Source organism: Streptomyces odontomachi, from assembly GCF_024435355.1.
Lineage (GTDB): Bacteria > Actinomycetota > Actinomycetes > Streptomycetales > Streptomycetaceae > Streptomyces > Streptomyces odontomachi.
In genome coordinates, this window is sequence record NZ_JAMJWG010000004.1 from 230,686 (window position 1) to 288,356 (window position 57,671).

Genomic DNA, 57,671 nt, shown 5'->3' on the forward strand with positions numbered 1-57,671 from the left:
CGGCCGGGTGGGAGGTGGGGGGACGAGGGCGGTCAGGGCGGCCGCGCGCGACTCCGGGTCGGGCAGTCGCCGGGCGTGCGCGAGCACGCGCTCGCGTCGTCATCAAGGCTCACGGCCAACAGGTTTTCATATCGCAATGACTGATTCCGCACAGAGCGCAGCACATCCCCATCGCCTTCACTGGACGGCCGTCAGGAAAATAGGCAAGCGTCTTCGGCATGAGTGACGACACCGGACCCGCGGCGCGCCACCGTGCTCGTCGTCGCCTTCGCGCTGCCGCAGCCCGTGGTCGGCGACGACCTGGCCCGCCTGACCGCCTTCGGCAACGTCGCGGGCCGCGTGGTGCTGCTGCTGGCCTCCCGCTGTCTCACCGGTCGGGCCCCGCGCCTCACGGAATAGCCGGTTCAGCCGCTGGGCATCCTCGGTGAACAGGGAGAAATCACCGTCGGTATGCCACCCCGACATCACTTCCAGGTCCCCGCTCGACGCATTCCACCAGCGGATCCAGGCCTTGAAATGACGACCTAAGTCTGGCTCTGTCACGAATCGGTGGTGTAGTCGGACGAGTGCGTGGACTGGTCCAGGCGATCACGCTCCAACTGGTACAGGGAATCGCCACGTCCGTCGAATACGATGGGCTCATGACATCCCAAACGATCCTGGTCGTCGGAAATACCGTCATCATGCCTTGGGGGCGCGATCAGATCCGCCGGCTCAGCGAGCAGGCTCGGAATCGTGGACTGCGAATCATCGGGGCCGACACCAAGGAGAATCTGGCGCGGGCCTCCGCCGATGAATTGAGTCGTGTCGACGAAGTGGTGTGCCTCGATGTCCATGACGCGGAGGCATGTCGTTCCTGGGCGGCCGGCCGCAGCGATATCGACGCCATTCTGACCATTCGTGAACTCGCGGTGTACTCGACCGCCGTCATGGCGCGCGAACTCGGCCTGCCCGGCAACGACCCGGAGGCCGTCCACCGGATCCGCAACAAGGATCTGTGCCGCCGGCGACTCGTCGAAGCCGGGCTGCCGCAGCCCCGTACCGCGGTGTGCGGGAGCGCCGCCGACGCCGAGGCGTTCATGGCTCAGACGGGGCCCGGACCGTGGATCGTCAAGCCGCGTGACGGCCTGGCCAGTATCGGCGTCACGAAGATCGACAGCGTGTCGGAACTGCCCGCGGCGCTGGATCGGCTCGGCACTCCCCCGTCCGCGATGGGGAACCTCTCGGGCGCCGGCGGATTCCTTCTGGAGACGTTCGTCCAGGGGGAGGAGTACTCGGCCGAGGGTGTCATGGTCGGCGGCGTGCCCCACGTACTGGCGGTGACCCGCAAGGAGACCATGCCCGGCTTCGTCGAGATGGGGCATCACGTCCCGGCGGGAATCGACTCCTCGACCGCCGCGGAGGCCGGCGCCGCCGTGTCGGCCGCGCTGCTGGCCGTCGGCGTCACCCGCGGCATCTTCCACGTCGAGTTCTGGGTGACCGACCACGGTGTCGTGCTGGGCGAGTTGCACGACCGTCCGGGCGGTGACTACATCCACGCCCTGGTGGAGGCGACCCGGCCGGGTCTGGAGCTCTACGGAAAACTCATCGACGACCTGCTCGACCGCCCGCAGCGTCCCCTGCCGGCGAGCCGCGGCAGCGCGACCACGACGTTCCTGAACGCCGCACCGGGCAGGCTGACGGCCGTGCGCGGCTGGAAGGAACTCCAGGACACCCCCGGTGTACTGGCCGCCGACCTGGAGGTGAGCGTGGGCGACGAGATCGAGCGGGTGACGGACTGCTTCGGCCGCCATGCGGTGTTCGCCGTGCGCGCCCCCGAGCCCGCGGGCGCCGCTGGCCTCGCCGCGCGGCTACGGGAGTCCGTGGTCTTCGAGACCGAGTGACCGGCACGCGCTCAGATTCGCCGCCCGGCGTCCGCGCCGGTCACACCGGCTGACCTGCTGTTCAGGCCGGGGGTCTGGGGGTCGTCCGCCGGATGAACGCAGTGCCCGGCCGTGAGGACCTCGGCGAGCGCCGCCAGCGCGGGCTTGAAGGCGTGCGTGGGCGGCGTTCCGTAGCCGATGACGAGTCCCTGCGGCCGATCGGCTGCCGGTGCCGGTGCCGCCCAGAACTCCCCCAACGGCCGCAGGAGCAGGGACCGCTGCGCGGCGGCCGCCACCAGGTCCGTTTCCGCCATGTCGCCGGGGAGTAGCGCCGTCAGGTGCAGCCCGGCGGAACCGCTGGCGACCTGGACGCCGGGCGTGCACCGGGCGAGGGTGTCGAGCAGGAGCGCCCGGCGGCGCCGGTAGCTGCCGCGCATGCGTCTGACGTGGTGGTCGAAGTCGCCTGTGGTGATCAGGTTGGCGAGGGCGAGCTGTTCGAAGAGACCGCTGCCGCGGTCCCAGCGCTCCTTGATGCCGATGACGGCCGCACGCAGCCGCGGCGGGGTCGTCAGCCACCCCAGCCGCAGGCCGGGCGCCAAGGACTTGCTCGCCGTGCCGACGTAGACGACGTGGTCGCCGTCCAGGCTCTGGAGGGCGCTGATGGGCCGCTGGTCGAAGCGGAACTCACCGTCGTAGTCGTCCTCCACGATCAGCGCGCCGCGCGACCGCGCCCAGTTCACGAGCTCCTCCCGGCGGGAGGGCGACAGCGTCACGCCGAGCGGGTACTGGTGAGCGGGCGTCACCAGGACGGCGTCCGCGTCGGATCGCCGGAGTGCCGACACGTCCATCCCCTGGGAGTCGCACGGCACGGGAAGCACCGCGAGACCGGCCCTGCGCACGATGTCGCGATACCGCGGCGCGCAGGGATCCTCAAGTGCCACGGCCCGGGCGCCCCGTTCGCGCAGATACTGGCAGAGAATGGTGATCGCCTGAGTGAAACCGCCGCAGACCAATATCCCGTCCGCGTCGGTGCGCACCCCGCGGGCCCGCCCGAGATAGCCGGCAAGTGCCGTGCGCAATTCCACTCGACCCCGGTTGTCACCGTATCCGAGGCCTTCGGCCGGCACTTTCTGAATGGCGTGACATATCGCCTTCGTCCAGGCCCGTCGCGGGAAATCTGATACGTTCGTATGCCCGGGACGCAGGTCCAGGGCCGGCCGGGCTTTCTTCGGCGGTGCCGCCTCTGCGGCGGTCGGCGTCCACGCCACCCGGGTGGGTGCGCCCTGCTGCGTCAGGAGGTAGCCTTCAGCGTTCAACTGGCCGTAGGCCTCGCTCACCGTTCCCCGGGCCACGCCGAGGTCGGAGGCGAGAGCGCGCGTCGACGGGAGTTCGACCCCCGATTTCAGCCGGCCGTCGTGTATGGCCTGGCGTATGGCGCTTTCGATTCCGCGCCGTACCCCCTGGCCGCCCTCGCGTTCGATCAGCAGGTCCAGCGAACTGGTCCAGTCACCTTTCATACGACTGGACCATAGTGGCAGGTCGCGGTCCCGGGTAACGTCAAAATCTCGCCGCGCGGTGGGCAGGGACAGGTGAAGGGCATGACGACATGACGGAAACTTCGCAGGCAGAAAGTGCGCAATCGGAATCCACGTTAGCTCGCCGAGTTTACCAATCCGTTTTCCTCAACTATCTGCTGTCGAATTTCGGCTACTACACGATGGTCCCGGTTCTGCCGTTGCTGCTCGCGGCGGGGCACAACGACACACCGTGGTTCGTCGGAGTGGCGCTGTTCGCCCTGACCTTCTGCGCCCGGGCGTCGTGTCTGCTGCTGGGAAAGGTGCTGCACCGCAGCAGCATCCGCCTGATGGCGTCCGGCGGCCTCCTCGCGGCGGCCGTCGGGTTCGGGCTGCTGACCGTGGCTCCCGGCAAGGTCTTCGTGCTGGGCTGCCTCGTCCTGGCGGGGACGGGAGTCAGCGTCAACACGCTCACGGCACGCACCTACATCGCCGTGACGTTGCCGTCGAAGAGCGTCAGGTCCATCGCCTTCTCGATCATCCAGGTGGCCGTCAACATCGCGGCGGCGCTCGGGCCCATCGCCGCCAACCTGCTCTTCAGCAGCAGCGCACGGTCACTTGTGGTCGTCCCCGTGGCGGCGCTCTACGCCCTCGGCGCGGTCGGGGTCTTCCTGACCGTTCAGCCGGGTGTACGGCCTTCGGACCACGGGACGCGGGAGCCGCGGCTGTGGACGGCGGTGCGCGACGCCGTGACCAACCCCGAGGTACGCAGGGTCACGTGCATCACGGCCGCGGGCTGGTTCCTGTACGGGCAGCTCTTCTCCGCCCTGACGCTCCACATCGGTGAGATGACGTCGGCGCCGCTGCTGCGTTCCTCGCTCTTCACCGCCAACGCCGTGCTCGTGCTGGTGGTGCAGGTGCCGGTGTCGATGCTGGCCTCGCGCAAGCTCGAGAAGGGTCTGACGCCCGTCTGGTTCCTGCGGGCCGGCATCGTGATCTTCGCGTCGGCCTTCGCGCTGATGGCGGGCCTGGGCAGCGCCCTGTGGGGGGTCTACGCCGCGGTCGCTGCGTTCTCGGTGGCCGAGACGTTCTTCACGCCGTTCACCGGTGTCGCGTTCGCCGAGATCTCCGCCGACCGTCCGGCCGTGGAGGCGTTCAACCTGCTCCAGCTGGCCATGGCGGTGGGTGAGCCGCTCGGCTCCTTCAGCGGCGGCACGCTCTTCTCGCTCAGCTCGCACGGCGGTGTCGAGTACCTGTACTGGGCGGCGCTGAGCCTGGGCGGGCTCCTCGTGGTCGCCGTCTTCCGGCGCGACCCCGCCACGGAGAAGACCCTGCGGGAGGTCAGCGTGCCCACCCGCACCGAGGTCTGACGCGTCCGTCGGGCCCGCCCCGATGCCACATGGCCGGGCATGTCCGGGGCAGGCCATCGTCATGGACGGCCGATCAGGGCTTCGTGCCGGGGGACGGGACCGTTGCGGCGGCCGTCTCGATCCCCGCGCCGTCGACGATCGCCGGCCCGCTGGTCTCCGGTGCGCGGGCTGCCGCCCACACCGTCAGCGCGGACAGCACCGCGAAGTAGGCCCAGATGAGCCAGGGGCTACCCGACTGGAGGTAGTACAGCCAGGTGGCCACCAGCGGCAGCATGCCGCCCCCGAGGAGAGCACCGACCTGGTAGCTGAGGGCCGCGCCGCTGTAGCGGACCGAGGTGCGGAACTGCTCGCCGAGCCAGGCCGACTGGGGTCCGTACATCGCGTCGTGGAAGAGGTTCACGCCGACGATCACCGCGAGCACGATGACCAGCGGTGAACCGGTCTCCGCGAGGAGGAAGAACGGTCCCATGTACAGCAGGCTGCCGATGGCGCCGAACAGGAAGAGCCGGCGTCTGCCGAAACGGTCGGAAAGACCGCCCCAGAACGGTGTGGTCACCATGCTGATCCCGGCGCTGACGGTGACCGCGGTGAGCGCCGCCTGCTCGTTGCCGCCGTCCACGTGACCCTCGTAGAACAGGACGAAGGCGGTGTAGAAGTACGAGACGGCGGTCTGGGAGATCCGTAGCCCCACGCCGATCAGCAGGTCACGGCGGTGCCCGGTCAGCACGTCGCGCACCGGCTGCTTCGCCAGTTCGTCGCGTTCCCGGGCCTGGAGGAACACCGGGGACTCCTGGAGCCCCAGCCGCACCAGGAATCCGACCCCGCCCACCAGTACGTTCGCCAGGAACAGCAGGCGCCACCCCCACGTCATCAGGAAGTGGTGGCTGGCCAGGTCGATGAGGGCGAACGCCCCGGTGGCCAGCAGAAGCCCGGCGGAGGACCCGGCGTTGGAGACGCCCGTCCACAGGCCGCGCCGCCCGGGTCCTGCGGTCTCGGCGACCAGCACGACCGCGCCGCCCTGCTGGCCGCCGACCGACAGCCCCTGGAGGATGCGTAGGACGATCAGCAGGACCGGAGCCAGCGTGCCGATCTGCCGGTCGCCGGGCAGCACGCCGATCAGTGCCGAGCTGAGTGCCATCAGCAGCAACGATCCGATGAGCGTCGAGCGGCGTCCCATCCTGTCACCCAGCGCCCCGGCGATCAGCGCGCCGAGCGGCCGGGCCCCGAAGCCGACGGCGTACGTGCCGAAGGCGGCCAGGATGCCCCCGGAGTCACCGAGACCGGAGAAGAAGACGTGGCTGAAGACCAGGGCCGCGGCGGAGCTGTAGAGGTAGAAGTCGTACCACTCGGCGGTCGAGCCGAGCAGGGCGGCAATGGCGGCACGGCGGATCTGCGGGGACGTCGGAGCGTCGGACGGACCGGTCACGGCCTTCGACTGGACCATGGGGACTCCGTAGGGTGTCGGGCGGCCCGCGAGGGCCGGATGTGGCTGCTGGCTCGTGCCGGTGGTGGCTCCGAAGGAGTGGTCGGCCGGCCCTTCGGGGCCCCTGGCTGCTGATCGAGGGGTGCGTGCCGCGTGCGGTCGCCGTCTGCGGAGCACCGGGCCGGCCGGGTCACGGTGCGTGGGCGGTGAAATGGGAGTGGGGCACCTCGATGAAGACCGCGGCCGCCTCCGCGCAGACCTTCGGTTCGCCGACCGGCGCGATGGCGGCCTCCGCGAACACCCGGCGGCCGGCCGTCGCCGTGCAGCGGGCGGTGACGGCCAGGGGCACGCCGACGGGGACGGGAGCGTGGTACTGGAGTTCCAGGCGTCCCGTGACGGTGGGACGCCCCAGGCTCTGCCACACCGCAAGCGAGGCCGCCTCGTCGAGCAGGGTCGCCACCAGGCCGCCGTGCGCGATGCCGGGCGCCCCCTGGTAGACCTCGTCGAGCACCGCGGTGGCACTCACCCCGTCCGGCCTGCGCTCCGTGATGGTCAGGCCCGGCCCGTTGGGGACGCGGGGGCCGCAGGCGAAGCAGGTGGGGTGGTCCGGGACGTGCGGGCGCCACGCCCGGGGGGAACCCGGCGCCGAGTGCACCGGCGGGTGGGCGCCGGGAGGCGGTGTGGCCAGTTCCGACGCGGCGGCGCGGGGACGGACGGTCATGCCGGTCCCGCCTGGTCCAGGCTGCGGTTCGCTCATCTCGACCACTGCCTCCCGTACCGTCGCGGCGGCCTCCACGGCCCTGATGGCGGGTCCTGCCGGCGGGCCGGGTGCCCGAACTCGACGTCGCAGGACGGCGGTTCACCGGCCCATCGGGCGGTGGAGCAGCCGTCGACGCGGGCGATTGGCACAGTCTGTGCTCCTGCTGGTCTGAAGGGTGGAGATGTGTCCCGCGGCGGGGGCGGGCCACTTCACGGGTCACCGCAGGCGTGCGGTGACCGTTTTCGGGCGCTGGTACTCGTGCAGGGAGAGCACGCTCAGGTCCGTGCCGGTGCCGGAGGCGCCCCGGCCGCCGTGCGGCAGCTCGGCGGTCTGCGCGAGGTGGCAGTTCAGCCAGACCTCGCCGGCGTCCAGGGCCGAGGCCAGCGCGAGGCCCCGGTCGAGGTCCGCCGTCCACACGCTGGCCGCGAGTGCCTGCGGGACGCTGCCGGCCATCCGCAGGGCCTCGTCGAGGTCGCCGGCGCGCTGGACGGTCAGCAGCGGCCCGAAGACCTCCTCCCGCACGGCCGGGTCGTCCTCCGGGAGACCGGCCAGTACCCGGGGCGGCCGCCAGAGCCCGCCTTCCTCTCCCGGTGCGGTCTGCACGGCGCCGGCCTTGTCGTACGTGGCGGTGGACCTGGCGATCAGATCGTCGTACCGGGCGACCTGGTCGGTGTTGTTCAGCGGGCCGAAGTCGCGCCCCGCGGCCCTGCCGGACATGGCCGCCGTCAGCTCTTCCACGGCGTGGTCGTAGCCGGAGGCCAGGGTGATGACCCGGGCGGGGGCGGCGCACGACTGGCCGGCGTTGTAGGTGACGGCGTCGGCCAGCCGCTCCCAGGTGTCCGCCGGGGCGTCCGGCAGGACGATGACGGGGCTGTTGCCACCGAGTTCCAGGCTGACCCGGCGGTGGCCCGCCCGGGCCGCGATGTCGGCCCCGGCCCGGCCGCTGCCGGTGAACGCGATCATGTCGACGGTGGACTCCACGAGCAGCCGGCCGGTCTCGCGGTCGCCGCACACCGTCTGGAGCACCGCAGGGCCGAGGGCCTCGGCGGCGTGCCGAGCCAGCAACAGCAGCGAATCCGGGGTGCTCTCGGCGGGCTTGACGACGACGCAGTTGCCGGCGGCGAGCGCCGGGGCGCAGCGCCAGGCCGCCATCATCAGGGGGTAGTTCCACGGGACGATGACGCCCACCAGGCCGATCGGCTCCCACCGCACCCAGCTCTCGTGGCCGGCCATGAGGCGTCCCGCGGCCGGTCCTGTGGCGGCGCGTACGGCGTGCGCGAAGAAGCGGAACAGGTCGGCGGCCTCCGCGACCTCGGCGCGCGCTTCCGACTCGGGCTTGCCGGTGCCGGCCTGCTCCGCGCCGGCGTAGTCCTCGGCGTGCTCCTCCAGGAGCCCCGCGAGCCGGTCGAGGGCGCGGGAGCGTTCCCGTGGGGTGCGGTGCCGCCACTGCGGTTGGGCCGTGTGACCCGCAGCGACGGCCGCGTCGACCTCGTCACCGCGGCTGTTCGGCGACGAGCCGCGCGGCCGGCCGGTGCGCGGGTCGACGAGCGTCAGGTCCGTCGGCGCGGTCACGAACGGCCCTGGGTGGCGCAGGTCTTGCAGGGACAGTGCGGACAGTCGGCGTCGTGCAGACGCTTCGGGTCGACGGTGGAGATGTTGCAGATCAGACAGGTCAGGTTGCCGTCGGGGGCGATGACCTCGGTGTAGGGCACGGGGGCCATCCGGTCCTCGGCGTCGATCTCCTTGTGGGGCGAGCCTACGGCGACGATGACGTGGTCGGTGATGGCCCCGACGGCGTGCGGTACGGCGCCCTCCACCAGGTAGACCTGTCCGGCACGGGTCTGGTGGACGTATCCGCCGTAGGTGATGGTGCCCTCGCCGGCGACGACGATGAGGATGTGGTGCCCGGGATGGGTGTGCGGCAGGAAGCCGGCACCGGCGGGCAGCCGGATGACGTCGGCGCCGAGCGCGCCGTTGGTCACCAGCGCCTCGCCCGTGGCGTTCGCGCCGTGCACCTGGGTGGGCCGTTCGCCGTGCGGGACGGTCAGGGTGGTGACGTCGTCGCCGACCACGGAGCGGGCCCAGTCCACGATGGTGAGGGACGACGGGGTCGTGCGCTCGGAGTCGGTCAGTGAGGTGTCGACGGACATGGGATGCCTTTCGTGTGGTGGTGAGCGGACCCGCTGCGACGGACCGGGCGGTACCGGCCCCGCCGAGGTGGGACGTGGCGTGGCGTGACGCGGCCTGGGTCGCCGGAGCCGGTCCGGGTGGCGGGTACGTCGCCCGCCGGGGAGGGTCAGCGCTTCGTTCCCCAGACGACTCCCCCCAGGTCGTGGCGGCCGGCGCGCACGGCGGAGTAGCCGAGGTCGCGGAAGCCGGCGGCGGCCAGCAGGTCCAGCCACTCCCAGCGGCTCCGGAAGCCGCCGCGGTCCCACCAGCCGTCCCAGAGGGCGAAGAGGTAGTCCAGCGCCCAGGGCATGCCGCCCGGGGTGGTGGGACTGGAGCCCTCGGAGAGCACCAGGCGTCCACCGGGTGCGAGGAGGGAGTGCAGCCGGCGCAGGGTGGCGGGCTTGTCGGCGACGCAGTGCACGGCGTTGGTGGCCAGCACGGTGTCGAAGCGGCCCAGGCCGGGGGGCGGGTCGGCGTCGAGGTCGAGGACGGTGCCGCGGCCGGGCCACCCGCCCCTGGCCACCAGGTCGGGCACCACGTCCGACCAGACGAACTCGCCGTCGACCAGCGGGGCGATCCGCGAGGTGGTGTTCCCCACGCCGGATCCGGCTTCCAGGACGCGCCCGCGCAGCAGGTCCCCGGCCTTGAGCACGTCGGTGATGTGCTCGGCGTACACGACCATCGGCCACTCGGTCATCAGGCGTTTCCACAGCCCGCGATGTCGGCGCATGAGTTCCACGCCGTTGCCGCCGCCGTCGGCCAGCTCGGGCCAGTAGTCCACCAGGGCGTCGATGGCGTCGTGTGCGGCGGTGCGGGGCGCGGTCTGCGGCGCGGCGTCGACGGGGTGCTGCGTGGCCAGGGCCAGGGCACCGCGGTGCAGGCACGCGGCCTGCGCGGTGCGCGGCGGCACCCCGCCGTCCACTAGGGCCCTGGCCGCCAGCGACGCGTAGTCCAACAGGTCGGCGTACCGGCGGGCGTTGTCCCGGCGAGCGGCGAGGCGGGCTCCCATGGCGGCCCGGCGCGGCTTGCCGGTGGACGTCAGCAGCAGGCCGCCCAGCTGCGCGACGACGGGCCTGGGCACGGCGGTGTCGTACAGGGTGCGGACCTGCGCGAGGTCCTCGTCGGCCGTGACGATCCCCGTCTCGTGGCCGAGGCCGGGCTCGGCGACGGCGACGGCGGCGAACGCGCTTCCGGCTCCGGCGGCCCGCCAGCGGCGTTCGACGTCCAGGGGGTGGTACTTCTCGCCGCCGCGGTTGATGACTTCGCGCACCCGGCCCCGCAGCACGAGGTAGCCGTCGCGTAGTTCACCGAGGTCACCGGTGCGCAGCCACCCGTCGCCGGGCAGCAGTTCCCGGGTGGCTTCCGGGTTCTGCCAGTACCCACGGGTCAGGTCGGGGGAGGCGATCCACACCTCCCCGTCCTCCAGCCGTAATCGGGTGCCTTCCAGGGGCAGCCCGACCGGGGGGTGCTGGTCGATGTAGTGCTCGGTGAACTCGGCCGAGTCGAGGGTGGGCATGACGAAGGAGAAGTTCATCGCCTCCGACAGCCCGTACCCCTGGCGCAACCGGGGCCCGTACAGCTGGTGGAAGCGCCGGGCGAGGTCGCTGCTGAGCGGGGCGGCGGCGGTGACGAGGTAGTCGAGCCGCTCCGGCCAGGGCGGTCGGGCGTCGACGATGTCCCGGAGGATGGCGGGCACCACCGAGGCGGTGCGCGCGCCGCCCCGGTCCAGCGCGGCGAAGTAGCCGGCCGGGTCAGACGCCGGGCCGAAGACCAGCGGGGCCCCGGTCAGGTGCGTGCCCATGAGGGACATGACCAGCGCGTTGACGTGGAAGAACGGCAGGCAGGTGCCGTGCGGGCGATCCGGCCCGAAGCGGTGCAGCGCGGCGGTCGCGGCGGCGTTGCCGGCGACCGCCTCGCGGTCGAGCATGACGCCCTTGGGGCGACCGGTGGAGCCGGAGGTGTAGATGATGAACGCCAGCCCCTTGGCGTCCGGGTGGTCGGGGTCGCCGGGGAGCGGACGCGGCGGCGTGGCGGGATCGCCGTCGATCAGGGCGGAGGCCGCCACCTCGGCGGCGATCGCGTCCCGGTCGGCGTCGCTGGTGGCCGGGTGGAGCGGGACTGCCACCAACTGCCGTTCCCAGCAGGTGGCCAGCAGCGCCGCGAGCGCGGTGCCGTTGGGAGAGCGCACGACGACGCGGGCGAAAGGGGGCAGCGACGCCAGGAGGTCTGACCGTACAGACACGGAGTGGCCTTTCTCGGATTCGCAGTGCCCTCGCCCGTGATCTTGGACACTCGAGGTGGTGGATCGTGCGGAACGGGAAGACGGACATGGCGCGGTCGCCCGGCGGACCTCGTCGTCCTGCGGACGATCTCCGGCGTGGGAGGGTGAACGCCTTCCGTGCCGTCAGCCTGGCTGCTGGTCAGCGAAGTACTTGCGGTTCACCTCGATGAAGCCCTGCCATTCCTCGGGAACCTCTTCCTCCTTGTAGATCGCGTCGACCGGGCAGACGGTCAGACACAGGTCGCAGTCGACACAGCGTTCGGGGTCGATGTACAGCTGGCGGTCCGCGTCCGTGCCTTCGATGCAGTCGACGGGGCAGACGTCGACGCAGGCGCCGTCCTTGATGTCGACGCAGGGCTCGGTGATGACGTAGGACACCGCGTTCTCCTAACTTCTCGTTCCGTCTGGTCAGCCGGCGGCGTACCCGTCACGGCCATGAGGCAGGGCGTTGTCCAGCTCGGTCACCTCGATGTCGCCGCAGACGGGACCGCGCACCAGCCGGCCCGTCCGCAGGTCGAACGTGGCCTGGTGCCAGGGGCATACGAGCAGGGAGCCCGTGACCGTGCCCTCGGCGAGCGGTGCGCCCCGGTGCGGGCAGCGGGCGGGCACGCGTACCTCACGGTCGCCCCAGCGGACCACCGCGTAGGGGTCTTCCGTGGCCGCGTTCTCGTCGCCGGCCCGGTCGTTGCCGGAGGCGCTGGACACCCGGGCGCGCGGGGCCCCGGTCATGGCGTCGTTCGTCACAGTTCCAGGTCCTTCACTTTGTTCCCCCATTTCTCGTCGAAGACAAGTCCACGGCGGTAGGCGGCCTCCGCGATCGCCTTGGCCCACTGGCCGTACCGGTTCGCGGTGACGATGTCGCGCGGGGCGAAGCGGTTGTCGCTGTGGTAGGAGGCCCGGTTGAGCCGGACGTCCGCCAGGCCGTGCCAGGTCCGGCCGCCGTGGTCGATCGCGATCGGGACGCGGCAGGCGAGCCGTACCCCGGCGGCGGTGTGGCCGGCGTGGTTGGCGTCCTCGGCTACCGAGATGTCCGGCAGGTTGAATCCCTGCGGGGGAAAGCGCCTGACGGGCGCGTAGTTCTGCGCCTTCTTGACGGCGTTGTACCGCATCCTCTGGCCCATGACGTTCTGGATGCCGACCAGGTTGTTCTTGATCCCGTAGTCCTCGGGCGAGAATCCCGTACGGAAGGCCGAATAGCAGAAGAGGTCGGTGAAGTCGAAGGTCCAGGGCTCTGCCATCTTGCGGCCGAGCGGCACGGTGAAGACGGCGATGTCGATGGGCAGGTCCTCGGCGTCCACCGCCCACTGGGACAGGGCGAGCATGACGCCGGTGGGCGAACTCCCCGCTGCCAGCGCCGAGTCGACGCACGCGTCCCAGTCCTGCGGCGCTCCGAAATCGCCGCGCAGCTCGGCTCCGGTTCGTTCGTGGATCAGTGCGCGGAGGTTTTCCGGGATCGCGTGGCTGCGGCGCATCGCCGTCAAGGGGATGAGGAATTCGCGGCGCTCCCAGTTGCTGCCGTCGAAATGCAGACAGCGTTCATACTCCCGCTCGACCTTCTCGCGCACGCGGCCGAGGGCTTCCGCCAGCAGTGTGGGGTCAGCGGTGGGGTCAACGGCTGCGAGGTCCTCGCCGTGGCCGTCCAGGGACAGCTGCCGGCCGTACTCACGTGTGCGCCGGGTCAGGAAGAGGGCGAGCGCGGGAAGCGACACGAAGGACTGGTTGAGTTCCTGGACTATGTAGCCACCGAGGTGCCAGCACCACAGGTAGGTGGCGAGCACCAGTCGGTCGTGCGGCCAGTCGGCCACCGGCTCGGCCCGGCAGGTGGCGAGGACCGCTGCCGCGTCGCGGTTCTTCACGAGGGTCTCGCCGAGCAGCAGACGGATCTGCTCGACCGAGGTGATCCGCTGTTCCAGCTGGGCCAGCAACTCGTCGCGTTCCTGGTCGGACAGGGCTTCCCAGCGCTGCCGGACCCGGGCGGTCACCGCGTGCAACTGCACGGGATCGCCCGCCCACAGGGCGTGGTGCGCCAGGCCCTGTGGGGTGTCCTCGGTTCCCGTCGCCGCGTTCTGCGGGTGCTGCGCGGTACGAGCGGCTTCCAGTGCCGAGCGCAGCGCGTCGAGACGGGACTGCACGGTGCTCCAGCTGCCCCTGGAGGACAGGTCCGGCACCCCGGCGCCCTGGCTTCGCTCCAGCGCCCCGAGGTCCTCTGTCATCGTCTGTAACGCGTGTCCCACGTCGTCCTGCCCGCCGAGCGCCAGACAGAACACGTACCACCACAGCAGGGACGCCTGACCGTGCGGAACCTTGAAGTGGTACCAGAGCTTTCGGAATCGCGAGAACTGGTCGGTTGGTATACCGAGTTCGGTCAGCACGGCGGAACTCGAAAGAGCAAGTTCTGCGGCGTCAAGCCTTTCGAGAACGGACGGATCCGTCTTTCCCGCAGCTACCATCCCGACCAGAACGGTGTGGTCGTCCTCCTCCGCGAACATCGACAGCCGTCGGTGCAGAGCTGACGCGACATCTTTCATCACCGCTTCTTCGGCGGCTGGCGGTGGGGAGATCAGCGAAGTCATGCGGTTCCTTCGAGAAGTTGGGCATGGCTCAGCGCCCGCGCCTCATATGGTTCGCGCAGGCGTCACTACAGCATGTGACCGCCGCTACGCAGTCAGTGGACAGGGTGGTGCTGGCGCAAGAGCGTGGGGAGAGAGATTCCAGTCAAGATGGCGATGAGCATCGTTGATTGCACTCGGACAGCGACTCGAACGTCCCAGGGGCCATCGTGTAACCGGGGTCGCGGAACCTGATATCCAACGACCCTGGCGGCCCCGGATTAAGCCAGAAGGAATGAGAAGGAACGAGAAGGAATTAGTTCGCAACCCGAAAGGCAGATACATGAATGCTGCCTCTCGATTGCTGCAAACACTTTCGCTTCCTTAGGTCAAGCGTTTGCATGAACAGGAGCGTAACTATCGCACCACTGTGCCGCAAGAGGCGGAAGGGGTGTTTCTGTCCAATGAGGCGACCCGCAGAGCGGTATTCAGCCAGCGAGGCTGAAGGTTTTCGCCGCGGCAGCCGCGCCGCTGGCTCATAGCAGTGTCATATGCGGGCCGGTGAATAGCCCGGTCGGCCAGGGGTGACCTGCCATTTTCCGCACCCTGACGCACTGCGGCCGGAGAAGATGATCGAGGCAATTCCGAGGGGACCGAAGTGGCGCCAGTAGTTGATGTTGGCGAAAACACATGAAGGTGGCCGGTGTCGGCCCCCCACTTCACGGGCCGAGCCCGGGCCGCCCTCTACCCGGCCGAGGGCGGCCCGGCGCACGGCCAGGCCGCCGTCTCCAATGGCGGCGCACGACGCGGGGTCCGCACGACACCGCAGGGCAAGGGCGCCGGTTTTCGCGCGCGCTACTCGGTGAACCCGGGTGCCACGACGTCCTCGACGCGGTCGCGCTTCGTGTACATGTCCCACAGCCGGTCGGCCAGGCCGTCGCACGACACCACCGGCATGGGCTGATCGTCGTGCGCCCACTGCGCGGCCTCCCGGTGCGCCGCGCTGCCCTCGATGAGCGCGCCGATGAGCAGGGTCCCGGCATAGACGCCGCTGTCTCCCAGCGCGGCGCCGAGCGCGTGCACGTAGCTCCGTACGGCCGAGAGCGCGATGCCGGAGCCGGCCAGCCTCGGGGGCGCGAACTTGGCCGACGCGCCCATGGCGAACAGCAGCCCACCGCGACCGCGTTCCCGCATGCCCGGCAGCACCCGCCGCACCAGGGCGATCGGGGCATGCAGATACAGGTCGAGCAGGGGGGCCAGACCGGCGTCGTCGACCTCGAAGGGGGTCATGAACACCTGGGCCGGGGTGGGGCTGTGTTCGAGCACGTCGATCGCGCCGAACCTGGCCTCGATCTCGTCGGTCACCCGTAGCGCCGCCGCCGGGTCGGCGATGTCGGCCTGGAACCCGGCCGCCTCGATCCCGTCCTCGGCCAGTTCCCGGACCATGCCGTCGAGCCGTTCCCGGTTCCGCGCCACCAGCGCCACCCGGTGGTCCTCCCGGCCGAAGCGCCGCGCCACCGCCAACCCCAGGGCCGGCCCGGCGCCGTAGATCGCGATCGTCTGCATGTGGACCTCCGTCAAGTCCATCAGCCCGTCAAGTTGAGGGGCTCATCAAGTTCACCGTAGCACGAACTTGAGAGCACCCTCATTTTTCTTGTGTTCGTAGAATCGGGCCATGACCAGGGAACGCGGACTGCGCCAGGACGCGGTGCGGAACAGGGAGCGTTTGGTTCTGGCGGCGCGCGAGGTGTTCGGCCGCCATGGCCTGGACGTGCCGCTCGACAGGATCGCCCGGGAGGCGGGGGTGGCCATCGGGACGCTGTACAACCGGTTCCCGACCCGCGGCGCGCTGGTCGACGCCGCACTGGGGCCGCTGGCCGAGCGAGCGGCGGAGATCACCGAGCGGGCCACGCAGGCGGACGACGCGTGGGACGGCTTCGCCTGCTTCATGGAGCAGACCTGTGAACTACTCGCCGAAGACCGCGGCTACGCCGACGTGTACCGCTCCAGGGTCGCCGGTACGCCGATCATCGACGCAGCGCAGCAGCGCATCGTGACGCACAAGTCGGCGATCGTGCAGCGCGCCAAGGCGGCAGGTGTGCTGCGCACCGACATCGAACCCTCCGACCTGGCGCTGCTCAGCTGGGGCATCGCCGCGGTCGTGGACGCCACGCGTGGCATCGCCCCGAACGCCTGGCGGCGCCACCTGTCGATCCTCCTGGACGGCCTGCGCCCGGAGGCCGCACACCCCCTCCGGATCCCGCCCCTGACGCCCCAGCAGGTACAGGACGCCAAACCCTGACAGCCGCCGGGGCCGGCGGCATACGGCGGGACAGAGCTTCGCGACGTGTGGTTCCGCTACTCCGGCGCACACCCGTGGGTACTGCGCGGTGTCAGTCTGCGCATCCCGTACGGGACGGCGACAGCCCTGGCCGGACTCAAAGGGGCGGGTAGGTCCACACTGGTCGAACTGCTCTGCCGGTTCCACGACCCCACCCGGGGAGCGATCCTCTGGGGCGGCGTGGACATTCGCGACATCGCCGTGACCGCGCTACGGAGCCGGATCAGCGCGGTCTTCCAGGACCACATGAACTACGACATGACGGCGGCTGAGAACATCGCCTTGGGGGACGTGGCCAGGCTGGCCGGCCGGGAGAGGATCCGGTCGGCGGCTGAGCAGGCCGGCGTTCACGACAGGCCTGCCGGACTTCCGCGAGGCTACGACACCCTCCTGTCACGGATGTTCCTCATGGAGACCGACCAGGAAGACGAGCGAGCGGGCGTGATGCTTTCCGGCGGGCAATGGCAGCGGCTCGCGCTCGCCCGAGCCTTCCTTCGGGACCGGCCCGAACCGGCGATCCTCGACGAGCCCTCGGCCGGCCCCGACGCCGCGGCGGAGCACGAGATCCACAGCACGGCCGGGGCGCGCGCGGTCTCCGGCCGGGAGTGGCTGATCAAGCGGGTGGCCGCCCGGCCCGGTGATCCCGTGCCACCTGGTGCCCTTCCGGACGACGTATCGTGCGGGCACGTGCCCCCGGGTCGGCTGGTCCTGCTCGGCGACAACCCTGGAGTCAGCTTCGACTCGCGCCATCTTGGATGTCTTCCGTGTGAGCGGGTCCTCGGCACGGTGGTGCGCAGGCTGTCCTGCTGAGTCCGCATTCCTCGGGAGGGATGCCCAGCTCGGCCATCAGTCGCCGCGCCTCCGCCAGGTGCGTGGCCGCTTCCGCCTCGCGTTGCAGCGCCTTCAGGGCCAGGTGGGCTTCGGCAGCGGCCCGTGCCTGCCCGTAGGGGTTGGCGCTGGACCGGGCGAGCGCCACGGCGGTCTGTGAGCAGTGCAACGCCTGCTCGGTGTTGCCGCTCTCCCGACTGGTGCGGGCCAGCTCGTTCAACACGTCGCAGCGCAGGCCGGGCTCACGGATCGCTTCGGTGATGTCCAGCGCACGCTGGTGGTGTTCCAGTGCTTGTACGTATCGGCCACGTGCCCGCAGGACGTTGCCGAGGCCGGTGAGCGCCTCGGCTTCGCCGCGTGGGTAGTCGATCTCCCGGTGCAGTGCCAACGCCCCACGTAAGGACGTCTCCGCTTCGGCTGTCTCCCCCAGCCGCAGTCGCACCTGTCCCAGGTTCTCCAGCGTGTGCGCCTCGCCCCGGCGGTCCCCCACCTGCCGGAACAGCCGAAGGGCCTGCTCGAAGTCGGCCAGCGCCTGCCGGTAGTCACCCAGCCGCATCCGGCACGCCGCCAGGTTCCCCAGCACGTTGGCCTGCCCGCGGCTGTTGCACAGTTCCCGTTGCAGCGGCAGGGCCCGTTGCAGGAGCACGATCGCCTTCCCGAACTGGCCGTACCCCATGTGGGTGGCGCCCAGGTTGGCCAGCGTGCTCACTTCGCCCTGTCGATTGCCTGCGGCCTGGTGCAACGGCAGGGCCCGCGTGTAGTGGTCAAGTGACTCCTCGTACCGGCCGGCCAGGTGGTAGGCGGTTGCCAGGGACGTCAGCGTCTCCGCACGGCCGTGTTCTCCCAGGGTGTCCGCAGCGGCCGAAAGGACCGTCTCGTTGACGCTGATCCAGTCGTCCAGGTAACCCCGCAGATAGAGGAACCGCCAGACCGTGCAGGCGAGTCGCCACGCATGTCCCGTGAGGCCGGACTCGGTGGCGAGCCGGACCACGGCCGGGAGGCCCGGCCGTTTCGTCTCGAGCCAGTCCAGCGCTTCGTCGTAGCCGGCGGGCTCCGGCAGGGCGAGGCCGGGTACCGGCTGTTCCAAGGGGATCTGGTGGCGGTTGGCGTCCACGAGGTTCATGCTCCGCGCGGCGCCGTGCAGCAGCCAGTCCATCAGCCGGCGTACCGCATCCCGCCGTTCCCGCTCGGTGTGTTCGCCGGCTTCCCGTTCTGCGGCGAAGTCATGCAGCAGGTCGTGCATCTGCCACCGGCCGTGCCGGTTCCGGCTGATGAGGTGGGTGGCCGCCAGCCGGGTCAGCAACTCCTCGGCCCGGTCCTCAGCGAGCCCGGACAGGGCGGCAGCGGTCGGGCCGTCGATGTCCGGCCCGGGGTGGAGGCCCAGCAGCCGGAACATCCGTCGGGAAGGCTCCTCCAGCTCCTGGTAGGAGAGCGTGAAAGTGGAGCGGATGGTGCCGGCCGGATCACCGGGCACCTCGAGCGCGGTCAGCCGGTCGCTGCGCAGACGCGCGCAGTACTCGGCGAGCGAGGTGTAGGGACGGGCCGCCAGATGAGCCGCGGCCAGCCGCAGTGCCAACGGCAGGTGATGGCAGAGCTCGGCCACCTCGGCAACCGCTTCGTGCCGGTCGTCACCGGCCGGCTCTGCGTCGGGCCGGGATTCCCCGGACCGCTCCCGGGCCGAGCCGAGTAGTCCACTCAGCAGCCGGTGGGACTGCTCGCCCGTCAGCAGCCCCACCGGCACGATACGGGCGTCGTGTGAGGCGGCGAGACCGTGCAGGGCCGTGCGACTGGTGACCACTGTCCGGCAGGAAGGTGTACCGGGCAGCAGCGGACGAACGTGTTCGGCATCGGCCGCGTTGTCCAGCACCACCAGTAGCCGGCGGTCCGCCACCGTCGACCGGTAGAGCGCGATCCGCTCCTCCAGCTCCCTGGGCACCTGCTCGGCCGCCACTCCCAGGGCCCGCAGGAAACGAGCCAGCGCCTCGCCCACCGGCAGCGGGCGCCGGGCGCAGCCGTGCAGGTCCACGAACAACTGGCCGTCCGGGTAGGCGGAGCGCATGCGGTGGGCCCAGCGCACCGCCAGTGCGGTCTTGCCGATTCCGCCTGGCCCGCACAGCGCGGCCAGCGCCGAGTCCTCCAGTGCGGACAGCTCCGCCTCCCGCCCGACGAAGGACACCATGTCCGAGGGCAGTTGCCGGGGCACCGTCAGGTGGGTGGCCGTACCGCCGGGCGCTCCGGCCACCGCCGCCGGCCCCCGCTTCCGACGCGTCGCGGCCGACGCCGACAGCCGGGAGTCCGCGGCGAGTATGCGCTCGTAGAGTTGCTGGAGGGCGGTGCCGGGGTCGACGCCCAGTTCGTCGGCCAGCCGCCGTCGGGTCCGGGCGTACTGCTCCAGCGCCTCGGCCTGCCGCCCGCTCCTGTAGAGGGCCAGCATCTGTTGGCCGATCGCCCGCTCGTCCAGCGGGTGTTCCTCCACGCGCGCCGAGAGTTCGGTGAGCAGTTCGGTGTGGCGGCCCAGCTCCAGTCGAGCCTCGGCCAGGTCCAGTTCCGCCGCGAGCCGTTCACCGTGCAACGCTTCGCGCTGCGTGTTGAACCAGGGGGTGTCCGCTTCGGCGAACGCGCTCCCCCGCCACAACCCGAGCGTCTCCTCCAGCAGTTCCTCGGCCTGCTCTGGCTGGCTCGCCGCCCGAGCCCGCTCGAGCGTCGCTCGGAACCGGTACACGTCCACCGTGTCGGGGGACGCCGTCAGCCGGTAGCCGCCACCTGTCTCGCGGATCAGCGAAACCTGTAGGTCGCGTAGCGTCCCGCGCAGCCGTGAGATGTAGCTGTACAGCGCCTGGCGCCCGCTGCGCGGCTCGCTGTCCCCCCACACCCGGTCCACCAGAGTGTCCGCCGGCACGACCCGGCCCACGTCGGCCAACAGCGCCGCCAGAACTCTGCGCTGTAGAGAGTGGCCCACTTCCACCCGGCTGCCGTCCGGACGCCACGCCTCGATCGTTCCGAGCACGCCGAAACACAGGCCCGTCACCGTAGCCCCCCTTGCCGCCCCTCAACTCCCCCTGAACTCCCCCTGGCGAGTCACCCTTCCCGCTGCCGGCTTCCCGATGCAAGGCATATTCCAGCTTTTGTGCGGCTTCGTCGAAGCCCTGGTGGGCGCGTAAGGCGGTCTTGACGCTGCGTCACCCAGCGACTCTGGATGCGCTCCCCCACGTCCGTGGACTCGAAGACGTTCTTCTGCGCAGGAGAACGCTAGTCGAAGCGCTTCGACCATCCTGGACACCCCATCCGGGGGGAGCTACTGTCGAACCACCCTCACTACGACAGTCGGCACAAGCGTAGCGTCGAAGCGCTTCACAACCTTGGAGAGAGCTGGATGGTCACCCTCGCCGAGGTTGCCCAGCACGCTGGAGTCTCGGCCAGCACGGTGAGCTATGTCCTCAGCGGCAAGCGATCCATCTCGGCCACCACCCGCCGGCGCGTCGAGCAGAGCATCCGCGAGCTCGGCTACCACCCGAACGCCGGCGCACGCGCCCTGGCCAGCAACAGGTCCAACATCATCGCGCTGGTGGTCCCGCTCCGCACCGACATGTACGTGCCGGTCATGATGGAGATCGCCATGGCGGTGGTCACCACGGCCCGCACGCACGGGTACGACATCCTGCTGCTCACCGGGGAGGAGGGGCCCGACGTGGTGCGCCGGGTGGCCGGTAGCGGGCTGGCCGACGCCATGATCCTCATGGATGTCGAACTCGACGACGAACGGCTCCCGTTGCTGCGGGAGACCGACCGGCCGTCGGTACTCGTCGGCCTTCCCTCCGACACGGCAGGGATGACCTGCGTCGACCTCGACTTCACGGCGACCGGGGCGTTGTGCGTGGAGCACCTGGCGAAGCTCGGGCACCGTGACATCGCCGTCATCGGCGAGGCGTCGGCCGTCTACGAGCGGCACACCGGCTTCGCCGAGCGCACCCTGGACGGCATCCGCTCCCGGTCGCGTGAGCTGGGTGTCCGCGTCCTGCACCGCCCCTGCGAGGGCGGGTACGACGCGGTCGCCCTCACCCTCGCCCGCATCTTCGACGAACGCCCCGGCACCACGGGGCTCGTCCTACAGAACGAGGCCGCGGTGGGGCCTCTGCTCACCCTGCTGCGCCAGCAGGGCAGGGCCGTGCCCGAGGATGTGTCGGTGGTGGCGGTCTGCCCCGACCAGGTCGCCGTGCAGGCGCCCGTGCGGCTCACCTCGGTCGCCATCCCCGCACAGGAGATGGGCCGGTCCGCCGTGGAGCACCTCGTCGCCAAGCTGGAGGGGCACGGAGGCGACGAGATCGCGCTGCTCGCCCCGGAGCTGGTGGTCCGTGCGAGTACGGGCCCGGCGCCCGTGTGACCCCCAGGCGTCGCCGCCGGCGCCGGACAGGCAGCACCGGGCAGCCGGCAGCCGCGGCGCCGCCCCGTGGTCCGGTGACATCGGCACCCGTTTCGCCACCCTGCGCCGCCGGATGGCGGCCGGCCCCGACACCGCTTGTGCCTGGGATCGACTCGTCAAAGCACGTCGAAGCGTCCCCGTCGAAAGACGTCGAAGCGTCCCGGTCAAAGCACGTCGAAGCATCCCGGTCGAAGCGCTTCGAGGACGCGGCGAGGTCAATGAACACATAGGGGTGTACAACCCGCGTTCGCCACGGCTCCGTGGCCGCCGGAATCCCGACGATGTTTCGGCACCATCCCCGAAATTGCCGGTGGAGAGCCGGAATTCACCGCCGGGGAGCTTGACACGCCCTCTCCACCCAACCAGCATCGAAGCGCTTCGAATGGCACTCCCGGTTCAGGACAAGGGGCCCCTCACGTGACCGAACAGACGCCGCTCGTATCACCCTTCCGCGATCGTCGGCTGCCGTTGGCGAAGCGCATCGACGATCTCCTCGCGCGGCTCACCACCGAGGAGAAGATCTCCTGGCTGCACCAGTTCGCACCGGCCGTCGAGCGGCTCGGTGTCGCCGCCTTCCGCACCGGCCAGGAGGCCCTGCACGGCGTGGCCTGGATGGGTCCGGCGACCGTGTTCCCGCAGGCCGTCGGGCTCGGCGCGACCTGGAACACCGACCTGGTGAGGCGGGTCGGCGAAGCCGTCTCCAGTGAGGTGCGCGCGATGCGCGCCACCGACGAGCGGGTCGGCCTCAACGTGTGGGCGCCGGTGGTGAACCTGCTGCGTCACCCGCTGTGGGGCCGCAACGAGGAGGGCTACGCGGAGGACCCGAAACTCACCTCGGCGATCGCCACGGCGTACACCCGCGGCCTGCGTGGCGACCACCCGACGTACTGGCGCACGGCCCCCGTGCTCAAGCACTGGCTCGCCCACAACAACGAGACCGGCCGCGACGTCACCTCCTCCACCGTCCCCCCGCGTGTGCTGCACGAATACGATCTGCGCGGCTTCAGGGAGACCGTCGAGGCCGGCGCGACCGCCGGCGTGATGCCCGCGTACAACCTGGTCAACGGCCGCCCCAACCACGTCTCCCCGTATCTGCGCGAGCACCTGCGCACCTGGACCGACGAGCCCCTGCTGGTCTGCTCGGACGCCGGTGCGCCGTCCAACCTGGTCGACTCCGAGCACTACTTCGACACCCACGAGGAGGCCACCGCGGCCGCCCTGCGGGCCGGCGTCGACAGCTTCACCGACCATGGCACGGACAGCTCGATCATGACCGGCCGCATCACCAGGGCCCTCGAACAGGGCCTGCTGACCGAGCACGACATCGACCGGGCGGTGCGGCGCCAGCTGGCGGTCCGCTTCCGGCTCGGCGAGTTCGACCCGGAGCACGACCCCCACCCGCACTCCGCCGCGTTCGACACCCCCGCCCATCGGGCGCTCGCCCAGGAGGCCGCCGAGCAGGCCGTCGTCCTGCTGAAGAACGACGGCCTGCTGCCGCTGGCGCCGGACAGCAGGGTCGCGGTGGTCGGGCTCCTGGCCGACGCATGCAAGCTCGACTGGTACAGCGGCACGCTCCTGCGCCGCTCCACCCCGCTCCAGGGCCTGCGGGAACGCTTCGGTGCGGAGCGCGTCACGTTCGCCGAAGGTGTGGACCGGGTACGGCTGCGCACCCGGTCCGGTACGTTCCTGCACGTCCCCGTGGCCGCCGGGGCCGCCGACGCGGTGCGCGGCGCCGAGGGTGCGCTGGACCCGGCGCTGCTCGCGGGCCGCAGCGACCTGCCGCCACTCGTCACCGACCCGGTCGGCACCGCACTGGCACTGGCCGACTGGGGCGAGGGGGTGCTCACGCTGCGCGCCCCCGACGGCCGCTACCTCTCCGTCGCCGACGACGGCCGGGTGCGCGCCGCGGCGGACGGGCCGGGCGGCTGGTTCGTGCAGGAGACCTTCCGTCTGGAGCCGCACGGCAGCGGTCACCTCCTGCGGCACCTGGGCACGGGCCGCCACATCTGTGTCGACGCGGACGGCGTTCGGGTGGCCGCCGAGGGCGAGTCCGCCGCCGAACCCTTCGACGTGGTCGTCGAGGAGCGCGGCGAGGACGCCGTCGCACGCGCCGCGGCCGACGCCGACGTGGTCGTGGTGGTGGCGGGCAACGACCCGCACATCAACGGCCGCGAGACCGAGGACCGCACCACCCTGGAACTCCCCGGCCACCAGCTGCGGCTGCTGCACGCCGCCCGCACCGCCAACCCGAGGACGGCGCTGGCCCTGGTCTCGTCCTACCCGTACGCCGTGCCCGCCGACGTGCTCGATGCGGTGCTGTGGACCGCACACGGCGGCCAGGCGGCGGGCACCGCGCTGGCCCGGGTGCTGGCCGGTGACGTCTCGCCGGCCGGTCGCCTTCCGCAGACCTGGTACGCAGGCGACGGCGACCTGCCCGACCTGCTCGACTACGACATCATCGGCTCACGCCAGACCTATCTGTACTTCGAGGGCACCCCGCTCTTCCCGTTCGGGCACGGCCTGTCGTACGCGTCCTTCGGCTACGCGGCCCTGTCGGCGGCCGTCGTACCCGGCTCGGTACGGGTGTCCTGCACGGTCACCAACACCGGTGACGTCACGGCGGACGAGGTGGTGCAGCTCTACACGCGTGCCGTGGAACCGTCCGTGGTCCGGCCGCGCCGCGAGCTGGTCGCTCACCGGCGGGTGCGCCTCGCCCCCGGCGAGCGCACCGAGCAGGTCTTCGACGTGCCGTGGTCCGCGTTCGCGTTCTGGGACGTGGCACGCGCCGGGCTGCGGGTGGCGCCGGGGTCGTACGAGCTCCTGGTGGGCGCGTCCAGCGAGGACATCCGGCTGCGCACCGTCGTCGTACTCCCCGGGGAGAGCGGCGCCCCGCGCCCGGTCCGCACGTCCGGGCTGCCGGCGGCGGACTTCGACGAGCACTCCGGGGCCGCGCTCGTGGACCGGACGAAGGTGTCGGGCGACGCGGTGACCCCGGCGGCCCAGGCGGCTGACCTGGTGTACCGGGCCTGCGACTTCGGCGACGGCGTGACCTCGGTGACCGTGACCGTCGCCGGCAGCGGTGCGCTGGACGTCGCCACGCTCCGCCCGGACGGCGACTCCCCCGTGACGACGCTGTCCCCGGCGGCACCCACGTCAGGACCGTACGACTACACCACGCTCACCGCCCCGTTCACCGCCTCGGGGGTGCACGACGTCCGGATCGCGCTGCGCGGGCCGCTGCGGTTCGCGCATGCGGAGTTCTCCGGCTGAGACGGGGGATCAGGACTGCGCACGCAGGGCGTCGCGCAGCCGGGCGACATGCGCCTGGGCGCGGCGTTCGGCGAGTTCCGCGTCACCCAGCCGGATGGCCGTGGCGATCTCGCGGTGCTCCCGCAGGGCGCGCTCCGGGCCCGCCGCGACCATCGTCGTGCGCATGGCGAGGCGGACCTGGGACTGGATCTGGTCGAGCAGCCGGCTGGCGTAGTCGTGCCGCGAGGCCTGCCGGATCAGGCGGTGGAAGGCCGCGTCACAGCGCTGGACGGTCTGGATGTCACCGGCGTCGAGCGCCGCCTGGTGCTCGGCGAGCACCTCGTCCAGCCGATCGGCGAGTTCGGGGCCGGAGCGTTCGATGGCGAGCCGCGCCACGACGCCTTCCAGGGCGCCGCGCACCTCGTACAACTCGGCGAGGTCCGCGAGGGTGATGGTGGCGACGACCGCTCCCCTCCGGGGGCTCTCCACCGCGAGCCCGTCCGCCGTCAGGCGCGCCACCGCCTCCCGCACCGGGCTGCGGCTGACGTCGAGCTGCTGCGCCAGCGCGGGCACGCTCAGCCTTCTGCCCGGCGGGATCCGCCCGTCGAGCACGGCCTCGCGCAGGCCCTGGAAGACGGAGTCGGCGATGCGATGGGTGGGAGCGATGTCGATGGACAAGCCGCCTGTCGACGCGTCAGAAACGCCCACTTCTTCGTCATGCTCGCTCACCGGCGTGCTCCTTCACCCTGGCCAGCACGCGCCATCCCGATCTGGAACAGCTGTCCGCTGGAAAACCCCGCCAGATCGAGTGTGACGGACCGAAACCCGGCGGCACGTACCGCGGTCAGCACGCGCTCCCGCAGCTCGGTCGCGACGACGCCGAGCAGGTCCAGGGGCACCTCGATGCTGGCCAGGTCGCCGTGATGGCGTACCCGCAGCTCGGTGAGGCCCAGGTCGTGCAGGGCGTCCTCGGCCTCCTCTACCTGGCGCAGCTTCTGCGGGGTCACCTCGCTGTGGTGCGGGATACGGGAGGCCAGGCAGGGCGCGGCGGGCTTGTCGGCGTTCGGCAGCCCGAGGGCACGGGCCAGCGCGCGTATGTCGGTCTTGCCGAGGCCGGCCGTGGCGAGCGGGCGCAGCACGCTGTGCTCGTCGGCGGCACGGGCACCCGGCCGGTCGTCGCGCACGACGTCGTCCGCGGTCTCGCCGTACGCGATCGCGTCGAGGCCGTAGGAGGCCAGCAGCCGGTGGTCGATGCCCTCGAAAAGGGTCGACTTGCAGTGGAAGCACCGGTCGAGATCGTTGCGGCGGTACTCCGGGAGGTCCGCCTCGGCCGTCTCCAGCTCGACATGCTCGACGCCGAGTGCCGAGGCCAGCCGGCGCGCCGCCGCCAGTTCCCGGCGGGCCAGGCTGGGGGACACGCCGGTGATCGCGACGACCCGCTCGGCACCGAGCGTGCGCACGGCCAGCGCCAGCAGCAGCGTCGAGTCGACGCCTCCGGAGAAGGCCACGCCGAGGCGCCGCACCCCGGCGAGGGCGGTGCCGACCTCGTCGGCGAGGGCGCTGAGCCGGGGATCGGAGAGAGGCATATCGGGGGAAAGTGCGCTGCTACTCATTACATGTATTGTGCAGAAGGCTGGCAGCGGGGTCAACCGGCGGCGCCGAGCGATACGGCGGCCGGCGCCCGCCCCGCGACCACGCCCCGGAGGCATGGCCCGAAGGCGCGCCCTGAGGGCGCTATGCGAAGGCAAGCCCCCGAGGGCGCGACCCGACGGGCGGTCCGCCGGCCGGGGCGAGGGACGCCGGCCGCCGCGCAGTCCTGAGCCCTCCCGTCGGGCAGCCGCGCCGTCGCGGAGCGGCCGGGACGCGGAGCGGCGGGGAGACACCGTGTGCCGGGTCGGCGCTGACCCGCCCACCCGGCACACGTGCCGCGCGGATCAGTTCACGGACGTGCGCTCCGCGGCCGGAGCCATGGGCGCGTCGTCGTCCTCCACCTCCGCCGTCATCGGGTTCCACCGGATGGCGAGCACCGCCAGGAGCCCGGCGACCGGCACCAGCGTCAGCCAGCGCATCGTCGTGTTCAGGCCGTAGGCCGCCAGCAGTACGGGAAAGATGTAGAAGCCGAGGATCGAGCCGACCCGCGACATCGATTCGGCCCAGCCCGTGCCCGTGCCCCGCAGGGTGGTGGGGTACGACAGGGCGGCGAGCGTCTTCCCCTGCGCGCCCGGTCCGAACGCCTGGCCGAACACGAAGAACCCGACCAGGACCGCCGTGACCACGCCCCCGGCCGCGGTGCCGACGAAGCCGAGCGTCACGGCACAGACGATCACGATGACGAACCCGATCGTGGCGAGCGTGCGCATGCTGAGCCGCCCGGTGATCCTGGCCTGGAGCCAGCCGCCCACCAGGCCGAAGCAGTTGATGAGGATCGTCGCGATGATCGTCTCCAACAGCCCGGAGCCGAATGCCATGGCAGCGATCGTGGGGATGTAGAAGCCGACCGCGAAGTACTGTGCCGCCTGCGTTCCCGAGACCATCGACGCGAGGAAGGTGCGGGCCCGGTAGCGCTTGTTGAACAGCATGCGCAGGCGCTCGGTGCCGGATCGTTTCTCCTGCGACTCCGGCCGTTCCTCCTCGCCGGATTCCGCCACCTCGACGCTGATGCCGTAGCTGCTCTCCAGGATCTTCGCGGCCTCCCGCAGGCCGAGGTTGTGCGCTGCCCACATCGGGCTCTCCTCGGTGTACCGCAGCCGGAGCAGCAGCACGACGAGTGCGGGCACCGCGCCGAAGCCGACGACCCAGCGCCACAGCTCGTCACCGGCACCGAGGAAGTAGAACGGCAGCGTGAGCACGGCGGCACCGACGACCGCGACATACCACATGAACTGCCACATGTTCACCCAGCCGCCCTTGCGGCTGCGGTCGGTGAACTCGGCGACGAACGAGAACGACGCGGGCATGTCGACCCCGACGCCGAAACCGAGCAGGAACCGGCAGAAGAGCAGCACCTCGTAGTTGGGCGCGAGGCCGGCGCCCAGGGCCGCCACCACGAACAGGACGAGGTCGAGGATGAACAGCTTGTACCGGCCCAGCCGGTCGACCAGCGGGCCGCCGACGAGGGCGCCGAGCAGGGCGCCGACGGCCATGATCGACGTGAGCAGGCCGACCTGGTTCGAGGTGAGCTGCCAGCTCTCGGTCAGCGTTCCGATGCCCAGACCGAGACTGGTCAGGTCGTAGGCGTCGACGAAGACCCCGCCCAGCGCGATCAACGCGAGGATCCGGGTGCGCCGCGTGCCGGTGGGATGGGAGTTGACGTAGTCGATGACGTCGCGCGAGCTGCGCACGGTGAGCGTGCCTGTTGACATGGGGACCTGCTTCATCGGAGGTGGGCGGGCACAGCGGGTGTCACCGTGCGCGGAGGAGTTCGACGAGAGCGGAGGTGTCCTGTCCCGCCCGGCCGGACGAGACGGCCTCGGAGATCAGGGCCTGGACCGCGGTCGTCACGTCGGCCTGCACGCCGAACCTGGCGGCGATGCCCGCCCCGAGCCGGACGTCCTTCTCCAGCAGGGCCAGGGTGAACGCGGGCTCGTAGTCCCGGCCGGCCATCCGGACGGAGATGTCACGGAACAGCGGGGAGACGGTCGCGGCACCCGAGCCGGCCACGACGGAGCCGAACGTCTCCGCGGAGATGCCCGCGCGCTCGGCCAGGTCGACCACCTCGGCCGTCACGGCGTTGATCGCGCCGAACATCACGTTGTTGAGCACCTTGACGGTGGAGCCGGCGCCGACCTCGCCCACCTGCTCGACGGACTTGGCGATGACGCCCACGGCCGCGGCGGCGAGCTCCGTGACGTCGGCCTGTGCCCCACCGGCCACGAGGGTCCAGGACCCGATGCCCTCGGGGCGGCCGAGCACGGGAGCGTCGACGTAGCGGGCGCCGTGGGCCGCGAGCCGGCGCGCGGCCTCCTGGGCCGTTTCCGGGTCGATCGTGGAGGTGTCCGCGACGAGCGCCCCCGGTCCGAGGGCGCCCGCGATCTCGTCGACCACGTCGAGCACGTGCTGCGGCGTCGGGAGCGAGAGCAGGACCAGGTCGGCGCCGCTGACGGCGGCGGCGGGCGAGTCGCTGACGGTGACGCCCTGCCGTGCCGCTGCGGTACGGGCGGCCTCGAACGGGTCCGCTCCGGCGGTGGGCCGGCCCGCAGCGGCGAACGCGGCGGCGGCGCGGCCTCCCATGGTGCCGAGGCCGATCACGGCCACGGCGGGGGACGGCGAGCTGGGGAGCGATGGTGAAGTCATATTTTGCATGTAACACGTAGTTTCACTTCAGGGTCAAGGCCTCTGGGTGCCGGCACTCCAGAACGAGGCCAGCGCACGGTGCAGTACGCCCTTCTCCGGCATCCCGAGGACGCGGGCCGCCTCGGCCACGTCGTCCCACTCCGGTTGCGCGTTGACGACCTGGTCGCTCGTGTCGAGAGCGACCTTCACCGCGATCGCGCACCCGTCGACATCGACCGTAACGAACCTGCGGGCGAGTGCATGCTTGTCCACCGGCCACGAGCGCATCCCGAGGGCCGAGGTGCGGGTGAAGACCACCTGGCGCACCGCCTCGGCCACCCGCGCCGCGGCCAGCACCCGCAGCGTCTGCGCCGGCCTGCCCTTCTTCATCAGCACCGGCACCAGCCAGGCGTCGTCGGCACCCGCTGCGAGCAGCGCGTCGAGCACCCCGGGCCAGATCCGCGGGTCGAGATCGTCGACGTTGGTCTCCAGCATGAGCCGACCGTCCGGACCGTTCGATGGCGCACCCGAACCGTTCGAGGGTTCACCGGTCACCAGGCGCAGCACGTTCGGCTGCCCGGGCAGGTCGCGACCGCCCGCCCCGAACGCCTGCGCGCTCACGCGCATCGCCGGCTGCGAGCCCCAACCGGTGGCGAGCGTCGTGGCGAGCGTGGCACCGGTGGGGGTGGCCAGCTCGACGTCGACGGGGCCCCCGTGACTGGGACGGCCCGAGAGCAGCCTCACGACCGCAGGGCCCGGCACCGGCAGCACCCCGTGGGCGGCGCGCACCGTGCCTCCGCCCACCGCGACGGACGAGACCACCAGCTCGTCGAGGCCGAGGTGCGCGAAGCCGGCGCAGGTCCCGACGATGTCGGCGATCGCGTCGAGCGCGCCGACCTCGTGGAAGTGCACGCTCTCCGGCGTGGTGCCGTGCACGGCGGCCTCGGCCACCGCGAGCGCTTCGAACGCGGCCAGCGCGTGCTCGCGGCCGGGGAACGGCGCGGCGCTCAGCAGGTCCCGCACGTCGGTCCAGTGCCGGTGGGTGTGCGACTCGGTGCCGCCGACGTGCACCCGGGTCGCCGCGATCCCCGCGCGGTCCACCCGCTCGGCACGGAGCCGGACCGGCGCGGGCGCGACGGCGTCCACCGCCTCCTGGAGCACGCCGAGCGGCACCCCCACGTCCACCAGCACGCCGAGCAGCATGTCGCCGCTGATTCCGGAGGCGCAGGACAGCCAGCCGATCACGGGGCGTCCCGGCGGGCCCGGGTGGCCACCCGGGCGGCGTGCACGCCCGCTCCGTAGCCGTTGTCGATGTTGACGACCACGATGCCGGGGGCGCAGGAGTTGAGCATCGACAGCAGGGCGGCCATGCCGCCCGCGCCCGTGCCGTAGCCGGTGGACGTGGGCACCGCGACGAGCGGGACACCGACGAGTCCACCGACCACGCTGGGCAGGGCGCCCTCCATCCCGGCGACGACGACCAGCGCGTCCGCCGAGGTCAGCAGGTCCCGCACGGCGAGCAGCCGGTGCAGGCCCGCCACTCCGACGTCGCGGACGACCTCCACGTGGGCGCCGTGGACGCGGGCGGTGATGGCGGCCTCGCCGGCGACCGGCCCGTCGGACGTTCCCGCGGAGACGACCACGACCCGGCCGTGCGGTTCCGGCAGCGGTCCGAGCGTGGCCGTGCGGGCCCGGTCGTCGACGACGGCCTCCGGCAACGCACGGCGGATCTCGCTCAGGGCCTCCGGGGCGAGCCGGGTGGCCAGCACGGCACGGTGCGGATGTCGCCCGGCCAGGGCGCCGAGGCCGGCCACGATCTCGTCCGGCGTCTTGCCCTGGCCGTAGACGACCTCGGGGGCCCCGGTGCGGGCCTCCCGGTCCGTGTCCAGCCGGGCGAAGCCCAGGTCGAGGAAGCCGTCCGGCTCGGCGTCCCGCACGTCCCGCCGTTCCTCGCCCACCGGTCAGCCCGCCGAGAGGTGGTACGCGGGCTTCGACAGCTCGGGCACGACGAGCACCCGCGGCTCACCCTCGGTGAACCGGCGCGCCTCCCGGAGCCCGTCCTCGACCGAGCGCACCGGGATGCCGCCCATGCCGCGGGCGTACCCCGGCTCACGCGCTCCCGCGATGTACACCGCGGCAGCGGCCTGCCGGGCGAGACCGCCCACGTACACCATCGAGAAGGCGTGGAACGGGTGGTAGGCGTGGCGGAACCGGTACTTCTCGATCCACCGGTAGTCGGTGGAGATGCGCTCCTCGTGCGCCACCATGTCGGCCGGGTGGTGCACGGTCTGCAACGCGTCGTACACCGTGCGGTAGGCCGAGAACTCGTCGTCGTTGAACCAGCCGTCGCAGACGGCGGCGGCGATGACGACCGGGTTGGGCTTGAGCGCGTTCTTCGCCCGAGCGAGCGAGGCCCCGATCGCCTGCATCATCAGCACCGGGTTGGAGCCCATGCCGGGGCCGTAGTGGAAGTTGCGCGGCACGCCGAGGAGCAGCACGTCGGCCGGCTCGCCGGGCACGGTCACCTCGGTGCGCTGCCCGGCCAGCGGCCACGCGGCCTGCTCGACGCTGGAGAGGTCGCCGGCGTACACGCCCAGCTGGCGGTTGGCCGAGTCCAGTACGGCGTCCACGGCGAAGAACGGCCTCGGCATCGCCGACTCCATGCGCTTGCCGATGGCGGACAGCTGGTGCCGGAAGTGGCTGTGGGTGGAGATCGGCATGAAGTCGTCGCGGTAGACGCTGCCGGGAGAGTGGTGCCCCCGGATGGAGCGCCAGGTGGTGAGGCCCGTGGAGGGCATCTTGTAGCCGCCGCTGAACCCGCCGTAGGGATTGCCCGCCGCGTGGCCGATCAGGATGGTCAGGTCGGACTCCACCAGACGGCGGTTCATCTGCACGACGTCACCGAGGTCGGAGTCGTCGAGGTCGACGATGCCGTCGGGGTCCTCGCTGTCGTGGTTGACGATCTGCTCGGGCGATATCCGTGCGAGGTTGTCCTCGCCGAGGTATCCGGCGAACTCGTGGGCGTAGTTCTTGCGGTGCAGCCCTATCGCGCAGACGAGGGTGACGTCGGACAACCGCACGCCGGCCCGCTCCAGCTCGTCGAAGAGGACGCGCAGCGCCGTCTTGCGGTGCGACGTCTCGTGGACGCCGCCCTTGACGCGGTCGGGGAAGGCGATGGTCACGGTGGAGCCCGGTCCCACGAGGTCGCCGAGCGGCGGCGAGCCCAGCGGGTTCCGGACGGCCTCCACGGTGGCCGCGACCGGATCCGCCAGGGGCGGCGGCTCCGGATGCGCCTGCCCTGCGCGAATGATCGTCGCGTTGTCGGGGACTTCGGCGTTCACGTGACCGTCGCCGTACTCCAGCGCAATCTGCATATTCGTGGGTCCTCCATGCCGTGACGGCGTCCGACGGCGTGGCGGTGTCCACCGCGCACGCTAATTGCACGTTACATGTTATGTGCCGTGCCCGAGATATGACGCGGGCCACATCGCAAGGGAATGGGGCTCCCCCTGTAAGAAGTGGGCCGCTGCGCGCATTGCTTGGTATGAGAGCCGATATGAGGGACGGCGCATGACCACACATGCCCAACGTTTCCGTGACATCTACGAGGAGTGCTATCCGCGCGTCCTCGCCTACACCTCGAGCCTGGTGGGCCGGCAGGTGGGCGAGGACATCACCAGCGAGACGTTCACCGTGGCCTGGCGACGGATGCGGGATGTCTCGCAGCCCGAGCTGCCCTGGCTGCTGGGAGTGGCTCGCAACCTGGTGCGCGAGCTACGCCGCCGGGACGGCCACCAGTACGCCCTCGCCGCGGCGGAGGCACAGCGCATCAGCAGCGGTGCCCGGACCGACGTCGGCGACGTCGCGGCGGACGTCACCGAGCGGGAAGCCGCGCTCCAGGCGCTGGCGAGCCTGTCCGAGGCCGACCGGGAACTGCTGACGCTCATCGCCTGGCACGGGCTGAGCGCCAAGCAGGCCGCCCGGGTGCTGGGCTGCACCACCGCGACGCTGACCGTCCGGCTGCATCGGGCCCGCCGCCGTCTGGAGAAGGCCCTGGAGCCGGCGAACCAGGCAGGCAGCGCCCGCGCCGGGGGCGAGGCCGGTGCGGCCGGGGGCGGTGTCCCTGCCGGAGGCGACGCCCGCACCCAAGCGGACATCCACGCACAAGCTGATATCCGCACCCAAGCCGGCATCCGTACGCAAGCCGGCATCCGCGCAAGAGACGGCATCCGCACTGATCGCAAGGGAGCACTCACATGAAGAACACCCAGGAACGGTCCGGGCGGCGTGACGGCATGCAGGTGCTCGAAGGCGCCCGGCCCGACGAACTGGATCCGGCCAGGCTGGCGGGCTCCCCGCGGCAGCGCGAGGACCTGGCACGCATCCTGGCCGGAGCGACGGACACCCGCGCGGCGCGCTTCCGGGTACCGGGGCGGCTCCGTGGCGGAATCCGGCCGCTCGGGACCGTGGTGGCCCTCACCGCCGTCGCGGCGTCCGCGGTGGGCGTGAGCACGCTCGACCGGGGCACTTCGGGCACGCACCCGGATGCCCGCCCGCAGGCCTCCTCCGCAGCGGCGCGGCCGGGTTCGTCGACCTCGGGCGGCCAGGGTGACGTCCGCCTCGAACTGCTCAGCGCGGCGAAGCAGGCGGAGACGGCGACCGCCGACGGAACGTACTGGCAGACCACCACGCGCTCGCAGGACGTGAACGTCGTCGGGGAGCAGGGGCGGCTCTTCGCCGTGCGCTCCACGTCGACCGACGAGTGGTCGGTGGGTGTGCGCCCGGGAACCCGGAGCCTGATGGTCTCAGGACTGGACGGTGTGACCGCCCCCCGCACCAAGGCGGACGAGACACGCTGGCGGGCCGCGGGCTCACCCGGCACGGTGCAGGCCGAGGCCACGACGGCGGGCGGCACGGGCACGGTGGGGTACACGATGGGAACCCGGCGGCCGATGGTCATGCGGACGGACGCCGGCGGCAAGATCTACGCCCTCGGCCCGCGGAACGTCTCCTACCAGGACCTTCGTGAGCTGCCTTCCGACAGCAAGGAGTTGCGTCGGCAGCTGGAGGAGCTGTACGCGGCGGACAGCGGTGCCGATACCGGCGCGGGGCGCACCGCGTACGTGCTGCGCCAGGCGGCCGACCTGGTCACGATGCCGGTGAAGCCCGCCGTCCGGGCGGCCGCGTACCGGGTGATGGCGGAGCTGCCCGGCGTCCGGGGACTGGGGCGGGTGACCGATCCGCTGGGTCGCACGGGCGTCGGTGTCGCGTTCCCCGGCACCGCGCGGACACCGCTGGGCGGCGTGGCGCAGCAACTGGTCGTGGACCCGTCCACCGGCGCGATGCTCGCCGAGCAGAGCGTGCTGGTCGAACCGTCGGCCAGGGCCCGGGAGGCCGGCCTCGACGCGGGCACGACGGTGAACTACACGGCGACGACCCGGATGAGCTGGGGCGAGAACCAGATCACGGTGCCGAAGAACGCCCGGCGCTGAGCACTCCTGCTCGGCTGGGCCGAAGGCCCGGGGTCAGCCGCGGTTGAGGAGTGCCCTGGCCACTTCGGCGTCGGTGATGAGGATGTTGATCCAGCGGCCGAGCGCGGCGCCGCGGATGGCGGCGAGCTTGGCCATGCCGCCCGCGACGCCGATCCGCCGTTCCACGGCCCACAGCTGGCTGGGTGAGATGCCGATGATGCGGTCGTTGAAATCCGCCGCGACCGGTTGGCCGTCGGCGTCGAAGTACCGGGTGCACACATCGCCCACGGCTCCGAGGTCCTCGAGTTGCCGCTGGTCCTGCGGGGCGATGGCGTTGCCGGAGCGGCGCAGCAGCGGCGAGGGTTCGAGCGTTCCGATGCCGAGGAGGGCCAGGGTGAGGCGCGACCAGGATTTCATCACCTCGGCCACCGCCGGTTCCTGGGACAGCAGGTCGCGCAGTTCGTGGCTGCCGACGAGCGCGGCGGACGGGGCGAACACCGGGCGTGCGCCGGTCAGCTCGGCGAGCCGGCTGGTGAGACGGGTGGCGTGGAGCTGGACTTCGGGGCTGCCGGAACCGCCGACGATCTGGACGACCTCCTCGGCGACCGGGGTGGTCTTGGCGTGCATGACGTTGACCGACTCCAGGAGTGTCGCGCTCCAGGAGGAGATGCCGATGACCTCACCGCCTTTGAGGGTGGCGTCCAGATAGGTCGCGGTGGCGGCGGCGAGCGCGGGGATCACGTCGGGCCCCGCGCCCTCGGCGTCGACGACGACGGCGTCACGCAGCCCGAACTTCTCGACCAGGGCGCCTTCGAGCTCGGTGTGCACCCCGTCGGGGGAGACGACGACGGTCCGGACGACGTTGCGGTCCACGGCCTCCTTGAGGAGGCGGGACACCCTCGGCTGGGACATGTGCAGATGGGAGGCGATCTCCGGCTGCCGCAGGCCCCGCTCGTGGTACATGCGGGCCACCTTGACCAGGAGCCGCAGGTGATCCGGGCTCGGTGTGGAAGCGGTCACCACCTGTGTGTCCCATCCCCTCTCGCACCGGCCGGCGGGCCGGGCGTCCGTGTTCGATGCTAACGGGTGGCGGCTGCGGGGAGGCGACGGTCGCCGCCGCGTCCCCGCAGCCACCGTGGCCTACTTCCTGGCGAACAGGCCGTACTGGTCGGCGTTCTCCTTGGTGACCAGCTCGCAGTCGATGGACTGCTTCTCCGGCTGGCCCGTCTTTCCGGTCTTGATGTACTTGTCCGCCTGCTGCACGGCCTTCTGGGCGCCGAGCGCGGCGGGCTGGAGCGAGGTCGCGAGCATCGTGCCCGCCTTGATCTGGGCGAGGGCGTCCGGGCTCCCGTCAAGTCCCACGACCACGACACCGGTCTTCTTGGCCGACTTGAGGGCGGCGATGGCGCCCATGGCCATGGTGTCGTTGCCGGCGATGACGCCCTGGACGTCGGGGTTGCGCTGGAGGATGGTCTCCATCTTGTTGAAGGCCTCCTGCTGGTCCCAGTCGGCGGCCTGCTTGGCGACCTTCTTCATGTCGGGGTACTGGGAGATCACGTCGTTGTACCCCTTGGAGCGGACCCCCGAGTTGGTGTCGGAGGCCAGCCCGGTGAGTTCGACGTAGTTGCCCTTCCCCTTCATGCCCTTGACGAACTCCTGCGCGGCGACCTGCGCACCCTGGGCGTTGTTGGAGACGATCTGCGCCTTGGCGACGCCGGTCCTGTTGATCTCGCGGTCGATGAGGAAGACCGGGACACCGGCCTTGGTGGCCTTCTGCACGGGACCGATCGACGCGTCCGCGCCCGCGTTGTCCAGGATGATCGCGGCGGCGTGCCGGGAGATGGCGGCGTCGATGAGCTGGCTCTGCTTGTTGGGGTCGTCGTCGTGCGAGGCCACCGAGGTCTGGTAGCCCATGCTCTTCGCCTTCTGCTTGGCCGCGTCCGCCTCCGCCTTGAAGAAGGGGTTGTCGGGCGAGGGCGTGATGATCGCTATCAGGTTGCTCCCCTTCGACGAGCCCCCGGACTTCGCGTCGCTTCCGGAGCCGTCGGACGATCCACAGGCGCTGAGGGTGAGCAGCAGTCCGACGGTGGTGGCGGTGGTCGCTGCCATCAGGTGACGGCGGGAACGGGACATGGTGGGCCTCCTGAGCAGGCGTCGGCATTGACGCGGAAGGGAGCGGTGGGTGGGTGTGGGTGTGTTGGTGTGCTTCGCTTCGGTCAGCGGGGGGTGTCCGGGGGCGCTGGGGTGTCCTTGGACGTGACCGTCGTCCCCGCGGCTTCCGGTGGTCCGTCGGCGGTCTCGACGGCGACGGCGACGGCCGAGGCCGCTGCGCCGCGCCGCTGGAAGCGCTGCTGGCTCTGGTCGAGGATGACGGCGACGATGATGACGGCGCCTTTGATGAGGGTCTGCCAGAACGTCGAGACGCCCAGGATCACCAGACCGTCGGCGAGGTAGCCGATGACGAAGGCGCCCACGAGCGTGCCGCGCACGTTGCCGCGACCGCCGGACAGCGCGGCGCCCCCGATGACGACCGCGGCGATCGCGTTCAGTTCGAAGCTGTCCCCCGCCTGGGGTGCCGCGGAGGTGAGCTCCGACGCGATGATCACCCCGGACAGGGCCGCGCATGCCCCGGAGACGATGTAGACGACCATCTTCACGCGCTTGACGGGAACGCCGGTGAGTTCGGTGGCCCGCTCGTTGCCGCCCGTCGCGTACAGCCAGCGGCCGAACGCGGTGGACCGCAGGAGGACGACGACGACGGCGGCAAGGATGATCATCATCCAGATGGCCACCGGCAGGCCGAGCACACGGCCCCCGCCGATCCAGCCGAATCCCGTGTTGTGGTTGGCGGCGTCACCGGCCAGGTCGGGATAGGTCGTGCCGCCCGAGATCAGCAACGCGGCGCCGCGGGCGACGTAGAGCATCCCGAGGGTCGCGATGAAGGGGGCGACGTTCAGCCTCGTCACGAGGATGCCGTTGACGGTGCCCACGACCGCCCCGACCGCGAGGCACAACACCACCACGACCCATACCGGCGGATAGGCGATCACCCCGAAGATGCCGAGGTGGAAGCCCTTGAGGGCCTCTCCGGCGACCACACCGGAGAGTCCGACCGTGGAACCGACCGACAGGTCGATGCCGCCTTTGAGGATGACGAGCAGCATGCCGAGCGCGAGCACGGCGTTGATGGCGACGTGCTTGGTCATCGTGATGACGTTGTCGACGGTCAGGAACGAGTCCGACAGCAGGCTGAAGACCAGGACGAGGACACCGAGCGCGATGAAGGCACGCAGCTCGAACACCGAGTTGAGGGTCCTGAGCCGACGGGCCTCTGCCGCCGCCTGGCGCCGCTGCTCGCCGGCGGACGCGTGGTCGATGGTCGCGGTGTCGGTCATCGGTGATCCTCTTCGGTGGCTTCGGTGGCTTCGGTGGTGTCGGCACCGTCGGCCAGGCTCATGAGCTGGTCACGCGTGATGTCGCCGGCCCGCAGATCGGCGACCAGCCGGCCGCGGACCAGGACGAGCAGACGGTCGGGTATGTGCAGCGCCTCCTCGGCCTCGGACGTCGTGAACAGCACCGCGAGGCCGCGCGCGGCCTGGTCCGCCATGACCTCGAAGACATCCGCCTTGGCGGCGACGTCGACACCGCGTGAGGGTTCGTCGAGCAGCAGGACCCTCGGTTCGGTCATCAGGGCCTTGCCGATGACGACCTTCTGCTGGTTGCCTCCGCTCAGCGACCCGACGGCGGCGTCCGCGCCGGCGGTCTTGACGGTGATGTCGCTGATCATCGACTCGACCGCGGCGCGTTCCCGGCTGCGGCTGACGACGAACCGGCGCACGTACCGGGTGATCGCGGCGAGGGACAGGTTCTCGCCGACGGTCATCAGCTGGACCAGGCCGTCGCGCTGGCGGTCTTCGGGGACCAGCGCGAGGCCGGTCCGGACGCGCTGGCGGACGTTGCCGGTGACCGGCTCACCGTGCAGGCGGGTCTCTCCCGAGGCGGCCGGCAGGCGGCCGGCCAGGCACTCCAGGAGTTCGGTGCGCCCGCTGCCCATGAGGCCGTAGATCCCCACCGTCTCGCCGGCCCGCACCTGGAGGGAGACGCTGTCGACGGCGAGCCGGTCCGGATGCGCGGGATCGGCGACACAGAGGTCGACGGTCTCCAGGGCCACGGTGCCGGGGCGGGACTCGCGGACCGGGAACAGGTCGTCCTGCTCGCGTCCCACCATGGTGCGGACGACCCAGCCGAGGTCGATGTCGGCGGCGACCGCGGTGGCGACCATGGAGCCATCGCGGAGCACGGCCACGTCGTCGGCGAGGGCGAGGGCCTCTTCGAGGTGGTGGGAGATGTAGACGACGGCGACGCCTTCGGCGGTGAGTTCGCGTACCACCTGGAAGAGGATCTCGACTTCCGGTGCGCTCAGGGCCGAGGTGGGCTCGTCCATGATGAGGACACGGGCGTTCTGGAGCAGGGCGCGGGCGATCTCGACCAGCTGCTGCTGTCCGAGCCGCAGATCGCCGACCTGGTCGTCCGGGTCGAGAGCGTCGTCGAGGCGGCCGAGCACCGCCGCCGCCTGCGCGCGCTGGGCGCCGCGGTCGATCAGCAGACGCCGGGTGTGCTCACGCCCCAGGAACAGGTTGTCCTGGATGCTCAGGTTCGGGCAGAGGCTGAGTTCCTGGTGGATGATGGAGATGCCGCTGTCCGCGGCCTCCCGCGCGCTGCCGAACCGCACGACGTTCCCGTCGAGTTCGATCTGGCCGGTCGTGGGCGACTCCACCGCGCTGAGGATCTTCATCAGGGTCGACTTGCCGGCCCCGTTCTCGCCGAACAGCACGGTCACGCGCCCCGGGGCGATGTCGAGGGAGACACCCTTGAGCGCGGTCGTCCCGCCGTAGACCTTGGTGACGTCGACGGCCCGCAGGACGGGCGCCGCCGGCGGTGCGGGGGTCGCGGTGGGGTGGGTGGCGGCCGTCATGAGGCGGGCTTGATCGAGATCGGGGTGATGGTGAGCACGTCGTTCGTCAGGGGTGTCACCGCACCCACGACCGTGATCTTGGTGCCCTTCAGCGACGCGACGTCCAGGTGGGCGAGGACCTTGGCCTTGACCTGGTTGTTCAGGGCGGTGCCCGCGTCGGCGTAGTCGACCTGGTTGGTGAACTGGCCGAAGGAGATGAAGCCGACCGCGTCACGCAGGGACGTGCCGTTGATGGCCGGACCGGTCTGGACCGAGATCCGGGCCTTGTCGACACCGGGAACGGTGACGGGCATCAGGCCGCTGCGCGGGGCCCCGGCGGTGCCGGTGAGGGTGACGGCGTAGCTGTAGGGGCCGGTGCCGGGGCGGTGTCCGTACCGCTTGCCTGCCGCGTCGCCGTCCGCGACGAGCGCCTTGTACAGCGTGGTGATGCTGACGGCCTTCTTCCGGATGGCCGGCACGACCTTCGGCGCGTACGTCTCGACGCCGTACTGGGCGGGGTCGAACTTCTCGGCCTGGTCGGCGGGCGGCGCGCTCTGAGAGCGATAGGTGGTGCTGGCCACCATGGCCGCGACCAGCACCACCAGTGCGACCAGGCTGCCGCGGCCGAGGGTGAGCCAGCCGGTGCGGCCACGCCGTGTTCCGTCCGGCTCCCATGAGGGCCGTGTTGTCATGACATCCCTTCCTTCACTCAGGTCTCCCGCGCGGTATCCGCCCCGGTCACCCCGGCTGGCCTGCTCTTCCGGCTGGGGGTCCGGGGGTCGTCCCCCGGAAAGATGCAGTCCGGCCGGGGGTCCGGCCCGTCGCGGAGCGGCTGTGGGCCACAGCGTCCTCCGGGGGAACGCAGTACCGGGCGCCCAGGCCGCGAGCGGCCGCGACGCGCTCATGCCACCGGGCCACGGCGGCCTCCCGCTGCTCCTCGCGCCAGGCCGGGTGGAAGACCTCCAGACCGTCGTCGGCCCGTCTCTCAAGATCGGTGGTGGTCCACATACCCAGGTCCAGGCCGGCCAGATCCGCTGCTCCCACGGCGGACAGTTCGTGGTTTCCCGTGCGGGCGACCGCCACGCCACCGAGGTCGGCCTGCAACTGCATCAGGGCGGTGCTGCGGGACAGGCCGCCGTCGGCCACCACTCGGCGGACCCCCGGCAGCGCGGCCAGTACGTCGTCGACCTGGTGGGCCACGGACTCCAGCGCCGCTCTGGCGAGCTGCCCGCGTCCGCTGTCCAGCCCGAAGCCGGCCAGCAGGGGCACGGCCGCGGGATCCCACCACGGTGCTCCCAGCCCGCCGAAGGCGGGAACGAGCGTGACGTCCCCGGCGTGGGATCCGGCGGCCAGGCCGATGAGCTCGTCGGCCGGCATGTCGAGCAGATCGGCCAACCAGGTCACGGTCCGTCCGCTGGAGCGGATGTTCGCCTCCCGCGCGAACGTCGGTTGCCCGGTGGACCAGGCGATGGTGTCGCAGATCGCCCCCGCCGACCCCGTGCCGCCGGCGACGGTCATGACCGAGGAGCCGGTGCCGTAGGTCGCCTTGACCACCCCCGGGCGCCAGCCCGCATGGGCGAACAGTGCGGCATGGGAGTCGCCCAGGACCGCCGTCACCGGTACGGCGTCGGGCAGCGGCGCGAAGTCCCGGACGCGGCCGAACGGGCCGGTCGAGGCGACCACCCGCGCCAGGGCCGCCTCGGGCACGCCGAAGGCCGCGAGCAGTTCGCCGTCCCAGGCGCCGGTGTGCAGGTCCAGCAGTTGGGTGCGTGCGGCGTTCCCGATCTCGGTGACGAAGGCGCCGGTGATCGCCTGGACGAGCCAGGCGTCCACCGTGCCGAGGCGCAACTCGCCCCTGCCGCTGCGCACCCGCGCGGGATCGTGCCGCTCCAGCAGCGCGGCCATCTTCAGCGCCGAGAACATCGGGTCGAGCGGCAGCCCCGTCCGTTCCCGTACGGTCCGCGCGAACGGGGTTCCGGCGAGCTCAGCGGCGCGGGCCGCGCCCCGCTGGTCCTGCCAGCTCACCAACGGCGCGAGGGGGCGACCGGTCGCCGCCTCCCACAGGACCACCGACTCGCGCTGGGTGCTCAACGCGACTCCGGCGACCGCCCGGGGATCGGTCCCGTCCAGACACTCGGCGGCGGCCCGGCGGACGCTCTCCAGCAGTGCGTCGGCGTCCTGTTCGACGAGCCCGGGCGCCGGGTGGGACTGTGCGAGCGGGGCCTCGGCGCGCGCGACCACGGCACCGGCACGCTCGACCAGCAGGGCCTTGGTCGCACTCGTGCCCTGGTCGACGGCGAGGACGAACCGTTCCATCACATGCGCCCCACTACCTCGCGCGCGGCGGCGGCGACGCCTTCGGCGGTCAGCCCGAAGTGGTCGAGCAGGAACGCCGTGCTCCCGGTCGGGGCGAAACCGGGGACGCCGAGCATCCTGACCGGGACCGGCCGGCGCTCCACGACCACCTTGGCCACGGCTGCCCCCAGGCCCCCGCTGAGCAGGCCCTCTTCCGCCGTGACGATGGCTCCGGTGTCCTCGGCCGCGGCCATCACCTCGGCCACGTCCAGGGGTTCGACGAACGTCATGTTCACCACGCGCGCCGATATGCCCTGCGCCGCCAGCAACTCCGCGGCCGCCAGGGCACGCGAGACCATGGTGCCCACCGCGATGACGGTCACGTCGCCGCCCTCGGCGAGCCGGACGGCCCGGCCGGTCTCGAACGGGGCGCCCGGCGGGGTCACCACCGGCACCTTGAACCGGGGAACGCGCAGGTAGCAGGGGTGGCCCGATGCGACGGCCCAGCGGACGGCGGCACGGGTCTGGGCGGGGTCGGCGGGCACCACGACCCGGAGTCCGGGGACGGCCCGCATCCAGGAGAGGTCCTCGATGGAGTGGTGGGTCGGGCCGAGTTCGCCGTAGGCCATGCCCGGGCTCTGGCCGCACAGCACGACATGACGCTCGCTGTAGGCCACGTCGGCTTTGATCTGTTCCAGGGCCCGGCCCGTGAGGAAGGGGGCGGCCGCCGAGACGAAGGGGACGTAGCCGGCGTTGGCCAGACCGGCCGCGACGCCCACGAGGTCCTGCTCGGCGATGCCGACGTTGACGAGCCGGTCGGGGAACTCCGCGCGGAACGCGACCAGATTGCTCGACCCCACCGAGTCGTTGCACACCGCGATGATGCGCTCGTCGGCGCGGGCCAGGGCGATCAGCTCGTCCGCGAAGTCGGACCGGCAGTCGAAAACGGGGGATGGCGTGGTGAGCACCGTCATCGGCCGAGCTCCTCGAGGGCGAGGCGTACCTGCTCGTCGGTGGGCACCTTGTGGTGCCACTCGACCCGGTCCTCCATGAACGAGACCCCCTTGCCCTTGACCGTGTTCGCGATCACCGCGACCGGCTTACCCGTTGTCGACGGCGCGTAGGCCTCCGCGATCGCCTGATGGTCGTGGCCGTCGATGACCCGCACCTCCCATCCGAAGCCCGCCCACTTCCGGTCCAGGGGTTCGAGCGACTTGGTGTCCTCGGTGCGCGCCCCCTGTTGCAGGCGGTTGCGGTCCACCACGGCCGTGAGGTTGGCCAGACCGTGGTGTGCGGCGGTCATGGCGGCCTCCCAGTTGCTGCCCTCCTGCATCTCGCCGTCCCCGAGCACCACGAGGGTGCGCCAGTCCTCGCCCCGCAGGTGCGCCCCGAGCGCGCAGCCGGTGGCGACGGGGAAGCCGTGGCCGAGCGGGCCGGTGTTCGTCTCCACGCCGGGGACCTTGACCCGGTTGGGGTGTCCGTTGAGCGGGGACAGCGGCGCCATGAAGCCGGTGAGCCGCTCGCGCGGGAAGAAGCCGCAGGACGCCAGCGTCGCGTAGAGGGCGGCGGCGCAGTGCCCCTTGCTGAGCACGAACCGGTCCCGCCAGGGTGCCTCCGGCTGGTGCGGGTCCAGGCGCAGCCGGCCCCAGAGGGCGGTGACCATCAGGTCCGTCACCGAGAGGTCGCCGCCGACGTGCCCCATCCGGGCCGCCTGGATCGTCGTGAGGACGTCCCGCCGGATCCGGGTGGCGATCCGCGCCAGCTCGGGTGCCGCCTCGGCCGGCGAGGACGCCCGCAGCCGGGCGCCGAGGTCGAGGTAGGCACGGGCGGCGGACGCGTCCACGCAGAGGGGTTCGGACGCGTTCTCCAGGAGGGCGGTCACACCGACTCGCTCTCCGCCAACGCCCGGTAGAGCGCACGCTTGGCGATCCGCTGGGCGCGCAGGGCGTCCTGCGCCGACTGGGCGGCGGCGAGGGCGTCCCGGTCGAGGTGGTCCAGCGCGTGGTGGAAGGCGCGCATGGTGCGGATGCCCGCGGTGGCGGCCTCGACGGAGTCCTCCCGGAAGGGGAACTGGTCGAGCTGCCAGACCCCGTCCCAGCCGGCGTCCCGCAGGGCGAAGAAGAACTCGAACGTCTCCAGCAGGTGCACGGAACCGACGACCATGTCGTCGTCCCAGCCGCGGAAGTTGTCGTTGACGTCGATGGCGAACAGCCTGTTCCTGGCGATCGCCATGCGTGCGGCCTCGGCCGGTGTCTCCCCGCCGTACAGGGAGTGGCCGAAGTCGAGCAGGACACCGACGTTGTCCACGGCCATGTCCTCGATCGCGAGCAGGGTGCGCGCCATGGAGGAGAAGACCATGCGGTTGCGGGGCTCGCGGGGCTTGTACTCGATCGCGAACCTCAGGTCGGGGAAGGCGAGTGCGAGTTCGCGTACGGCGTCGACCGACTTGTCCCACAGATCGGTGTAGTCGGCCTGGAACGGGTAGTCGTAGCCGTCCTGCCCCGGCCACAGCTTGACGTAGTCGACGCCCAGTTCCCGCCCGACCTCCGCGGATCCGGCGACCAGCTCGATGGCCTGCCTGCGCACCGCCGGGTCGGGGTTGGTGAAGCCGCCCTTGGCGAACTTGCCCGTGTAGAACTCCGGCGTGACCGCGATGGCCCGCAGGCCTTCCTCGGCGAGCGCGTCCTTCACCTCGGCCGTGCTCACGTTGCCGGGCGGGAAGGGCCAGTTCAGGTCGACGACGGCCAGATCGTCGACGGCTCCGGCCAGTTTGATCGCGTCGAGGACGGTCCTGGGTTCCCCGTAACCGTCGGTGGCGTAGCGGTCGACATAGGTGGCGAAGTGCCAGATGCCTGCGCCATAGACCGGCTCGGGGTGAATTTCTATGCGATCTTGATCAGACATGCGAGCAAGCTAGGGGAGGGAGTTATGCGTGTCAAGGACTCCGGTAAGCACTGCACGACACGGGCCTGCACTCCACCGCGGCACCGCGCGCCCCACGGAAAGCCGGCACCGGATCGACGCGGGACAGGCAGACACCTTGACCCGGCGCACCCCACCGCACAACCATGAGGCGGCATCTGATTCGTAGTTGAATTTATATTCACGCAGGAGGGGTTCCCTTGCGCGGCTCGAACGATCGCCACCTGCTCCACCGCAACCGGCGCGGTACTCGGCCCACCCGTGCGGCCGGCTGGATGCTCGCCATCGGCTGTGCCGTGTCCCTGGTCGGCGCCGGGCTTCCGGGCACCGCGAGCGCGGCGGCACCGGCCACCGCACCCCGGCACGACGACAGGCCGCGGACGGTCGTCACGACCGACATGGAGCAGGACGACCTCGCGTCGTTGCTCCGCTACCTGCTCTACACCGACGAACTGGACACCCAAGGCATCGTCTACAGCAGCAGCAAGTGGCACTGGGCCGGCCCGGACAACGAGGACGGCACCAAGCTGTACACCCCCGGACGGTGGACCGGCACCCGCACGATCCAGGACAAGGTGCTGGCCGCCTACGCGCAGGTCTACCCGAACCTGCGCGCCCACGACCGCGACTACCCCACACCCCAGCAGCTCCTGGCGAAGGTCGCGGTCGGCAACATCGCCTCCACCGGGGAGATGGCGCACGACTCCGACGGCTCCGACCGGATCAGGAACCTGCTTCTGGACCACGACGAGCGGCCGGTGTACCTCCAGGTCTGGGGCGGTTTCAACACCGTCGCGCGGGCCCTGAAGTCCATCGAGGAGACGTACGCCGGCACACCGCGGTGGCCCGAGATCCACGACCGGGTCTCGAAGAAGGCCGTGATCCTGGCGAGTGGCCTCCAGGACGAGACCTACGCGGACTACATCGCGCCCACCTGGCCCGGGGTCCGGGTCGAAGAGCTGTCCGCCGGGTACGCCACGTGGGGCTACAACTGCGACGACGGGCGGGGCAACACCCGCGGCCTGCCCCCGGACCGGAAGTACTTCACCGGGTCCTGGATCAGGCGGAACATCCAGGTCGGGCCGTACGGTTCGCTCTACAGGTCGTGGCTGGACGGGCAGTCGATGCCCGGTGACGACGCCGACGTCTTCGGTGACCCCGTCCGCGCCGCCGGTGGCTGGTGCAAGCCACTGGCCCCGTACGACTTCCTCTCCGAAGGGGACAACGTCGCCTTCAACCCGCTGCTCGACACCGGGATCCGGGCACCGGGCCGACCCGAGCTGGGCGGCTGGGGCGGCCGGGCGGTCCAGCGGTCGGCCTCGCCGGACTACTGGGAGCTCGTGCCCGCGGAGCAGGACGCCGGCGGCACGCAGGTCGACGACTACACGACGCTGCGCTGGGCGGCGGCAGCGCAGAACGACTTCGCCGCCCGGATGCAGTGGACGCTCACCCCGACGTACGAGGACGGCAACCACGCGCCGACGGTGAGCATCCGCGGTGGCGGGACGATCTCCGCACGCCCCGGTTCGACGGTCAGGCTCACGGGCGTCACCGCCGACCCCGACGGCGACCGCGTCTCGACCACCTGGTGGCAGTACCGCGAGGAGGGCACCTACCCCGGCGCCGTGGCCGTGACGGGCCAGGGCGACACCGCCACGGTCGCCGTCCCGTCCGACGCCCGGGCGGGAGACACCGTCTCCGTCATCATGCAGGGCACCGACGACGGCGGATTCCCGCTGACCCGCTATGACCGGGTCACGGTCCGGGTCACCGGACGGGGCTGATCCCCAAGCTCCTCGTGCGCCTTCTAGTCGCCGTCCGCGTCCCTGTCCGTGTCCGTGTCGGTGTGCAGCGGGAGCAGTACCCGGAAGGTGGTGCCCTCGCCGGGGGCGGTGCGGACCTCCACTCGGCCGTGGTGGGCGGCGACCAGGGAGCGGACGATGGACAGGCCCAGGCCGGCCCCGCCGGTCCGGGTGCGGCCGGTCTGGGTGCGGCCGCGGGCGGTGTCGGCGCGGTAGAAGCGGTCGAAGATGCGGGCGGCCTGGTCGGCGGTCATCCCGGGGCCCTGGTCGCTCAGTTCGAGGACCGCCTGGCCGTCCTGCGTGCCCACGCCGATGCGTACCGGGCTGCCGGGCGGGGTGTGCGCGATGACGTTGCCGACCAGGTTGGACGTGACCTGGCGCAGGCGCGCCTCGTCCCCCAGCACGGGGGCGCCGCCCTGTGGGCCGCCGCCGGGGCGGGTCAGGGTGACGGCACGCTCGGGGGCGAGGGCCTTGAGGTCGTGCAGGGCGTCGGCGGCCAGGGTGCGCAGGTCCATGGGGGTCAGGTGCAGCGGCAGCCGGGGCTGCGTGGTGGGGTCCTCGTCCAGGCGGGCGAGCAGCAGCAGGTCCTCGACGATGCGCACCAGGCGGGCCGCTTCGCGTTCGATGCGGTTCATCGCGGTGTCGACGTCCGCGCGCTCGCGCATGCCGCCCATCCGGTACAGCTCGGTGAACCCCTTGATGCCGAACAGGGGGGTGCGCAGTTCGTGGCTGGCGTCGGCGACGAACGCGCGCATGCGTTCGTTGGTGGCCGCGCGTGCGGTGTCCCCGGCCTCGATCCGGTCCAGCATGCCGTTCAGCGCGTGGGACAGGCGGCCCAGCTCGGTGCGGGTGGCGGCCATCTGCGGAACGCGGCTGGACAGGTCGCCGCCGGCGATGGCCGCCGCGGTGGTCTCGATCCGGCGCAGCGGGCGCAGTCCGGCGCGCACGGCGAACCATCCGGCGACCCCCAGCAGGGCCAGGACCAGCGAGTCGATGACGAGCATCCACAGGCCCAGGTGCCGGATCGTGCTGCGGACCGGTGCCAGGGAGCCGGCGACGACGACGCTGCCGGCGGCGGAGTCCGTCGTCCGGTGCCGTGCCGGTGTCACCGGTGTGGCGATCACCCGCCAGTCGTCGCCGCCCTTGGCCGGGGCCTGGAAGGGCCGGGCGCCGCGCGCCCCGACCGCCGACGTGTCGAGGACGGGCAGCCGTGGTGCGGCGCCGGCGGCCGGGCGGAGGGTACGCCGCAGGCGGCCTGCGGCATCGACGTAGGCGACGTAGACGTCGCCGGTCAGCTCCCGTTCCGCCGCTTCGCGTACCTGCGGCGCGGCCCGGCCGGGGGCGTCGACGAGGTCGGGCAGCGCGGCCGTCGCCGTGGCGGCGGTGCGCAGCCGGTCGTCCAGCTGGTGCACCAGTTGCCTCTGGAGCAGGGTGACGAGCAGGGCGTTGCTGGCGAGCAGGGCGGCGACGACGAGCAGCAGGCAGACGGCCACCAGCCGGCCGCGCAGCGACAGCCGGCGGATCGGGGCGCGTACCGCGTCGAGGTTCACGGGCGGGGCCTGCGCAGCACGTAGCCGGTGCCGCGCACCGTGTGGATGAGCTTGGGCTCGACGTTGTCGATCTTGCGGCGCAGGTAGCTGATGTAGGAGGCGACGATGGAGTCGTCGCCTCCGAAGTCGTAGTGCCAGACCCGGTCCAGCAGTTGTTCCCTGGACAGGACCTGTCCGGCGTTCTCCATGAGGACGCGCAGCAGGTTGAACTCGGTCGGGGACAGCGGCACCGGCGTCCCGCCACGGGTGGCCTGGTGGCTGTCGACGTCCAGCTCCAAATCGCCCACCGCCAGCTGGCCGTCGGGCCGGTGGCCGCTGGTGCGGCGCAGTACCGCCTGGATCCGCAGGACGAGTTCCTCCAGGTTGAACGGTTTGGTGACGTAGTCGTCCCCGCCCGCCCGCAGCCCGCTGATCCGGTCCTCGGCCGCGTCCCGTGCGGTGAGGAAAAGGATCGGCGGGTGGGCGGGGCGCCCCTGCGGTCCCGGCTGCTCGCGTAGCCGGCGTGCGACCTCGAATCCGTCGATGTCGGGCAGCATCACGTCCAGCACGATCAGGTCGGGGTGCCGGTCGCGCACCGCGGCCAGCGCCTGGGCGCCGGTCTCGGCCGGCACCACCTGAAAGCCCGCCAGCCGCAGGCTCGCCGACAGCAGTTCACGCAGCGTGGGCTCGTCCTCCACGAGCAGCAGGCATTGCGTCGTCGTCATGGCATCCGTCCCCGACCGTCGATCGTCTGGCCTTCGCCTTCAGTGTCCGTGCCCGGCTAGGCGTCGCGCTTGTGGAAGACGACAAAGGCCCCCGCCATCAGCACCACGACGCATCCGGCCATGACGCCGAGACCGGCGCCGGGGCTCAGCAACGCCGGGTCCTGGACCGCGGTGATGATCCGTCCACCGGCGATGGGCGGCCAGTACTTCGACACCCAGTCGCCGGCCCCGCCGGGCAGCGCCGGGGCGAAGGCCTGGACGATGAGCATCACGCCGAACAGCGTGGTCACCGTGGCCGTCGTGGAGCGCATCATCGTGCCAAGAGCCAGCCCGAAGAGCCCTGCCAGTGCCAGATACACGCCACCGCCAAGGATGCCGCGCAGTGCCATGCCGTCGGACAGGGCCAGGTGCGGAGCGCCCGCCCCGGACAGCGACGCCTGCCCGATGAGAAACCCGACGAGCGACACCAGGACCCCGACCGGCAGCGCCACCCCCACCAGGACCACCGCTTTCGACGCCAGCACCCGCACGCGGTGCGGCACGGACGTCAGCGTGGGCACGATCGTGCGCGCCCCGTACTCCGAGGTGATGACCAGGCCCCCCAGCAGCCCGAGCGCGATCTGCGCGAGCAGATAGCCGCGCAGGCTGGTCGCCAGCGGATCGAAGGCGGCCTGGTCGGACGGGGACATGAGCGCGTAGTCGGCGCCTGCGGACGAACCGTTCAGCGCGGCGAGTCCGGCGCAGAAGACCAGCGTGCCCAGGACCACGAACAGCGTCGACCGCATGGTGCGGATCTTGATCCATTCGGCGCGCAGGCTGTGCCGGAAGGTCGCCTTGCCCGTCGAGGAGGTCGCCGTACCCGTCGTCTTCTTCGTGTCCTTCGTGTCCTTCGTGTTCTGTTTCTTGTTCTTTCTCGTGTTCTTCTTCGTCTTCCGCGTCGCCTTCTCCGTCGTCCTCTTCGTCGCGTTCTGCGTCTTCGCCGGGTGTGCGGTCGTGCGGCTCATCGGTTCGCCTCCTTCTCGGCCTGGTACTCCACCGCATCGTGTGTCAGGTCCATGAACGCCCTTTCCAGGGAGACCTGGCACGGGGACAGCTCGTGCAGTTCCAGCCCGCCCGCCGCGGCCAGGGCGCCGATCTCGGCGGCTTCCAGGCCGGTCACCACGAGGGTGTCGTCGGCTTCGCCACGCACGTCGGCGGCGCCGGACAGCAGGCGGCGCAGCGTCTGGGCCTGCGGGCTGCGCACACGGACCTCGCGCTCGGAATGCGTCTCGATGAAGTCCTTCATCGTGGTGTCGGCGATCAGCCTGCCGCGGCCGATGACGATGAGGTGGTCGGCGGTCAGTTCCATCTCGCTCATCAGATGGCTGGACATCAGCACGGCGCGCCCTTCGGCCGCCATCCTCCGCATGAGCGAGCGGATCCACACGATGCCCTCGGGGTCGAGCCCGTTCAGCGGTTCGTCGAAGACCAGGACCGGCGGTTCGCCCAGCAGCGCCGCGGCAAGGCCCAGGCGCTGGCGCATGCCGAGGGAGTACGTGCCCGCCCGCCGCCGGGCGATCTTCTCCAGGCCGACTTCGGCCAGCACCTGGTCCACTCGGCGGCGCGGGATCCCGTTGCCCGCCGCGAGGGCCAGCAGGTGGTGGTAGGCGGTGCGGCCGGGCAGCACCGCGCCCGGGTCCAGGAGCGCTCCGACGGCCCTCAGCGGGGCGGGCTGAGCGGTGAAGGTCGTCCCGCCGATGGTCGCGGTGCCGGAGCTGGCGGCGTCCAGGCCCAGGACCATGCGCAAGGTGGTCGACTTGCCGGCCCCGTTCGGGCCCAGGAAGCCGGTCACCTCTCCGGGGCGGACGGCGAAGGTCAGATCGTCCACGGCGAGGACCTCGCCGTAGCGCTTGGTCAGTCCGTGCACCTCGATCATTCGGGCCTCCACAGGCTGAGGGTGAGGGGTGCACGCGAGGGCCGCGAGCACGGCTTCACCGTCGCCTGCGGACATTGACGACCGCTGGGCGAACATGACCGTCGTATGGGAACCTCCGCGACCTGGCCTGCACTGATCGAGGATCACGCGGCCTGTGCCCGGAGACCTCCCAGGAAACTCACATGAACCTGACGCCGACTCGGCCGGCATGTGCCCGAGGAGCAACGGCCTCTCCCGGCACTAGGTCTAGGCCAACGCCCCGCCCGGTACTACCCTCTCACCAGGCGACCCCCCAGCCGAGCGCGCTCGCCGACATCGTTGTCATGGGCATGTTTTGTGCTGGCGGTCCCGCCGCAGCGTTTCCCCGCAGCGTTCCCCCCGCCCAAGGAGACCCCCGCCATGCTCCCCCGCAGAACCCTGCTCAAGGCGTCCGCCGCCGCGCTCGCCGCCCCCGCCGCGCTCGCGGGCGCTGCCGGGCGATCCGCAGCAGGCACAGCCACCGCGTCGACGCTCGACATCGACGTGCAGAACAACACCGGCTCCGGCACCGTCTACGCGTACGTCACCGGACTCGCCCTCGACAACGGCAACCGGTGGTGCCTGCTCCAGGCCGACGGGCACACGCCGTACTACCCGTCCTCCCCGTCCGGGACCGGCGCCCCGCTCGGTGCGGACTGCTCCATCGTGCTGAACGGTTCCGGCGGCGCGCCACGGCGGATCACCATTCCGCGGCTCGCGGGCGGCCGGCTGTGGTTCTCCATCGGCCGGCCGCTGACGTTCCTGCTCAACCCGGGTCCCGCCCTGGTCGAACCGTCGGTGACGAACCCCTCGGACCCGAACATCGACATCCAGTGGGGCTTCTGCGAGTTCACCTTCAACTCCGCTGAGCTGTACGCGAACATCACCGCGGTCGACTTCGTGTCGATCCCCGTCGGCCTGAAGCTGACCAACGGCTCGGGCGCCACGCAGACCGTCCAGGGGCTGCCCAACGGCGCCCTGGACACCATCTGTGCGGGGCTCGTCGCGCAGCACAACGCCGACGGCCAGGGCTGGAACCAGCTGATCGTCACCTCGGGCGGCCAGAACCTGCGGGCCCTGAGCCCGGTCAAGGCCATGGTGGGCAGCGGCGGACTGTTCTCCGGGTACTACGACGGATACGTCGACCAGGTGTGGTCGAAGTACGCGTCCACCCCGCTGAAGGTCGACACGCAGGCGGAATGGGGCGTCCTCACCGGCACCGTCTCGGGTGGCGTGCTGAACTTCCCGGGCGCCGGATCCTTCGGGAAGCCCTCCGCCGCCGACATCTTCAGCTGCAACTCGGGGCCGTTCGCGGTGAGCGCCCCCGTGATGGGCGCCCTCACCGCGCGGCTCTCCGCCGCCCTCAACCGCAGCACCCTGCTGGACAACGCCGACCAGCCGAACGGCGCCCCCTCGACGTACTACAAGGTCTCGCCCACCAACCACTACTCCCGCCTGGTGCACGCCACCGCGCTCGACGGCCGCGGCTACGGCTTCCCCTATGACGACGTCCAGCCGAGCGGCGGCTCCGACCAGTCCGGCGCCGTACGCGACTCGAACCCGAACGTGCTGACCGTCACCCTGGGCTCCGTGCACTAGGCCCTGTCGTCAAACTCCCGTCTGCCTGGCGACGCCATGCACGCACTCTCGCCGCACCGGGCACAAGCCCACGTACATCCAGTACGCGGTCTCGCGCCCGGCACGCCGAGAGCACGCACCTGACGCCGCCAGGCCGCCCTTCGGGCGACGACGGGAGTTTGACGACAGGACCTAGGGGGTGTCGGCGCGCGGGGGAGCCGGCCGGTCGGGGTGCGGTGATTTCCCCGCACCCCGACCGCCGGGTCAGCCGTGCAGTGTCGTCACCTTCACGGTCGGGTCCGCGGCGATCTCCGCCGCGGTGAAGCGTTCGTGGACCCACTGGCCGCGGGAGAAGAGCCGGGTCTGGTCCGTGTAGTGGGGTGAGGCCGGGTTCGCCGACTCGCCGTAGGTGAGGAGCGTGTCGGCGCGTGGGCCGTCGGCGGTCAGCTCGACGGCCATCATGAAGCTGCTGCCGGAGGCCCCGGTGGGCGGCGTGCCGGTGCCCGAGTCGGGGCCTGCCCGCACGACGTCGAAGCAGCCCTTCTCGCCTCCGCAGCCGGGCAGCGGGACGCCGGCCCACTTCTGTACGGCGCCGAGTTCGACGTCGAGCGGAAGGCCACGGGCGGCGAAGTCCTGGACGGCGTCGGCCAGGGCGCGCTGGACGCCCGCGTCGTCGCCCCTGATGCCGCGCGGAGTGGTGAGGGGCCGGTCCGGATCGTAGGGGACCCGGCGCCAGGTGTCGGTCCGGACGTCGTCGAAGAGGTGGTCCAGGAAGGCGTTCCAGAGCACGGTGCCCCGGCTGCCGGCGTCGGCGCGGGTGTCCCAGCGGGCGAGTGTCGCGCAGGCCTGCCGTACGTCGACCTCCTTGCCGTCGGTGGCCGTCAGGTGGGGGTGGGCGCGGCACATGGCGAGCACGTCGGCGCGGTCCGTCTCGGCCGACAGGACGCGGTTGCCGAGCGCCGACGCACGCAGGGTGGCCGGGGTGAAGCCGGGGGCACCGAGCCCGTCCGTGCCGTCCGCGCGCTGCGCGATCATGCCCAGTCCCAGCTGGGCTCGCGGGGCGAGCCGGGCATCGCCGTCGTACGCGCCCGGGAAACCGGTGACGGGGGCCTTGGGATTGGCGTACCGGGGCCCGTTGTTGGAGTTGGCGACGTAGTCGGTGCGGCTCAGCTTCGGCTGGTGCGACGGGCCGAAGATGCCCGGCACGAGCGCGTCGGGGTCGCTTCCCCAGGCGCAGTCCGAGGTCGAGCCGTCCAGGGCGGCGGGCGCGTCCTCGCTCTGCGGGAGGGTGCACCGCGCCAGCTGGTCGTCGGTGAGGTGCGGGACCACCGAGGAGTCGGTGAACCAGGTGTCTCCGCTGGTGTCGGCCGCGAGCGTGTAGGTCCAGGGCATGCCCTGGTAGGTGTCCTGGGCGGTGCGCAGCTCGGCCAGGTCGCGGGCTTCGCCCATGGCCAGCCAGGCGTTCATGGAGCGCAGGTTGTCGGCGTTGGCGTCGCGCAGGGTGTAGGCGGTCTTCGTGGTCCAGCCGGACGCCAGTACGGAGCCGAAGCGTGAGGTGTACAGGGTGCGGTCGACGGTCGACAGTTCACCGTTCTCGTCGCGGACGGTGACCGGGACCGTGTGGCGTTTCATCTTCTCGGTCCTGCCGTCGACCACATAGCTGGTCGGGTCGCCGGGGGCGAGCTTCAGGGCGTAGAAGGAGGCGTGCCGGGCGTCGCTCGCGGTGTGCGTCCAGGCGAGGGTCCGGTTGTGGCCGATCTCGACCAGGGGCGTTCCGTACAGGCCGGCGCCGGACACGTCCAAGGTGCCGGGGATCGTCAACTGCACCTGGTAGAAGCGCAGGGCCCCGCCGACCCAGGGAAGGTGCGGGTTGGCGAGGACCATGCCGGTCCCTGCGCGGGTGGCGTCCCGGCCGATGGCCCAGCCGTTGCTGCCGACGTCGGCGGCGGCAGGGCCCTGCGGGGGCGAGGCGGCGGGCGTGCCGGCCGCCGTGCCGTCGCCGCCCTCGGACGGCGGCCTGGCGTCGCCGATCTCCGGTACCAACTCCGCCGCCCCGCTCACCGCGTTGGCGTTGTACACGACGGTCCACAGGTCGAGCGTGGTGATCGGGCGCACCCAGGGCTTGCCCTTGCAGCGCGGGTCGGGCAGCCGGTCGGCGCCGGTGTCCCGCAGGTAGCGGTTGTACCCGGCGGCGTACCCCTCGACCATCCGGCGCAGCTGCGCCGTCGGGCCCAGCGGCGCCTTGCGTTCGAGGAGCCGCTGGCGGTGCCCGCGCTGCGCTGCCCCTTGTAGTAGGTGTCGCTCGCGACGTTGGAGCCATCGCCGGGCTGCGCGTCCGGCCCGAAGAACCGGGACCGCTCGCCCCGCAACGTGACGACCTGGTCGGCGAGTTCGCACACGTTGTCCTGGGCGAACGCATGGCCGTAGCCGTAGCCGAGCCCGCCGAAGTCCCGGGCCAGGACGTGCGGGATGCCGTACTCGGTCCGGCTGACCTCGGCCGTGTACCCGCCCTCGGACACCGGCTCACCCGTCGCGCTGGACGGTGGTGCGGACAGTACGGCGGCGGCGACCAGGCCGAGACACCCGGCGGTCGCGGCGGCAGCCCAGCCGCGTACAGGGGACTTTCCGTGCCGCTTCGGCAACGTCCTGGGTTCATGCATGGCGTGCAGCCTGCGGGATGAACCCGCCGTACGGCGTCATGAATCGGGCGGATTTCCGGACGGTGCGTCAGTCCGGGGATGTACGCCTGCGGGCCGGGTGCGGCCTGGGAGTGCCGTGGCAGCGGGTCCGGGCCCCGGCACTCCCCCGTGGCGTCCGTGCACGGCACTGCCGTCTTGGTCGGGGGGATCCCGCAGGTTATGTTGCGGACACGACAATGACCACGTCCATACGGAAAGGTCGGGTGCGAGCCCGGGCACGCCGCCGGGATCGGCCCCGCTCTCGCGGAGGTTTCCGATGCCAGGTCCGCACACCAGTACAGGAACGGTCCACCGGGGAAGACGGAACCTCGGGCGGGCGCTGCTCGTCCTCGTCGCCAGCGTGGCCGTGGCGCTGCCCGCGGAGCGGGTGTCCGCCGGGACCGGGCCGGTGCGGCGCGCCGCCGCTGAGGCCGGTTCGGGGCTGGACTACGTGGCCATGGGGAGTTCGTTCGCCGCCGGTCCGGGGATCCCGCCCGCGCAGTCGGGCAGCGGGGCCGCCGCGTGCTCGCGGTCGGACAACAACTACCCGAGCATCGTGGCCCGGGAGGTCGGGGCCGGCCTGACGGACGCGTCGTGCAGTGGGGCGACGACGGCGAACGTGCTGACCGACGGGCAGTCGGGCCAGCCGCCGCAGATCACCGCGGTGACGAGCGCGACCCAGGTGGTGACCGTGACCATCGGCGGCAATGACGTGGACTACCTGGGGAGCATCAACGCGTACTCCTGCCAGACGGGCGGGGGCACCAACTGCGGCTCGGTGGACCAGAACGCGATCAACCAGACCTTCGGGCAGCTGGCCGGCCGCATCGAGAACGTGGTGAACGCCGTGCACGGCGCTTCCCCGCAGGCGCACGTCTACCTGGTCAACTACTTCACGATCCTGCCCGATGCGGGGGTGTGCACCAACGTGCCGCTCACCGACGACCAGGCCGCGTTCGAGCGCAGCATCGCCACGCGTCTGGCGGCGGCGACGGCCACCGCGGCGAGCACCGCGGGGGCCACCCTGGTGGACCTGGCCGCGGCGAGCCACGGGCACGACGCCTGCGCCGCCACGCCATGGGTCGAGACGTACCGGCCGGCGGCGGGGCGTGCGTCGTACCACCCGAACGAGGCGGGGATGCGCGCGGCGGCCTCGCTGGTGGAGTCCGCGCTGCTGGCCTCCGGGCAGCAGCACACCGTGGTGGCGCACTCCGGGATCGCCGGCAAGTGCCTGGACGTGGCAGGGGGGAACACGACGAACGGCACGCCCGTGCAGATCTACGGGTGCAACGGCAGCACGGCGCAGCGCTGGACGTACACGCCCGGGGACGGCGGCACGCTGCGGGCGCTGGGCGGGTGCCTGGACGTGAGCGGCAGCGGGACGGCGAACTCCACGAAGGTGCAGCTGTGGCAGTGCAACGGCTCCGGGGCCCAGCGCTGGACGGCCGGGGCGAACGACTCGCTGGTCAACCCGGAGTCCGGGCGCTGCCTGGACGATCCGAACAGCTCCACAGCCGACTCCACCCAACTCCAGATCTACGACTGCAACGGCACCGCCGCCCAGCAGTGGACACTCTCGGACAGCTGACCTCCCGTTCTTTCTCGACAGCTGACCTCCGGTCCTTGCCGACCGGGCGTCAGAGCCTGCCGGCGCTCGGCGGAATCCGGCGACGGGCGAGCTGGTTCCCCAAGCCGGTGGCCGCAGCGCGCAGCGCGTCGACGTGGCCTTCGGGCCGGAACCTGCCCACCGGCCCGGAGACGCTGATCGCGAGCCCGGTGCGCCCGTCCGTGTCGATGACCGGGGCGGCCACGCAGAGCAACCCCGTGGTCGACTCCTCATGCTCGAAGGCGACCCCCGAATCCAGGGCCGCGTCGAGCTGGCGGCGCAGGATGCCCGGGCCGGTGATCGTGCGCGCCGTGCGCCGTTCGAGGGTGCCGCGCAGCACCTGCCGGCGCAGCTCGGGTTCGGCGTGGGCGAGCAGCACCTTGCCGATCGCGGTGCAGTGCAGCGGCATGCGTCCGCCGGTGCGCGAGGGGCTGGCTGCCTGCCGATGGCCGCCGATCTTGGCGAGGTAGACGACCTCGTCGCCGTCACGGACGCCGAGGTGGACGGTCTCGTGGGTACGTTCGTAGAGGTCCTGGAGGAAGGGCATGGCCAGCTCCAGCAGCGTGCGCTCGACGGAAGCGCGCAGGCCGAGCTCGAACAGTCCTCCGGAGAGCCGATAGCCGTACGCGTCCCGGTCCAGGAGACGGTGCTCGACCAGGTCTCCGGCGACACGGTGGACCGTGGCCTTGGGCAGCCCGGTGCGGCGTACCAGCTCGGCCAGGCCGAGTACCCGGTCGTCGCTCGTGAACGACCGCAGGATGGCCACGGCCTTGCCGAGCACCGTTTCGAGCTCTGGTCCCACATCAAGAGCGTATCGCTGAGTGGAACGTTTCCCTGGTCGCTGGTGCGGCACGCTGCGAACCTGATCCACATGACCGATACCCCTGTGACCTCGGATGCCGTGGCCGCGGCAGCCGATCGGCTGCGCACCGCCCAGGCCGGCGGCGTGCCGTGTCCGCCGGTGCGGGACCTGATCGGCCGCGACGATGTGCATGCGGCCTACGCCGTCCAGGAGCGCATCACGCGGGCACGCCGCGCCGACGGCAGCCGTGTGGTGGGACGCAAGATCGGGCTCACCTCTGCGGCGGTGCAGGCCCAGCTGGGCGTGGACCAGCCCGACTTCGGCTTCCTCTTCGACGA

At 71.5% G+C, this 57,671-nt stretch carries 45 protein-coding genes and 2 pseudogenes (1 of these 47 running past the window's edge); 14 read left to right on the forward strand and 33 right to left on the reverse strand.

The genetic code is table 11. The annotated features are described in order from the left end of the window. The first annotated feature begins 222 nt into the window (after positions 1 to 222). Both NQO67_RS11850 and NQO67_RS11855 read left to right on the forward strand, forming a co-directional pair. Positions 223 to 399, forward strand: a complete 177-nt coding sequence (locus NQO67_RS11850) for a hypothetical protein (RefSeq protein WP_255949818.1) — start codon at positions 223 to 225, stop codon at positions 397 to 399. A 242-nt stretch (positions 400 to 641) separates the two neighbouring features. After that, entirely contained in the window at positions 642 to 1,883 is a 1,242-nt protein-coding gene (locus NQO67_RS11855) for an ATP-grasp domain-containing protein (protein WP_255949819.1), read from the forward strand. Between the two features lie 11 nt (positions 1,884 to 1,894). Here the strand turns inward: NQO67_RS11855 and pdxR are convergent, their stop codons facing one another. After that, entirely contained in the window at positions 1,895 to 3,379 is a 1,485-nt protein-coding gene (gene pdxR, locus NQO67_RS11860) for a MocR-like pyridoxine biosynthesis transcription factor PdxR (RefSeq protein WP_255949820.1), read from the reverse strand. A gap of 89 nt (positions 3,380 to 3,468) precedes the next feature. Here pdxR and NQO67_RS11865 point away from each other — a divergent pair, with 89 nt between their 5' ends. Continuing rightward, positions 3,469 to 4,746: an MFS transporter gene (locus NQO67_RS11865; protein WP_255949821.1), complete on the forward strand. Its 1,278-nt coding sequence runs from the start codon at positions 3,469 to 3,471 to the stop codon at positions 4,744 to 4,746. 73 nt (positions 4,747 to 4,819) lie between these two features. Here NQO67_RS11865 and NQO67_RS11870 read toward each other — a convergent pair whose 3' ends face one another. From NQO67_RS11870 to NQO67_RS11910, 9 genes are all read right to left on the reverse strand, one after another. Beyond that, positions 4,820 to 6,190, reverse strand: coding sequence for an MFS transporter (locus NQO67_RS11870; RefSeq protein ID WP_255949822.1), 1,371 nt, complete (start codon positions 6,188 to 6,190; stop codon positions 4,820 to 4,822). A 169-nt stretch (positions 6,191 to 6,359) separates the two neighbouring features. Beyond that, positions 6,360 to 6,890 (reverse strand): PaaI family thioesterase, encoded by a 531-nt coding sequence (locus NQO67_RS11875; RefSeq protein ID WP_255949823.1) that lies wholly within the window; start codon positions 6,888 to 6,890, stop codon positions 6,360 to 6,362. Positions 6,891 to 7,145: 255 nt separating this feature from the next. After that, on the reverse strand, positions 7,146 to 8,501 hold the full coding sequence (locus NQO67_RS11880; RefSeq protein ID WP_255949824.1) for an aldehyde dehydrogenase family protein: 1,356 nt from the start codon (positions 8,499 to 8,501) through the stop codon (positions 7,146 to 7,148). Beyond that, positions 8,498 to 9,079, reverse strand: a complete 582-nt coding sequence (locus tag NQO67_RS11885) for a cupin domain-containing protein (protein WP_255949825.1) — start codon at positions 9,077 to 9,079, stop codon at positions 8,498 to 8,500. Before NQO67_RS11885 ends, NQO67_RS11880 begins: the two co-directional genes overlap by 4 nt. A 146-nt stretch (positions 9,080 to 9,225) precedes the next feature. Then, positions 9,226 to 11,340 carry an AMP-binding protein gene (locus tag NQO67_RS11890; RefSeq protein WP_255949826.1) on the reverse strand — a complete coding sequence of 705 codons (2,115 nt, stop codon included), beginning with the start codon at positions 11,338 to 11,340 and terminating at the stop codon, positions 9,226 to 9,228. Between the two features lie 162 nt (positions 11,341 to 11,502). Continuing rightward, a complete protein-coding gene (locus NQO67_RS11895; RefSeq protein WP_255949827.1) occupies positions 11,503 to 11,757 on the reverse strand; it encodes a ferredoxin family protein in 255 nt (84 codons plus the stop codon). Positions 11,758 to 11,787: 30 nt separating this feature from the next. Then, entirely contained in the window at positions 11,788 to 12,123 is a 336-nt protein-coding gene (locus NQO67_RS11900; RefSeq protein WP_255949828.1) for a Rieske (2Fe-2S) protein, read from the reverse strand. After that, positions 12,120 to 13,952, reverse strand: a complete 1,833-nt coding sequence (locus tag NQO67_RS11905; protein WP_255949829.1) for a hypothetical protein — start codon at positions 13,950 to 13,952, stop codon at positions 12,120 to 12,122. The genes NQO67_RS11900 and NQO67_RS11905 overlap by 4 nt, the downstream gene beginning before the upstream one ends. 831 nt (positions 13,953 to 14,783) lie before the next feature. Next, a complete protein-coding gene (locus tag NQO67_RS11910) occupies positions 14,784 to 15,494 on the reverse strand; it encodes an SDR family NAD(P)-dependent oxidoreductase (protein ID WP_255949830.1) in 711 nt (236 codons plus the stop codon). A 109-nt stretch (positions 15,495 to 15,603) separates the two neighbouring features. On the opposite strand from NQO67_RS11910, the gene NQO67_RS11915 reads away from it, so the two are divergent. The 3 genes and pseudogenes from NQO67_RS11915 to NQO67_RS44780 all read left to right on the forward strand — a co-directional run bounded on the left by NQO67_RS11915 (position 15,604) and on the right by NQO67_RS44780 (position 17,079). Further along, positions 15,604 to 16,230 (forward strand): TetR/AcrR family transcriptional regulator, encoded by a 627-nt coding sequence (locus NQO67_RS11915; RefSeq protein ID WP_255949831.1) that lies wholly within the window; start codon positions 15,604 to 15,606, stop codon positions 16,228 to 16,230. 6 nt (positions 16,231 to 16,236) lie between these two features. Next, positions 16,237 to 16,845 (forward strand): annotated as a pseudogene (locus tag NQO67_RS11920) (ATP-binding cassette domain-containing protein); the annotation flags it as partial. Between the two features lie 69 nt (positions 16,846 to 16,914). Next, a complete protein-coding gene (locus NQO67_RS44780) occupies positions 16,915 to 17,079 on the forward strand; it encodes a S26 family signal peptidase (RefSeq protein WP_255950028.1) in 165 nt (54 codons plus the stop codon). Here the strand turns inward: NQO67_RS44780 and NQO67_RS11930 are convergent. Continuing rightward, positions 17,000 to 20,125 (reverse strand): AfsR/SARP family transcriptional regulator, encoded by a 3,126-nt coding sequence (locus tag NQO67_RS11930; protein WP_255949832.1) that lies wholly within the window; start codon positions 20,123 to 20,125, stop codon positions 17,000 to 17,002. The genes NQO67_RS44780 and NQO67_RS11930 overlap by 80 nt on opposite strands. Positions 20,126 to 20,470: 345 nt before the next feature. Between NQO67_RS11930 and NQO67_RS11935 the strand changes: the two genes are divergently transcribed. Together NQO67_RS11935 and NQO67_RS11940 are read left to right on the forward strand one after the other, a co-directional pair. Beyond that, the gene (locus NQO67_RS11935; protein WP_255949833.1) at positions 20,471 to 21,478 is read left to right on the forward strand and encodes a LacI family DNA-binding transcriptional regulator; all 1,008 of its coding nucleotides are present in this window, start codon (positions 20,471 to 20,473) and stop codon (positions 21,476 to 21,478) included. A 456-nt stretch (positions 21,479 to 21,934) separates the two neighbouring features. Beyond that, positions 21,935 to 24,787: a glycoside hydrolase family 3 C-terminal domain-containing protein gene (locus NQO67_RS11940; protein WP_255949834.1), complete on the forward strand. Its 2,853-nt coding sequence runs from the start codon at positions 21,935 to 21,937 to the stop codon at positions 24,785 to 24,787. Positions 24,788 to 24,796: 9 nt separating this feature from the next. On the opposite strand, the gene NQO67_RS11945 is transcribed toward NQO67_RS11940, so the two are convergent. From NQO67_RS11945 to NQO67_RS11975, 7 genes are all read right to left on the reverse strand, one after another. Then, on the reverse strand, positions 24,797 to 25,495 hold the full coding sequence (locus tag NQO67_RS11945; RefSeq protein ID WP_255949835.1) for a GntR family transcriptional regulator: 699 nt from the start codon (positions 25,493 to 25,495) through the stop codon (positions 24,797 to 24,799). Then, complete coding sequence (gene larE, locus NQO67_RS11950) at positions 25,492 to 26,379, reverse strand: ATP-dependent sacrificial sulfur transferase LarE (RefSeq protein WP_255949836.1); 888 nt, start codon at positions 26,377 to 26,379, stop codon at positions 25,492 to 25,494. The genes NQO67_RS11945 and larE overlap by 4 nt, the downstream gene beginning before the upstream one ends. A gap of 321 nt (positions 26,380 to 26,700) precedes the next feature. Beyond that, a complete protein-coding gene (locus NQO67_RS11955; RefSeq protein ID WP_255949837.1) occupies positions 26,701 to 28,128 on the reverse strand; it encodes an MFS transporter in 1,428 nt (475 codons plus the stop codon). Between the two features lie 40 nt (positions 28,129 to 28,168). Next, positions 28,169 to 29,059: an NAD(P)-dependent oxidoreductase gene (locus tag NQO67_RS11960; protein WP_255949838.1), complete on the reverse strand. Its 891-nt coding sequence runs from the start codon at positions 29,057 to 29,059 to the stop codon at positions 28,169 to 28,171. Between the two features lie 33 nt (positions 29,060 to 29,092). Further along, complete coding sequence (gene larC / locus NQO67_RS11965; RefSeq protein WP_255949839.1) at positions 29,093 to 30,283, reverse strand: nickel pincer cofactor biosynthesis protein LarC; 1,191 nt, start codon at positions 30,281 to 30,283, stop codon at positions 29,093 to 29,095. Then, positions 30,280 to 30,975, reverse strand: a complete 696-nt coding sequence (gene larB / locus NQO67_RS11970; RefSeq protein ID WP_255949840.1) for a nickel pincer cofactor biosynthesis protein LarB — start codon at positions 30,973 to 30,975, stop codon at positions 30,280 to 30,282. Before larB ends, larC begins: the two co-directional genes overlap by 4 nt. Before the next feature lie 24 nt (positions 30,976 to 30,999). Further along, positions 31,000 to 32,412 (reverse strand): lactate racemase domain-containing protein, encoded by a 1,413-nt coding sequence (locus tag NQO67_RS11975; RefSeq protein ID WP_255949841.1) that lies wholly within the window; start codon positions 32,410 to 32,412, stop codon positions 31,000 to 31,002. Positions 32,413 to 32,608: 196 nt separating this feature from the next. On the opposite strand from NQO67_RS11975, the gene NQO67_RS11980 reads away from it, so the two are divergent. Continuing rightward, entirely contained in the window at positions 32,609 to 33,298 is a 690-nt protein-coding gene (locus NQO67_RS11980; protein ID WP_255949842.1) for an RNA polymerase sigma factor, read from the forward strand. Next, on the forward strand, positions 33,295 to 34,530 hold the full coding sequence (locus NQO67_RS11985) for a CU044_5270 family protein (RefSeq protein WP_255949843.1): 1,236 nt from the start codon (positions 33,295 to 33,297) through the stop codon (positions 34,528 to 34,530). The genes NQO67_RS11980 and NQO67_RS11985 overlap by 4 nt, the downstream gene beginning before the upstream one ends. Before the next feature lie 33 nt (positions 34,531 to 34,563). Here the strand turns inward: NQO67_RS11985 and NQO67_RS11990 are convergent, their stop codons facing one another. From NQO67_RS11990 to NQO67_RS12030, 9 genes are all read right to left on the reverse strand, one after another. Further along, complete coding sequence (locus NQO67_RS11990) at positions 34,564 to 35,529, reverse strand: sugar-binding transcriptional regulator (protein WP_255949844.1); 966 nt, start codon at positions 35,527 to 35,529, stop codon at positions 34,564 to 34,566. A 120-nt stretch (positions 35,530 to 35,649) separates the two neighbouring features. After that, positions 35,650 to 36,642, reverse strand: coding sequence for a D-ribose ABC transporter substrate-binding protein (locus tag NQO67_RS11995; RefSeq protein ID WP_255949845.1), 993 nt, complete (start codon positions 36,640 to 36,642; stop codon positions 35,650 to 35,652). Between the two features lie 83 nt (positions 36,643 to 36,725). Then, a complete protein-coding gene (locus NQO67_RS12000) occupies positions 36,726 to 37,904 on the reverse strand; it encodes an ABC transporter permease (RefSeq protein ID WP_255949846.1) in 1,179 nt (392 codons plus the stop codon). Further along, positions 37,901 to 39,484 carry a sugar ABC transporter ATP-binding protein gene (locus NQO67_RS12005; protein WP_255949847.1) on the reverse strand — a complete coding sequence of 528 codons (1,584 nt, stop codon included), beginning with the start codon at positions 39,482 to 39,484 and terminating at the stop codon, positions 37,901 to 37,903. The genes NQO67_RS12000 and NQO67_RS12005 overlap by 4 nt, the downstream gene beginning before the upstream one ends. Continuing rightward, positions 39,481 to 40,155 carry a DUF2291 family protein gene (locus NQO67_RS12010; protein ID WP_255949848.1) on the reverse strand — a complete coding sequence of 225 codons (675 nt, stop codon included), beginning with the start codon at positions 40,153 to 40,155 and terminating at the stop codon, positions 39,481 to 39,483. The genes NQO67_RS12005 and NQO67_RS12010 overlap by 4 nt, the downstream gene beginning before the upstream one ends. A 46-nt stretch (positions 40,156 to 40,201) precedes the next feature. Then, positions 40,202 to 41,779: an FGGY family carbohydrate kinase gene (locus NQO67_RS12015; protein ID WP_255949849.1), complete on the reverse strand. Its 1,578-nt coding sequence runs from the start codon at positions 41,777 to 41,779 to the stop codon at positions 40,202 to 40,204. Continuing rightward, the gene (locus NQO67_RS12020; RefSeq protein WP_255949850.1) at positions 41,779 to 42,732 is read right to left on the reverse strand and encodes a transketolase family protein; all 954 of its coding nucleotides are present in this window, start codon (positions 42,730 to 42,732) and stop codon (positions 41,779 to 41,781) included. Before NQO67_RS12020 ends, NQO67_RS12015 begins: the two co-directional genes overlap by 1 nt. After that, on the reverse strand, positions 42,729 to 43,640 hold the full coding sequence (locus tag NQO67_RS12025) for a transketolase (protein ID WP_255949851.1): 912 nt from the start codon (positions 43,638 to 43,640) through the stop codon (positions 42,729 to 42,731). Before NQO67_RS12025 ends, NQO67_RS12020 begins: the two co-directional genes overlap by 4 nt. Then, complete coding sequence (locus NQO67_RS12030) at positions 43,637 to 44,662, reverse strand: TIM barrel protein (RefSeq protein WP_255949852.1); 1,026 nt, start codon at positions 44,660 to 44,662, stop codon at positions 43,637 to 43,639. Before NQO67_RS12030 ends, NQO67_RS12025 begins: the two co-directional genes overlap by 4 nt. 218 nt (positions 44,663 to 44,880) lie before the next feature. Between NQO67_RS12030 and NQO67_RS12035 the strand changes: the two genes are divergently transcribed. Further along, a complete protein-coding gene (locus NQO67_RS12035; protein WP_255949853.1) occupies positions 44,881 to 46,464 on the forward strand; it encodes a DUF1593 domain-containing protein in 1,584 nt (527 codons plus the stop codon). 23 nt (positions 46,465 to 46,487) lie between these two features. On the opposite strand, the gene NQO67_RS12040 is transcribed toward NQO67_RS12035, so the two are convergent. Genes NQO67_RS12040 through NQO67_RS12055 form a run of 4 tightly spaced genes read right to left on the reverse strand, consistent with a single transcriptional unit; the run spans position 46,488 to position 50,651 of the window. After that, positions 46,488 to 48,032 carry a sensor histidine kinase gene (locus NQO67_RS12040; protein WP_255949854.1) on the reverse strand — a complete coding sequence of 515 codons (1,545 nt, stop codon included), beginning with the start codon at positions 48,030 to 48,032 and terminating at the stop codon, positions 46,488 to 46,490. Further along, positions 48,029 to 48,736 (reverse strand): response regulator transcription factor, encoded by a 708-nt coding sequence (locus NQO67_RS12045; RefSeq protein WP_255949855.1) that lies wholly within the window; start codon positions 48,734 to 48,736, stop codon positions 48,029 to 48,031. Before NQO67_RS12045 ends, NQO67_RS12040 begins: the two co-directional genes overlap by 4 nt. Positions 48,737 to 48,792: 56 nt before the next feature. After that, positions 48,793 to 49,740, reverse strand: coding sequence for an ABC transporter permease (locus NQO67_RS12050; RefSeq protein WP_255949856.1), 948 nt, complete (start codon positions 49,738 to 49,740; stop codon positions 48,793 to 48,795). Beyond that, complete coding sequence (locus NQO67_RS12055) at positions 49,737 to 50,651, reverse strand: ABC transporter ATP-binding protein (protein WP_255949858.1); 915 nt, start codon at positions 50,649 to 50,651, stop codon at positions 49,737 to 49,739. Before NQO67_RS12055 ends, NQO67_RS12050 begins: the two co-directional genes overlap by 4 nt. A gap of 399 nt (positions 50,652 to 51,050) precedes the next feature. Here NQO67_RS12055 and NQO67_RS12060 point away from each other — a divergent pair, with 399 nt between their 5' ends. Then, positions 51,051 to 52,268, forward strand: coding sequence for a glycoside hydrolase family 64 protein (locus NQO67_RS12060; protein WP_255949859.1), 1,218 nt, complete (start codon positions 51,051 to 51,053; stop codon positions 52,266 to 52,268). A 243-nt stretch (positions 52,269 to 52,511) separates the two neighbouring features. Here NQO67_RS12060 and NQO67_RS12065 read toward each other — a convergent pair. Continuing rightward, positions 52,512 to 54,907, reverse strand: a pseudogene (locus tag NQO67_RS12065) (penicillin acylase family protein). 295 nt (positions 54,908 to 55,202) lie between these two features. Between NQO67_RS12065 and NQO67_RS12075 the strand changes: the two are divergent. Further along, positions 55,203 to 56,513, forward strand: coding sequence for a ricin-type beta-trefoil lectin domain protein (locus NQO67_RS12075; RefSeq protein ID WP_255949861.1), 1,311 nt, complete (start codon positions 55,203 to 55,205; stop codon positions 56,511 to 56,513). Between the two features lie 49 nt (positions 56,514 to 56,562). Here the strand turns inward: NQO67_RS12075 and NQO67_RS12080 are convergent, their stop codons facing one another. Beyond that, positions 56,563 to 57,333 (reverse strand): IclR family transcriptional regulator, encoded by a 771-nt coding sequence (locus NQO67_RS12080; RefSeq protein ID WP_255949862.1) that lies wholly within the window; start codon positions 57,331 to 57,333, stop codon positions 56,563 to 56,565. Positions 57,334 to 57,402: 69 nt separating this feature from the next. Here NQO67_RS12080 and NQO67_RS12085 point away from each other — a divergent pair, with 69 nt between their 5' ends. Continuing rightward, positions 57,403 to 57,671, forward strand: the start of a protein-coding gene (locus tag NQO67_RS12085; protein ID WP_255949863.1) for a 2-keto-4-pentenoate hydratase. Its footprint extends 541 nt past the window's final position; only the first 269 of its 810 coding nucleotides appear in the window; the start codon lies at positions 57,403 to 57,405; the stop codon falls past the right edge of the window.

Coding starts and splice junctions, on each gene's coding strand:
- NQO67_RS11855 (WP_255949819.1), top strand. CDS start 642: ATGACATCCCAAACGATCCTGGTCGTCGGAAATACCGTCATCATGCCT.
- pdxR (WP_255949820.1), bottom strand. CDS start 3,379: ATGAAAGGTGACTGGACCAGTTCGCTGGACCTGCTGATCGAACGCGAG.
- NQO67_RS11865 (WP_255949821.1), top strand. CDS start 3,469: ATGACGGAAACTTCGCAGGCAGAAAGTGCGCAATCGGAATCCACGTTA.
- NQO67_RS11870 (WP_255949822.1), bottom strand. CDS start 6,190: ATGGTCCAGTCGAAGGCCGTGACCGGTCCGTCCGACGCTCCGACGTCC.
- NQO67_RS11875 (WP_255949823.1), bottom strand. CDS start 6,890: ATGACCGTCCGTCCCCGCGCCGCCGCGTCGGAACTGGCCACACCGCCT.
- NQO67_RS11885 (WP_255949825.1), bottom strand. CDS start 9,079: ATGTCCGTCGACACCTCACTGACCGACTCCGAGCGCACGACCCCGTCG.
- NQO67_RS11905 (WP_255949829.1), bottom strand. CDS start 13,952: ATGACTTCGCTGATCTCCCCACCGCCAGCCGCCGAAGAAGCGGTGATG.
- NQO67_RS11910 (WP_255949830.1), bottom strand. CDS start 15,494: ATGCAGACGATCGCGATCTACGGCGCCGGGCCGGCCCTGGGGTTGGCG.
- NQO67_RS11915 (WP_255949831.1), top strand. CDS start 15,604: ATGACCAGGGAACGCGGACTGCGCCAGGACGCGGTGCGGAACAGGGAG.
- NQO67_RS11935 (WP_255949833.1), top strand. CDS start 20,471: ATGGTCACCCTCGCCGAGGTTGCCCAGCACGCTGGAGTCTCGGCCAGC.
- larE (WP_255949836.1), bottom strand. CDS start 26,379: ATGAGTAGCAGCGCACTTTCCCCCGATATGCCTCTCTCCGATCCCCGG.
- NQO67_RS11955 (WP_255949837.1), bottom strand. CDS start 28,128: ATGTCAACAGGCACGCTCACCGTGCGCAGCTCGCGCGACGTCATCGAC.
- NQO67_RS11960 (WP_255949838.1), bottom strand. CDS start 29,059: ATGACTTCACCATCGCTCCCCAGCTCGCCGTCCCCCGCCGTGGCCGTG.
- NQO67_RS11975 (WP_255949841.1), bottom strand. CDS start 32,412: ATGCAGATTGCGCTGGAGTACGGCGACGGTCACGTGAACGCCGAAGTC.
- NQO67_RS11980 (WP_255949842.1), top strand. CDS start 32,609: ATGACCACACATGCCCAACGTTTCCGTGACATCTACGAGGAGTGCTAT.
- NQO67_RS11985 (WP_255949843.1), top strand. CDS start 33,295: ATGAAGAACACCCAGGAACGGTCCGGGCGGCGTGACGGCATGCAGGTG.
- NQO67_RS11995 (WP_255949845.1), bottom strand. CDS start 36,642: ATGTCCCGTTCCCGCCGTCACCTGATGGCAGCGACCACCGCCACCACC.
- NQO67_RS12000 (WP_255949846.1), bottom strand. CDS start 37,904: ATGACCGACACCGCGACCATCGACCACGCGTCCGCCGGCGAGCAGCGG.
- NQO67_RS12005 (WP_255949847.1), bottom strand. CDS start 39,484: ATGACGGCCGCCACCCACCCCACCGCGACCCCCGCACCGCCGGCGGCG.
- NQO67_RS12010 (WP_255949848.1), bottom strand. CDS start 40,155: ATGACAACACGGCCCTCATGGGAGCCGGACGGAACACGGCGTGGCCGC.
- NQO67_RS12015 (WP_255949849.1), bottom strand. CDS start 41,779: ATGGAACGGTTCGTCCTCGCCGTCGACCAGGGCACGAGTGCGACCAAG.
- NQO67_RS12020 (WP_255949850.1), bottom strand. CDS start 42,732: ATGACGGTGCTCACCACGCCATCCCCCGTTTTCGACTGCCGGTCCGAC.
- NQO67_RS12030 (WP_255949852.1), bottom strand. CDS start 44,662: ATGTCTGATCAAGATCGCATAGAAATTCACCCCGAGCCGGTCTATGGC.
- NQO67_RS12045 (WP_255949855.1), bottom strand. CDS start 48,736: ATGACGACGACGCAATGCCTGCTGCTCGTGGAGGACGAGCCCACGCTG.
- NQO67_RS12050 (WP_255949856.1), bottom strand. CDS start 49,740: ATGAGCCGCACGACCGCACACCCGGCGAAGACGCAGAACGCGACGAAG.
- NQO67_RS12055 (WP_255949858.1), bottom strand. CDS start 50,651: ATGATCGAGGTGCACGGACTGACCAAGCGCTACGGCGAGGTCCTCGCC.
- NQO67_RS12060 (WP_255949859.1), top strand. CDS start 51,051: ATGCTCCCCCGCAGAACCCTGCTCAAGGCGTCCGCCGCCGCGCTCGCC.
- NQO67_RS12075 (WP_255949861.1), top strand. CDS start 55,203: ATGCCAGGTCCGCACACCAGTACAGGAACGGTCCACCGGGGAAGACGG.